This window comes from Mesorhizobium sp. M1295, from assembly GCF_040318135.1.
Lineage (GTDB): Bacteria > Pseudomonadota > Alphaproteobacteria > Rhizobiales > Rhizobiaceae > Mesorhizobium.
The window spans coordinates 396,996-452,151 of record NZ_JAMYLU010000001.1 but is presented as its reverse complement, the minus strand read 5'-3'; the positions used below and the strand labels follow the sequence as shown (position 1 = coordinate 452,151).

Below are 55,156 nucleotides of genomic sequence, written 5' to 3'. Positions count from 1 at the left end.
ATGCCTGTTTGCCGGTGCGGCGATATTCCGCCTCGGCCGCATCGCTCGCGGCCTCGAGCCTGGCGACACCGTCCCCGCCGCCATAGGTCTGCTCGACCCCTTCGGCATCCTGCAACCAGGGCGCAACGAGGGCGACCGACTTGATCGCGACGTTTTCGGCCGCAGCGGTGACCATGTAGCCGGAGCTGGCGCAAATGCCGAGCCCGCCGATGCGGTCCTGATCGGTCTCGGGCCGGGTCGCGAGATAGGCGACCGCCGCTTCGATGTCGGCGATCTTGGCGTTAGGATCCTCGTACTGGCGGCGCACGCCGCCGCTTTCGCCCCAGCCGCGAAAATCGAAGGTCAAGGCGATGAAACCGCGGTCGGCCATCTCGCGGGCATAGCGGGCCGGCATCTGTTCCTTTACCGTCATCCAGGCGCCGGTCACGACCAGCGCGGGCCGAAGTTTCGCCGCGTCCAGATCCTCCGGCAGATAGAGCTCGCCGACGATCTGCTCACCGTTCGAGGCGAAAGCGACGCGCTCGATGCGCGGTGCGGCGAAGGCATTGGAGGCGGCGAGCGCCACGGCGGTTGCTGCAGCAAGTGTCAGGGTTTTAAGCATCGCAAGTCTCCTTTGGCTTGGAATGAGAAGCGCGGCGCGTTGCGAGAAAGACCGCCGTCTCAGCGCTCGCCAGCCAGTCGGCCGGGCAGTGGCTTCAGCGGGTAATGCGCCCAGTAGAAAGCGTCCGACTGGTACATGTCGGTCAAAAAATTCTGTGCCTCGGCGATCTTGCCGTCCTTGATGCGGAACATCAGCGCGTAGAACTGGTCGATCTCGGGACCTGAGCCGACATTCGACCAGCCGCGATGGACGTCGACAACGACGTCGCCTTGCGCCTGGAAGAAGATCGGCTCGGCCCTGAACTTGCCATCGGCCAGGCCGCGGAAGAAGGCGACCACCTCGTCCGGCCCGCGCTTGTCGCCGGCGAGCGGATGATGACCGGGAATGCGCCACACGATGTCGGGCGCGAGGAAGGGCCGCACGGCCTCGGGATTGCCGGTCGCGTAAGCTGCGTAATAGTCTTTGATGAGCTGGATATTGCGGTCTTCCAGTGGCCCGCTGTGCGCCGGGGCGGCAGACACCGCCAGAAGAGTGCCGGCGGCGAGTAAAGCGAGCCTTGTCATCGGTCCTGTCTCCTTGCCCATTCGAGCCGTTCTCAACACCGAGGCCCGTTCGTCGGACCCAACATGACGCCTTTTGTTCGCCGAAAAAACCAGTAGAGTTCGACAGGGCTATTTGGAAAATCCTTACAATGCGCCTCGACCAATTCAGCGGCATCGTCGCCTTCGTCAAGGTTGCCGAGGCCAAAAGCTTCACCCGCGCCGCCGCCAAGCTCGGCGTCGCTCCGGCCTCGTTGAGCGAGGCGGTCAAGGGGCTCGAGGAGCGCCTGGGGGTGCGGCTGCTCAACCGGACGACCCGCAGCGTTGGCTTGACCGAAGCTGGCGCCCAATACCTCGACCATGTGCGTCCGGCAGCCGAAGATATCCGGGCGGCTGGTGCGGCGCTGCGCGAGACCCGCGATCGTCCTGCCGGCACGCTGCGCCTCAGCCTGCCCTGGATCGCCGCCCCGCTGCTGATCGAGCCACTGATGCGGCCGTTCATGGATGCTTATCCAGAAGTGCGGCTCAATCTGATCTTCGACGACAGCTTCGTCGACATCGCCGCCGAGGGGTTCGATGCCGGCCTGCGCATCGGCGAGCTTCTCGAGAAAGATATGATCGGCGCGCGCCTGGGCGGGCCCCTGCAGATGGTCGTGGTGGGCAGCCCGGACTATCTGGCGCGCAACGGCACGCCGAAGCGGCCGGCCGACCTCGCCGCCCATCGCTGCATCGCATTCGCCCTCACCCGCACCCGCGCGATCTCGCCCTGGGAGTTCACCGTGGATGAACGCGAAGTCGCTTTCACACCGGACGCATGTCTGGTCGTGAACACGCTTCCGCTGTGCATTACTGCTGCCGCGCAAGGGCTTGGCCTCGCCTTCGCGGTCGAGGGGCTCGCCGCGCCGCTTCTTGCCTCAGGCGCGCTGGTCAAGGTGCTGGAGCCTTTCTGTCCCGCTTACGAGCCGCTCCACCTCTATTATCCCAGCCGCCGCCTGGTACCGCCGAAGCTGCGGGCCTTCATCGACTTCGTGCGCGCGAATTCTCACAAGCTGCGGATCTGATGTGGCTTTGCGAGAACCCGGCCCCGTTCAGCCCCAGGCGCCGACCATCTGTCTGGTGGTTGCGTTGAGACGGTTGAACGCATTGATCAGGGCAATCTGGACGACCAGTGCGGCAAGCGCCTTTTCGTCATAGTGCCGGGCGGCTTCATCCCAGACCGCATCCGGCACCGGGTCTGGCCGGTCGGCTAACCGGGTCGCCGCCTCGGTCAGCGCCAGCGCGGCGCGCTCGGCGTCGGTGAAGTAAGGTGTTTCCCGCCAGGCCGACACGGTGAAGACGCGCTCATCCTTTTCACCGGCCTTCTTCAATTCGCGTGCATGCATATCGATACAGACACTGCATCCGTTGATCTGGCTGGCGCGCAAATGGACGAGCTTGCGCGTCACATAGGACAGATCGGCCGTTTCCGTCGACTTGTCCAGCGCGAGCAGCGCCTGCAGAGCGCCAGGAATGAGCATCACCGGGTTTTTCAATCGTGCTTGCATAGTGGTCTCCTTCGGGCGTGTTTTCTCAAGCCCGGACGACGAACATCCGGGGTCTCGATATTTCTTGGTTCTGTCAGTTCGCCGGCCGCCGCGTTGCGGCAAGGCGAGCGCCGGGATATTCAGCTTTGCCAGGCAGTCACCCGCTCAAGCCGCTCGAGAATGCGCGGCCAACCGCTTCCCATGCCGATGTAGCCGCGCTCGTCCTCGGACCGGAACCCGGAATGCTCCATGCGCACCCGCGTCGCTTTACCTTCGGGCGTCAACGACCATGTCACCACGGTCTTCAGACCGCTGTCGGATTCGGTGCCGTCGCCCCAGCTGTAGGCGAGCAGGCGTGGCGGCTCGATCTTCAGCACCTCGCAGTTCGTCACGCCGGACCAGCCAGGCACCGGCGTCGCGCGAAAGGTAAAGCGATGGCCTTGCTCAGGCGCAAAGTCGTTCTCCATCAGCCATTCGGCAACCAGATGCGGCACGGTCAGTGCGCGCCATATCTTTTCAGCCGCATGCGGGATCAGACGCTCGACGACAATGGATTTGGTTTCGATTGTGGTTGCTTCAGTCATGACTTGGGACCCGTTGTTTGCGGTTTGGCTGGGCTATTCAACAACGCGCTCTCCATGAGAACCAATAACCCATCAGCTATGAGTTACGTATAACGCTTAAGTTATGAATGTGTCAAGCGGCGGAATGGCAGGCGCGCCCGCAAGCACATTGAGCCCACACTTCCGGCTTTCAAGGCACCGTGCCCGATGCTACCGCTGGCCAGCTGAAATCATCAACGGATCGCCCATGACCGAGACCGAACGCCCTCGCCTGCCGCTGATCGAGATCTGCGTCGAAGGCATAGACGGCCTGCTGGCCGCGCAAGCCGCCGGTGCCGACCGTGTCGAGCTCTGTGCCAGCCTGGTCGAGGGCGGCATCACGCCGAGCTTCGGCACCGTGCGCACGGCGCTTGAATTAGCGACGATCCCGTTCCACGTCATCGTGCGGCCGCGTGGCGGCGATTTTCTCTATAGCGAGGCCGAATATCGTTCGATGCTCGCCGATGTCCGAGCGCTTGCCGAGCTTGGCGTCGCCGGTGTCGTTATCGGCTGCCTCGCTGCCGACGGCACGATCGATGAGCAGCGCATGAGCGAACTGGCGCAGGCAGCGGGGAGCTTGAACGTCACCTGCCACCGCGCCTTCGACATGACCCGCGACCCGACCGAGGCACTGGAATCGCTGATCCGCTGCAAGGTCGGCCGTGTGCTGACCAGCGGCCAGCGCGACACGGCGCTGGAGGGCGCGGACCTGCTCGCCGATCTGGTCAGGCAGGCTGGCGACCGCATCATCATCCTCGGCTGCGGCGGGCTTGACCCGCAGAACATTGCCGAGGTGCGGAGGAAAACCGGGGTGAGCGAAATGCACTTCGCCGCGCTCAAGGACGTGCCGAGCGCCATGCGCTATCGCAACCCGAAAGTCGGTATGGGCGGCACCGACCTCGACCGCGAATACCGCAACACCGTGACCGACGAGGTACTGGTGGCGGCGACCATCGCCGCTGCCCGGGCATGATCCTGGAAGACAGAAGAAAGAAAATGATTGAAACGCGATTGCCGATCGAGCTGGTTTTGCCGCGGGATGAGCCCGCAATCCTCGCGCTCAACAACGAGCACGCTGCGGAATTATCATGGCTCGAACCTGAGCGCCTTTCCTTCCTGCTTGGCGAAGCGTTTTACGCGCGCCGTATCGGTGCACTCGAAGCCTTCATCATGACCTTCGACCAGGACGCAAGCTACGACAGCCCGAATTTCCTGTGGTTTCGCGAGCGCTATCCGCGCTTCGTCTATGTCGATCGCGTCGTGGTCGGCGCCAATGCGCGCGGCCGGGGTCATGCCCGCCGGCTGTACGAGGATCTGTTCGAGCAGGCGTCACGCGCCGGCCAGGCGATCGTCACTTGCGAGGTCAATGCCGAGCCACCCAATCCGGCTTCGGACGCCTTCCACGCGGCACTCGGCTTCATGGAAGTGGGCGACGCGGTAATCCACGGCGGCAAGAAAGCCGTGCGGTATTATCTAAGACGGATCGCCGGCTGAACGGCAGCCGCCTCGCCCTACCAATTGCGGTTCAGCCAGGAGCGGGTCGGCTTTTCGACGATGTAGTAGCTGCACAGAGCGCAAGCGAACGCCGCCGCCAACATCAGCCACGGCGAACTGCCTTGTATGTCGACGAATTGATAAAAGGGCTGCTGCCAAAGATAGAGCGAATACGACCACAGCCCCAGCATCGTCATCGGCCGGGAGGATAGAAACCCGGTCAGGTACCAACTGCTGAAGTCGAGCGAGTTGACGGCGAGGGCCAACAGCGGCACCGCGACCAGATAGTGGATCGGGGTTGGCACGGCAGCCATGAACACTAGAACCGCCACGACAGCGGCCGCCAGGGCGACATGTGGGCCCTTGAGCAGCGCCGGCAGCCTGTCGTCGGCCTTGAGCAGGCATATCACCGCTGACAGCAGGATCGAGGCGATGTGCACGTCGGTGCGCCAATAGGTGGACTCGTAGCCTATTCCGAGCACCCAGTAGGAGATGGCGCCGTTTGCCATGGCCAGCACCGACAATGCGCCGAGCAGCACGATGACCCGGGACTGCCCCGAGACGACGACGCCGATCAGCGCCAGGATGACATAGGCGTGCTCTTCGACGCAGAGCGACCAGATATGGTCGAGCGCGCCGGCGCGGGTGACGAGAATTCCGGCGTAGTTGTAAGTGAACGTCAGCGCCGTCAGCGCCGCCTTCCACTTGAAGGCGATGAATGTGCCGGACAAGGCAACCACCGCGGCGACGACGAAAACCATCAGTGCCGGGTAGATGCGGGAGAACCGGCGCTTGAAGAATTTCTTCAGCGGATAGTGTTCGACGAACAGGATCTCGGCCATCAGCCGGCCGCTGAGCACGAAGAAGAATTCGACGCCCAGGACGCCGAGATTGATGCCGGGAACGGGGAAGAAATGGCCGATCAGCACCAGCGCGATCGACAGGCCACGCCAGCCGTCGAGATAGGCAAGCCTGGTTCTTGCCGAGCTATCGGCGACAGGCCTGGACACGACAAGACGCGCCGCGGAGATGTCCGTCATGCCGGTCCCTTCTGCGAAAGGCGGGCTGGAGGCCGCATTCCTCCAGCTATATTGCAGCGCACCAGAACTTTGTGCAAGTGCGAGATAACGACACGCCCGAAGTACGGGACGGACAGAAAAGGGCCGTTAAGGCCCCGTTCCCAAAACCGAAGGTCGGTGGTCTCAGGCGTTGGCGGCAGCCACGAGACTGGCGCGGTAGTCGGCCGACCATTCATGTCGCTCATCAAATTATCCGCCGCGACTTTAACGCCGGCCAGTGCCGAGGCCACGAAGCTTCCGGCGAGCGCCGCCTCGATCTCCTTCGAACGGAAGAGGCCATTGTCGCCGGCGCCGGTGGAAGGCCTTGTGTTTCTCCTTCGATAAAGAGAGGGTCTGTCACCAAACTGGTGGACGGACATGCCGAACGGAAGTGTCACATATGCGGTGTAACCAGCAAGTTGAGCTCAAAGTCGGTTCTGGATCGCGGAAGGGAATGTGGCATGGTGGATTCTGATCGGATCGACAACCTGATCGCAGCGGTGCCCCCCGCCTTGGCGCTTCGCGCCGGGCTGGACCTCGGCATCTTCACCCGGCTCGGCGGCAGCGCGGTGACTGCCGACAGCCTTGGGGCCGCGCTCAAAGTCGAGCCCGATCGTCTGTCGCGGCTCCTCTACGCGCTCGCCAGCATCGGTCTCCTCGAAGTCAAGGATGGTCAATTTCGCAATGGAGCCGAAGCGTCGGCCTTCCTCGACGCGTCCAAACCGACCTACCGCGGCGGCGATCATGCGCTCCTGCGCGAGCTCTGGGGAGCCGACCTGCTGACCGCAGAGTCGCTGCGACAGAACCGGCCGGCTGCGCTGCACGACTTTTCCGAAGCGGGGCCCGAGGCCGCGGCGGCCTTCAGCCGCCTGCTCGCACCGGGCGGGGTGATTTTCGGCCGACATCTGGCCCGGGAGATGGACCTCTCTGCGATCGGTTCGGTGATCGACATCGGCGGGGGCTCCGGGACCATTCTCGTCGGACTTCGCGAGCGGCGGCCGCAGATTGCGGCGACGCTGATGGAACTCCCAACGGTGGCAGCGGTCGCGCCAGATATCCTGTCAGAATACGGTGCCGACGACGTGGTTGTCGAAGAGGGGGACATAACTGTCGCACCATCGATCGGTCGGCACGACCTGGCGATCCTGAAGGCCGTCGTCCAGGTCCTTCCGCCGGACCAGGCGCGCAGTTCGATCCTGAACGCGGCGCGTTGCCTCACACCCGGAGGCGAGATCGCAATTGCGGGGTGGGGTGTCGTCGATGACGACCGCCTCGGCCCGCCTGAGGGTGTCTTTCTGAATCTCACCTTCTTGAACCTCTATCGCCACGGCGAATCGTACACTGAAGGTCAGTATCGCGCATGGATGACCGAGGCTGGATTCCGGGATATCTCCAGGTCGCGCCTGACGGACGGCTCCACGTTGTTTCGTGCGCGCCTCACGGGCTGATCGTGGCTGAGTGGTTGGTTTCGGACGCAAGGCTCTCCGAGCCCGCCCGCCAGGGCACGGACGAGGACACGAGCGACTAAATTCAGGCCGCGCCGCGCGGCGGGGCGTAGCTCTTCTGAAATGCAATGCCTTGCCCGGTGATCCAAATCGGCCGAATGTGCCGGCGACAGATTCACTGAAGCAGAGACAGTGCATGACAGACTTCGCCCTCCCCCTGCCCGCAACCCCGTCGGTGGCCGTCGCCGGCTCGCCGCAGCGTTTTGCGGTGCGTCGCATCTTCTGCGTCGGCCGCAACTACGCCGCCCATGCCCGCGAGCTCGGCAATGATGAGCGCGACCCGCCCTTCTTCTTCACCAAGCCAGGCGACGCAGTGGTCGATGCGGCGGTCGGTTCGGGCACGATCATCCCCTACCCGCCGCTGACCCAAAACCTGCATCACGAAATCGAGCTAGTCGTCGCGATCGGCGGAGCCGGCTTCCGCATCCGGCGCGAGCGGGCGCTGAACCATGTCTGGGGCTACGGCGTCGGTGTCGACCTGACCCGCCGCGACCTTCAGGACGAGGCGAAGAAGGCGGCACGACCGTGGGACTGGTCGAAAGCCTTCGACCGTTCGGCGCCCTGCGGCCCGCTGGTTCCGGCACAAACATCCGGCCATCCCGAAAAGGGCCGTATCTGGCTCGCCGTCAACGGCAAGATCAGGCAGGACGGCGACCTCGCCGAACTGATCTGGCCGGTTCCCGACATCGTCTCGATTTGCAGCGAGGCGGTAGAACTTAAGCCCGGCGACCTGATCTTCACCGGCACGCCGGCCGGCGTCGGCGCGGTCGGGCCGGGCGAAAAGATCACCGGCGGCGTCGACGGCATCGGCGAAATCGAGCTGACCATCGGCCAACCGGGCCCGTGATCCGATGAGCGACATCGTCCTTCACAATTACTACCGCTCCTCGACGTCTTACCGGGTGCGGATCGCGCTGGAGATGAAGGGCCTCGCCTACGAATACGTGCCGCATCATCTGCGCCACGGCGAGCATCTCGAACCCGCCTATCTCGCGGTCAATCCGCAAGGTCTGGTGCCGGCTCTGATCCTGGGCGACGGCACGCTGCTGACGCAATCACTGGCGATCATCGAATATCTCGACGAGACCACGCCCGAGCCGCCATTGCTGCCCAAGGATGCGCCTGGCCGCGCCCGCGTCAGGATGCTGGCGCAGATGATCGCCTGCGACATCCATCCGGTGAACAATCTGCGCGTGCTGACCTCGTTGCGCACGCTGTTCGGCGCCGGCGACCAGGACGTCGCCAACTGGTTCCGGCATTGGGTGAACGAAGGTTTCCAGCCGCTTGAAAAGATTCTGGCTTCCTCGCCCGAGACAAAGACCTTTTGCCATGGCGACACGCCGGGGCTAGCCGATATCTGCCTGGTCGCACAGGTCACCAGCAATGCCCGTTTCGGCGTCGATATGACGCCCTACCCGACGATCGCGCGCATCAACGCCGCCTGCATGGCGCTGCCGGCGTTCCAGAAGGCGGCGCCGGAGAACCAGATCGATGCCGAGTAGACCGCAAATTGCATGAAGTGATGAGGAACTGCCGATGAAAGCCGTCGTCTTCGAAAAATTCGGCGAGGCGCCGACGATCCAGACCGTGCCGGATCCGACGCCTTCGCCGGAAGGCGTCGTCATCAAGGTCGAGGCGACTGGCCTTTGCCGCAGCGATTGGCATGGCTGGATGGGCCACGACGACGGCATCCGCCTGCCGCATGTGCCGGGCCACGAGCTGGCAGGCGTCGTGGTCTCCACAGGCAGCCAGGTGACCCGCTGGAAGACCGGCGAGCGCGTCACCGTGCCGTTCGCCGTCGGCTGCGGCCGCTGCTCCGAATGCACCTCGGGCAACCACCAGGTCTGCGAGCACCAGTTCCAGCCCGGCTTCACCGCTTGGGGCTCGTTCGCCGAATATGTCGCCATCGACCACGCCGACACCAATCTCGTGCGCTTGCCCGACGAGATGGAATTCGCCACCGCCGCCAGCCTCGGCTGCCGCTTCGTCACCTCGTTCCGCGCCATCGTCGACCAGGGCCGGGTGACGCCCGGCGAATGGGTGGCCGTGCATGGCTGCGGCGGCGTCGGCCTGTCGGCGATCATGATCGCCAGCGCCATGGGCGCCAATGTCGTTGCCATCGACCTGACCGACGAGAAGCTGGACTTCGCCAAAACGATCGGCGCGGTGGCGACGATCAACGCGGCAAAGACGCCGAACGTGGTCAAGGCAGTCAAGCAGATCACCAATGGCGGCGCGCATATGTCGATGGACGCGCTCGGCCATCCGACGACGTCGTTCAACTCGATCGCGAACCTGCGCCGGCGCGGCCGCCATGTGCAGGTCGGCCTGATGCTCGGCGAGCATGCCAGGCCGCAGATACCGATGGACAAGGTGATCGCCTTCGAGCTCGAGATCCGCGGCAGCCACGGCATGCAGGCTTTCCGCTATCAGGCGATGATGGAGATGATCCGCACCGGCAAGCTTAAGCCCGAACTGCTGGTCGGCAAGAAGATCAGCCTCGAGGAAGCGCCGGCCGCATTGATGGCTATGGGCGGCTTCGAAGGCATCGGCATCGGCGTGGTGACCCGATTCTAGATCCGCGACCCGACTCTGGATTAGCGGAGAAAGGCGCAGACTTCCCGCACGCAGGCGCGTAACCAGCGTTGCGCCGGATCGGCGTCGAGCCGCGGATGCCAGAGCATCGAGATCGTGACCTCGGCAACGTCGACCGGCAACGGAAAGCTGAACATGCCCGTGCGCGCGCCAAGCGTGTGCCGCTCGGGGACGCTGGCGATCAAATCGGAGGCGCGCGCCATGGCGAGCGTGGCCGAGAAGCTGGAAACCATGCACACAATCGTCCGCTGGAGACCCAGCAGTTTCAAGGCCTCGTCGATCGGGCCTTTTTCGCGACCACGCCGCGAAACGCTGATGTGGCGGCCGGCCGCATAGCGGGCCGGCGTCACCGGACCCTCGCTCAGCTCATGGCCCATTCGCACCGCACCGATGAAGCGGTCGCGAAACAGCGCCTGCATACGCATTTCAGGGCTCGTTTCACCGGCAACCCCGATTTCGAGATCAATCCCTGCGTCGCGCAGCGACATGTCGTTCCTGTCGGATTTCGGCGCAAAACGCAGCCGCACGCCAGGCGCATTCGCTTCGATACGGGCGACGAGACGCGGCGCGAATTCCTCGACGAAGCTTTCATTGGCGCGCAGCGTAAAAACCCTGTCGAGACCTGAGAGGTCGAGGAGCCTGGCGGGAAGCAGGAGCGCTTCGGCTTCCTGGACGACTCGGCCTGCCTGCTGCTGCAATTCCTGCGCGCGCGGTGTCGCAACCAGGCCACGGCCGGCCCGGACCAGCAATGGATCGCCTGTCGCTTGGCGCAGCCGCGCCAGCGTCCGGCTCATCGCCGACGGACTGAGGTGCAGCCGCGCGGCAGCGCGGGCGACGCTGCCCTCGCTCAGCAGCACATCGAGGGCGACAAGCAGATTGAGATCGGGTGACGACATGGAAGGACCATAACACAGCTCAGCCGTGATGTAGCGTTTCATGCACGAATAAGATGCAAATGCTGCGCCTTCCGCCACATCAAGCGGGGGAATAGCTTCCAGCAGCTCCGATCCTGGGGTTGCCGGCAAAGGAGTTCACCTTGGCATCGACCACTGAAAAGACCTGGGACGAAGTTGCCCCGATCGGCGCCCGCTCGCTTCGATGGGCATTGGCGAGCCTATCGCTTTCCACGCTGCTGTCGTCGCTCGCCACCAGCATCGCCAGCGTCGGGCTGCCATCGCTGATGCAGGCATTCGGCGCATCGTTCCAGCTCGTGCAATGGGTCGTTCTTGCCTATCTGCTCGCCATCACCACCTTGATCGTCAGCGCCGGGCGGCTCGCCGACATATTCGGCCGCCGCCCGCTATTGCTCGGCGGCATTGGCCTGTTCACCTTCGCATCGATGCTTTGCGGGCTCGCGCCGACGCTCTGGCTGCTGATTGCCGCACGGACGGCGCAGGGGCTCGGCGCGGCCGTCATGATGGCTCTGACGCTGGCCTTTATCGCCGACACGGTTCCCCGGGAAAAAACCGGCAGCGCCATGGGCCTGCTCGGCGCCATGTCCGCGATCGGCACCACGCTTGGCCCCTCGCTTGGCGGACTGCTGATCGCCGGTCTCGGCTGGCGAGCGATCTTCCTCATCAATCTGCCGTTGGGGGCGCTGGCCTTCGCGCTCGCCCGTCGCGTCCTGCCGGCTGGAAAAAAGTCAGCGGAACCGGATCGCCGCGGTTTCGACGGCATCGGCACGGCTTTGCTCGCGCTGACGCTAGCCGCCTATGCGCTCGCCATGACCCTTGGGCGCGGCAGTTTTGGTTCTCTCAATGTCGGCTTGCTGATTGCCGCTGCCGTGGGTGGCCTGCTGTTCGTCATTGCGCAGACAAGGGTCGAGAACCCTTTGATCCAGCCTGCCAGGTTCCGCGACCAGGCGTTGAACGCAAGCCTCGCCATGAGCCTGGTCGTCGCCACCGTGATGATGGCGACGCTGGTGGTCGCGCCATTCTATCTGTCGCGCGCGCTTGGGCTGGACGCAGCCATGGTCGGGCTGGTTCTGTCGGCCGGCCCTCTGGTTACGGCCTTGGCGGCGCTGCCGGCCGGGCGCCTGGTCGATCGTTTCGGGGCGCACCGGATGATGATCGTCGGCCTGCTCGATCTCGCCATTGGTATCTTCATTCTGTCGCAGGCGGAATTCGGTATTGCCGGCTATGTCGCGCCAATCATCATCGTCTGCACCGGCTACAGCCTGTTTCAGACCGCCAACAATTCAGCCGTGATGACCGGCGTCGCGTCCGACCAGCGCGGCGTCGTCTCCGGCCTGCTCAATCTGTCGCGCAATCTCGGCCTGATCACCGGTGCGTCGGTGATGGGCGCGGTGTTTGCCTTCGCATCGGCTGGCGGAGGCGAAGGCACCGGTCGGCAGGTATTGGCATCTGCGGCAGCCGCACGCGGCATGCAGGTCACTTTCCAGGTCGCGACGGCCCTGGTGGTGGCGGCTTTGATCATTGCGATTATTTCTGGTCGCCGCGGCCAGCGCGGTTAGCTGAGGCGCCAGCGACGAACTCCAGCATCAGTTCAGCAGCCCTGAGCGCATGCGTCTCCAGAAGGAAATGGCCTGCGTCGAAGACGTGAGCCTCCATCCGGGGAAGATCCATAAGCCAGGATTGAACCTCTGCAATGTCGAAGAAGGCATCGTGGCGACCCCAAAGAAGCATCGCTCGGGGCTGATGTTTCGCCAGATAACCAGCCACCTCCCCGAACCGGTCGACATATCGGCCGTAATCGGCAATGAGCGCCTTCTGCAGATCAAGTCGTCCCGGCAGACACATGACCCGCCAGTCTTCAATCCAACCACCTGGGTCGATCTGCGCCGCGATCTCGGCTGGCAGGCCGGCGACGTACTGGTCGCGGGTTCCCTCGAGGGTGAGATGGGCGGTGGCGGCCTGCTCATTCGCCGCATTCGGCTCAGCCCAGAAGTCCAATGTGTCTGCCCATTGCGAACCAAAGCCCGAGCGGTGGGCATTGGCATTCTGGATGACAAGGCCTTCGACGAGTTCCGGGGCGCGCATGGCGAGATGAAGCGCTACCGGGGCTCCGAAATCATGCAAATAGAGAAACCTGCGGCCAACGTTGAGACGCGAGAGCAGCTCTTCAATCGCGCTGGCCAGCATGTCGAACGACGGCTCGGGCGGCAGATCGGATGCGCCGAAGCCCGGCAGGTCCGGCGCCACGACATAGACGCTGCCGGAGAGCGGCGCGATCACGTCGCGAAACGTCCGCGACGAGCTAGGAAAGCCGTGCAGCAGCACGAGCGCGGGTTCGGAAGCATCACCAGCCGTCCGGACGGCCACCTCGCCGCCCGAGGACAAGCGTATCTTCTGGATCCCAGGCACCAAAATTGCCCCTTTTTCTCCACGCCGCGCAAGGCCCACTTCGCGCCTTGCGCCACGCTGGCCGATTCGGCGCCTCGGAGACGCCGTTCCGCCAGGTCGGCAGCTCTTGGTATCAACTGGACGCGATTGTATCGAGTTCAAGACTGCGCCGGCGCACCTATCTCGCATATCTCTTGGCGCCGACGACGCAAAGCACGACGGCGGCGGTGACGGCGATCATGGCGGGACTGACCTGCTCATGCAGCAGCGCTGCCGCCAGCCCAAGGCCGAAGAAAGGCTGCAGCAGTTGCAGCTGCCCGACCGCGGCGATGCCGCCTTGCGCCAGGCCGCGATACCAGAACACGAAACCGATCAGCATGCTGAACAGCGACACATACGCCAAACCTATCCACGCGCCCCTGCCGGCACTTTCGAGCGACGGCGGCATGGTGATGAACGTCAGCGCCAGCATGACCGGCAGCGACAGCACCAGCGCCCACGAGATCACCTGCCAGCCGCCGAGCTTGCGCGACAGCGTCGCTCCTTCGGCATAGCCCAATCCGCACACGATGATGGCGGCCAGCATCAAGATGTCGCCGAGCGGCGAGACCGAGAGGCCATGCGTCACTGCAAAACCGGCAACAAGGGCGCTGCCGAGACACGAGAACAGCCAGAACGCCGGTTTCGGGCGATCACCGCCTCGAACCACGCCGAAGATCGCGGTCGCCAACGGCAACAGGCCGACGAAAATGATCGAGTGAGCCGAATTGATGTGCTTGAGCGCCAGCGCTGTCAGCAGGGGAAAGCCGACCACGACGCCAAGCGCGACGATCGCCAGCGAGAACAGATCTTGCCGCTCCGGTCGCTTCTGGCGAAAAACGAGCAGCAGCGCGAGGCCGAGAATGCCCGCCGAAGCCGCACGGGCGACCGTCACGAACACCGGATCGAAATCCATCACCGCCACGCGCGTCGCCGGAAGCGAACCGCTGAAGATCAGCACGCCTATGAACCCGTTGACCCAGCCGCTCGCCGCCCAGCTACTCGCCGCCCAACCACTCGCCGCCCAGCCACTTGCCACCTTGTCCATCGATGCCCCGCTCGTTTCGCCCTCTATCGGGCCGGGCGTATGGCTCCGCCAGAGACAATGAGGTACAGTTCGACAAAACCGTCATGGTAGGCTGAGCAGTACGGATGGACGAGCAGACGACAACAGATGAGGGCAGCCGGACGCTTGTCGAAACCGTCATGGCGACGATCAGGCACAGGATCGCCGCGCGCAGCCTGACACCGGGAATGCGGCTGCCTTCGATCCGGGCTTTCGCCAAGGCCATGCAGGTTTCCAAATCCACCGTGGTCGAAGCCTATGAGCGTCTTGCGGCGGAAGGCATGATCCGCTCGCGGCCGGGCTCGGGTTTCTATGCCGCCGGATCGCTGGCTCCGCTGTCACTGGCCGAGATCGGCCCCAGGCTTGACCGTGCTGTCGACCCGCTGTGGGTCTCGCGCCAATCGCTGGAAGCTGGCGACAATGTGCTCAAACCCGGTTGCGGCTGGTTGCCGGCCGCATGGATGCCCGAGGCCGGATTGCGCCGCGCACTGCGGACCATGGCCCGCGCCGACGATGCCGCGCTGACCGATTACGGCACGCCGCTCGGCTTGCCGGCGCTGCGCCATCTGCTGGCGCGGCGCATGGCCGAGCACGGTATCGAAGCCTCCCCGGACCAGATCATGCTGACGGAATCGGGCACCCAGGCGATCGACCTGCTGTGTAGGTTTCTGCTCGAACCGGGTGACACCGTGTTGGTCGACGATCCCTGCTATTTCAACTTCCATGCCCTGTTGCGCGCCCATCGGGCCAAGGTGATCAGCGTTCCCTACACACGCTCGGGGCCGGACATCGAGCTGTTCGCGCAAGCGCTGAACGAGCACCGGCCGCGCCTCTACATCACCAATTCCGCGCTCCACAATCCGACCGGCGCGATATTGTCGCCCGTCGCCGCCCATCGGCTGCTGAAGCTCGCCGACCAGTCGGGGCTGACGATTATCGAGGACGATATCTTCGCCGATTTCGAACATACGCCCGCGCCCCGGCTGGCGGCCTTCGACGGTCTCAGCCGGGTCATCCATATCGGAAGCTTCTCCAAGACGCTTTCGGCATCGGTGCGCTGCGGCTTCATCGCCGCTCCTCGCGACTGGATGGAAGGATTGACCGATCTCAAGATCGCCACGTCCTTTGGCAGCGGGCGGCTTGCATCCGAACTGGTGCTGACGCTGCTGAAGGACGGCCTCTATCGCAAGCACGTCGATCTGCTGCGCGCGCGGCTCTCGCGCGCCGTGGAAGAAACCAGCGCCCGCCTGAAGGCCATCGGCATCGTGCCATGGATAGATCAGCCGGCCGGCATGTTTTTGTGGTGCAGGCTGCCGGAGGGGATAGATGCCGCGGATGTCGCCCGTCACGCTTTGTCGGCCAACGTCGTGCTTGCGCCCGGCAATGCGTTCAGCCTGTCTCGGTCGGCCAGCCGTTTCATGCGCTTCAACGTCGCCCAGTCCGGAGACGACCGGATTTTCAGGGCGCTTGAACAGGCGATGTCGCGCTGATTTGCACCGCCGCACGCCTGTCTGAGCCCGTGTCCTCGGAGACTGTTTCGAAATTCGCTCTGGCCAGTCATATGGTGGTGGTTTCGAGAACCGGAGCGCAGCGGACATTTAGGTCCGTGAGCACCGGCCTACGCCGGCCGTAGCCTTAACTGCCACGACCGCTGATCGGTGCTTCGGCCGGCGAAGGCCGGAAGCGCAGAAAACGCGATCAGATGGCCGCCAGAGTAGAGTTTCCAAACGGTCTCTCAGGTGCCGGCCCGCTTGCGGCGTGCGTAAAGCATGACGAGCGTCTCGGCGGTCAGCGCCGGCCTCTGCTCGCCTTCGATCTCGACCGTATTGGAAGCCTTCATCAGATATTGCCCCGGGCCTTTGTCTTCCATCGACAACAGCGTGGTGCGCAGCCTGATTCGCGAGCCGACCCTGACTGGCGCCACGAAACGCACTTTGTCGAAACCGTAGTTGAAAGCGGCCTGCGTGTTTTCGGGTACGATGCCCATCTCAAGCGCCAGCGCGCCGATGATCGACAGGGTCAGATAGCCATGCGCGATCGTGGTGCGAAACGGGCTTTGCCGCTTCGCCCGCTCGGGATCGACATGGATCCATTGATGATCGCCCGTGCATTCGGCAAACTGGTCGATGCGGTGCTGATCGACCAGCGTCCAGTCCGAGACGCCTAATTCCTGCCCGGCCATCGCCCTGAGTTGCTCGAAGGTCGGCGGCGTCGTGGGCCGTATCTGCGTCATTCCTGCTTTCCCGATCGCTTGCCTGTTCCGGACCACGACGGGCCGCCCCTGTCAATTCGTCAGTGCGATTCCAGCCCATAATCTTCGGCCGCGAACCGCCAGTCTTCGCCGCCGGCAAGCGTGCTGCTGGGGAACAGCTTATTTCTTGTCGTGGCCGGCGCGGATCTCCTCCATCGCCTCCTTGATGCGGCTGCGCAGGATTTCGATGGATTCGGTGCCGGACGCCCTCGCCAGTTCGGCCATCTCGCCGGCATTCTTCAGCGCGGTCTCGAAGGATCTCCTGGCGAACGCCGCCTGCTTCTGCATCATTTCCTGGGGATTGCCGGGCGCCCTGTAGTTTTGTGCCATGTCGGTGATTTCGCGCAGCGTGTCCTGTAGCATCTCGCGTTGCCTGGACAACAGCGCCGACGCTCCGGCGGCACTCGCCCTGGCCGACTTCTCCAGCGCTTCCAGGTTCTTGGCGTGGTGGGCGAGGATCGCCTCGACATCGACATTCGGCAGCTTCAGGTCGCGGCCGAACTTGCCGAACATGTCGATAAAGGACTCGGAATCCGGTCGTTTTGCCATGCTGGTACTCTCCCCCTGTTGCCGTGAACGCCGCCACTGCACGGAAGATAGTGCAGCGAAGCTCAGCGGTCCATTCGGACGAGGTCAGCCGACGAGAAACAGCCGTTCGGCGGTGTAGAGCACGAGCCCGGCAAGGCCACCGATGATCATGCCGTTGAAGCGGATATATTGCAGGTCCTTGCCGATGTTCATCTCGATCAGCCTTGTCAGTTGCGCGAGGTCCCAGCGCTTGACCTGGTCGGCGATGAATTTGGACACGCCGCTCTTCTGGCTTTCGACGAAGGATGCCAGCGCCACGATGAACCCCTGGTTCATGTCGGCCCTGATCTGCGCGTCGTCGGCAAGATGGCGGCCGACCTCGACGAACATGGTGGCGAGATGGTCGCGGATCATCGAATTCGGCGCCTTGGCGTCCTGCTCGATGAACAGCCGCAGGCTCTCCCACATGTCGCCGGCCAGAGCGCTGAGTTCCGGCCGGGCGAGGAAATCTCGCTTCAGCTTTTCGGCGCGCCTGGCATATTGTTTGGATGTCCTCAGCCGCTCGACGAAAGTCGCGACGAAAAGGTCGAATTCGGCGCGCATTGGATGGTGCGGATCGGCGCGCACTTCATCGAGCAGCGAGCCGGCCGACGCAACGATCTTCTTCAACAGATAGGCGTCGGCGCGAAACAGGTTGAACAGCGACGGCAGTTCCTCGCGGATCTTCTCGCGCATCGTCGCCAGCGCCTGCTCGTCGCTCAAGAAGCGGCCGACCACCTTGGTGAACTCGTCGAATAGTTTCTGGTGGCGGCGATCGTCAGTCAGCGCCGACAGCAACTCGGCGGCGAGCGGCGCCAGCGGCACCTTTTCGATCTGCTCCAGCATACGGCTGGTGACGAAGCCGCGCAGTCCGGATTGCTCGACCGCCGCCAGCGTCTGCGGCACCAGCCGGCCGACAAAACGCGACAGGTCGGCGGCGCGGTTCGGGTCGGCCAGCCAGTCCGCGACCAGCGCGGAAAAATCGACTTCGGCGAGCTTTTCGCGCACCGGCTCCGGCGCCAGGAAATTGACCTCGATGAAGCGGCCGAGATTGTCGGCGATTCGGTTCTGGTTCTCCGGGATGATAGCCGTATGCGGGATCGGCAGGCCGAGTGGCCGCCGAAACAGCGCTACCACCGCATACCAGTCGGCCAGCCCGCCGATCGTCGCCGCCTCGGCGAAAGCGGCAACAAAGCCCAACCACGCATGCCGGCTCTCGAACGATTTCGCCGCCGCAAAGATCAGCACGCAAAACGCAAGTGCTGCGGTGGCAGCGAACTTGGTGCGCCTGAGCGCCGAAAGCTTGGCATCGGCGTCGGTGTCGAACCGGGCGAACGCGACGGATGCAAGAACCGGGGCTGGTCGTGACATGGTGGGCCGCTCCTGATCGATCATGCGAACTTATCTAATGTCGCTTCCCACAGAAAGCGCGCCGCTGATCCCGGTGCGCGCAATCGCGCATGCAAACTTGACGCCTGAAGTCATCTATTATGCAGCGCCAGTCTGGAATTGTTCCAAACTATAGGCCATATTGACCCCAACCACTGCTATGTGAGGACACAATGCGGCTTACCCGTCAGACCAACTACGCCATGCGCATTCTGATGTATTGCGCCGCCAATACCGAACGGCTGAGCCGCATCCCCGAGATCGCCGCCGCCTATTCGGTATCGGAACTTTTCCTGTTCAAGATCCTGCAGCCACTGGTCGAAAACGGCTTGATCGAAACGGTGCGCGGCAGGAATGGCGGCGTCAGGCTCGGTCGCGCGGCCGAAACGATCAGCCTGTTCGATGTCGTGCGGGTGACGGAGGAAAGCTTTGCCATGGCCGAGTGCTTCGAGAACGACGCCGCCGAATGCCCGCTGGTCGACAGCTGCGCCTTGAATTCGGCATTGCGCGAAGCGCTCAACGCCTTCTTCGCCGTGCTGTCGCGCTACACGATCGCCGATCTGGTGGCGGCGCGCCCGAATGTGCGACACCTGCTCGGCATCGACATGCTGGTGCAACGGGCGCCGGCCGCCTGATTTTTCTGATTGCCTAAGCTGCCGATTGCGGCAAAACGAACGGCATGTTTCCTGCCGGCAACACGCCGACCTTCAGCCGGCAATCGAAGACCTTTTCGATCAGCTCATCGCTGAGTACCTGTTGCGGCGAACCTGTAGCGGCGAGCCTGCCGCGATGCATGACGAAAATCCGGTCGGCATACATCGCCGTCAAATTGAGGTCGTGCAGGATGGCGACCACGCCGCCGCCCCGTCTGGCGAAATCACGCGCGATGTCCATGATGATCAGCTGGTGTTTGATGTCGAGGCTGGACACCGGCTCATCGAGGAACAAATAGCGCGGCTTGCCGTCGAGCACCGGCGCCCAGACCTGGCAGAGTACGCGGGCAAGCTGCACGCGCTGCTGCTCGCCGCCGGACAATTCCTGGTAGAAGCGGCCGGCAAAACCGTCGAGGTCGACGCGCGCCAGCGCGCGTTCGGGCAGGCGCTGGTCCTCGCCGGGCAGCGCGCCGGAGCGCCCGCCGACCAGGCCCAGCCTGACGATCTCACGCACAGTGAACGGGAAGGACAGCGTCGTCGCCTGCGGCAGCACCGCGCGCACCGTCGCCGCCTCGACCGGCTTCATCGCCGATAGATTGCGGCCGTTGATGGTGACCTCTCCCGAATAGCCAAGATCGCCGGACAGTGCTCTGAGGAAGGTCGTCTTGCCCGAACCGTTGGGGCCGACAATGGCCGCGATTTCGCCCGGCCGCGCCTCGAAATCGACATTGGCGACAATGCGCTTGCCGCCGATCGCCACCGAGACATCGCGCGCTTCAATCATAGGCAAACTTTCACAGGTCGATGACGCCGCGCTTGCGCAGCAGGATCCACAGGAAGAACGGGGCACCGGCGACCGCGGTGACGATCCCAATCGGCAATTCGGCCGGGGCAACGATGGTGCGGGCAACGGCGTCGGCCAACAGCAGCAGCGCGGCGCCGAGCAGCGCCGATGCCGGCAGCAGGTAACGGTTGTCGGGGCCGATCAGCAGGCGCAGCAAATGCGGCACGACGATGCCGACAAAACCGATGCCGCCGCTGACGGCGACCGACGCGCCGACCGCTGCCGAGACGCCGACGATCGCGGTGTATTTCAGCCGCTGCACCGGAATGCCGAGATGGCCGGCCGTCGCCTCGCCAAGCGCCAGCGCGTTGAGGCCGCGCGCCAGGAACGGCATTGCCGCCAGCGCCAGCACGATGATCGGCCCGACGGAGCCGATTTTTTGCCAGGTTGCGCCGCCCAGCGAGCCGAGCTGCCAAAAGGTCAGGTCGCGCAATTGCCGGTCGTCGGCCATGAAGATCAGGATGCCGGTCAGCGCCATGGCAAGCGCCGCCAGCGCGATGCCGGCGAGCAGCATGGTGGCGACCGAGGTCCGGCCTTGCCGTGTCGCGACCTGATAGAGCAGCAATGTCGTCGCCAGCCCGCCGCAGAACGCAGCCAGCGGCAGAGCCAGCGTGCCGAGCGCCGAGGTCAGCGGCGCCAGCATCGTCGAGCCAAGCACGATGACGGCGACCGCACCGAGGCTCGATCCGGCCGAAACGCCGATCAGGCCGGGGTCGGCCAGCGGATTGCGGAACAAACCCTGCATGACGGCACCGGAGACGGCAAGCGATGCGCCGACCAGTACGCCCAGAATGACGCGCGGCAGACGGATGTCATGGATGATCACATGGTCGCGGGCGCTCAATGCCGCGTCGCCGGGCAACGCGCCGAACAGCCAGTCGTGCATGACACCGATGGCCGAGGCATCGGATGCGCCGGAGGTCAGCGACAACAGCACGGCGATAGCCAGCCCGACGCAGAGCAGCACGATGACGAGGCGGGCGCGCCGCGAACGGTCACCCTCGGCTGCCGTCGCCATGATGCCCGCCGCATCAGCGATCGACTGATCGGCCATCGCGCTCAATCCGTGACCTGGCCGCCATAGAGCGAGACGGCGAGATCGTGGATAGCGTCGGCCGTGCGCGGGCCGAAGCCGAGCAGATAGCCGCCGTCCATGCGGATCAGCTTGCGGGCCGCCGGCGTCGAAGCCACGACAGGGTTCGAAAACAATTCGTCATCCGCGGTGGCCGGTCCGGCATTGTTCATCATCAGGATCACGTCCGGCCTGGCGGTGATGACTGCCTCGTCCGACAATTGCTTGTAGCCGGCAAAGCCGTCGATGGCGTTGATGCCGCCCGCAAGCTTGATGATGCCGTCGGCTGCGGTGTCGCTGCCGGCGGCAAGCAGCTTGCCGCCCTGCATCGACAGCACGAACAGGATGCGCTTGCGCTCCTTGATCGAGGCGGTCTGCTTTTCGGCTGCCTTCAGCTTGGCGTCAATCTCGGCTGCCAGCGCATCGGCCTTGGCGTCGACGCCGAGCGCCTTGCCAACGATGTGGATCTTTTCGAGAATGCCTTGATTATCATAGCGCTCGGGCACCTCGATGAACGGGATTCTTGATTTCTTCAAGACGTCGACGGCTTCCTTCGGTCCGCTGCCGTGCAGGGCCAATATGCCCGACGGATTGACCGACAGCACACCCTCCGGCGACAGCTGGCGCATGTAGCCGACATCGGGCAGTTCCGCCGCCGCTTGCGGATAGCGGCTGGTCGAATCGCGCGCGACAAGGCGATGCTGTTCGCCGAGCGCGTAGACGATCTCGGTGATCGAGCCGCCGATGGCCACGATCCTCGAGCGGTCGGCAAAAGTCGCGATGCCTTCGGCGGCCTGAGCGGGCATCAGCGCGGCGAACGCCAGGAAAACAGCGGCCGCAGGACCAAGCGCCGACCTGGAGACCGATGGCAGCCTGGAGAAAAGAACCATCGTCGTTTTCCTCAGGCTGCGGTCGGGCTTGGGATACGCGGCATGTTTTCGGCCAGAAAGCGCCAGTCTTCGCGCTCGCTTTCGCCCTCATGCCGCTTACCGAAGAACTGGATGATCATCTTGCCGTCGGTGCCATAGACTTCGAGCGACGTGACATGGCCGTCCTTGGTCGGCTTACGCACGGCCCAGACCTCATCGATGTGGTCGGTCCGCAGGTGCAGATGGAAGGTCTCGTCGAGCACATTGAGCCATGGTCCCATCGGCTTGATCGAGGCGACGGGGCCGGAATGGATCTGGATGCAGCCGCGATTGCCGACAAAGCACATGATCGGCATGGCGCCAGCGGCGGCGTGGTTGAACATGGCGCTCACCGCATCGTTATCGACCAGCCAGGCATAATCCTGGCCGACCAAGCGCACCGCCTGCCGGCGGCTGAGCTTCAGTGTCTTCAGCATGCCGAAGAACTGATGCACGTCGGTTAGTTGGCTCCAGCGGTCGCGCAGATGCTCGACGCTGGCCGAATTGTCCGCAGTCTCGATCTCGTCGTCAGCCGCGCCCGCTGAAATCGCCACCGTCGGTTCCTGGTTCGGTGATTCCAGCCCGGCCACCAGCTTCTGATAGGCATAGAGGTTGGATGCGGGTCTGAGATGCACCTTGTGCATCGCCTCGCCTGCGGCGTCGAAGAACTGCAGGCTGCGACGGATGTCGGCGCCGTCGCGCTTTTCCACCGCAAAGCCGTGCGCCCAGACTTTCGGGAAGATGCGCAGGTCGATGTTTTCGCCGAGCACCATGGCATTGTGATTGCCGGTGACGACCTTGTCGTAGACGCCGATCTTCTCGTGCACCGCGCTTTCGTTGCGGGTCAGCGCCATCACCTCACCGACAGCTTCGAGACCAGTCAAAAGGTCGTTGACACGCGGCTCGACCCGCACGACCCCGTCGCCGCAATGCGCGGCGACCAGTTCGGCCTCCGAAATACCGAGTTGGGCGGCGAGGTCGCGCTCGCGCATTTTCGGATTGTCTACCCGTGCCCGTCGGATCTCGTGCGGGGCGGGTTTTACGCGCTGGTCCATTTCCACCACCTACTTGTTGAGGATGAGCTTGCCCTGCCGGGTGATCTTCAGCCGATACAGCGCACCGTGATGTTCGATGCCGATCTCGTGCTCGCCCTGGAACAGCGTGTTGCTGGACAGCGTTCTCACGGCCGATTGGACCCGTTCGAAACGGACGGAATTTTCGTCGGAACGGCGGACGCGATAGCGAAAGTCGCTGGGATTGTGCGTGTTCATGGGTTCGCTCCCTGTTCTGTGCCGGGCATCTGGCTCGGCGCCTGCGTGAAATGCCGATTCAATTCTTGACTCGAATGGTCATGTTATCTAGCAGTGCAATACCGGAGTAAATGAGTCAACATTTAAGACGCCGGACGCGATGAAAAATGCCAGCGAGCCCCAAGCCAGCCAGCATCGAACATGGATTCTTGGAGTTGCAGCATGGGGTTGGCGAATTGGGGACGGCCGGCGGGCAGCGGCCTGGCACACTGTTCTATGACAAGCAAAATGGCCGCGTTGCTGGCCGGCGCGGCGGCGATCCCGCTGCTCGCCGCACCGGCCGGCGCCCAGCAGGCTGCCCAACCGGCAGCCGACCAGCAGCAGACTGACCCGTCTCAACCGCCAGAACAGGCAAAGCCCGCCCCGGCGGGTGCCACGCTGCTCGACAAGATCCTGATCCTCAGCCGCACCGGCGAGACGGCGATCGAGTCGCTTGCTTCAGCCAGCCATGTCGACGAGGAACAGCTAGAGCGCCGCATGGCGACGACGCCCAACGACATGCTGTTCGGTGTGCCGGGTGTCGCCGTCCAGGCCGACGCAAGGCGTGTCAGCTCCAGCATCAACATCCGCGGCCTGCAGGACTTCGGCCGCGTCTCCGTCATCGTCGACGGTGCCCGCCAGAATTTCCAGCGCTCGGATCACGGCACGCAATCGACCTTCTACATCGATCCCGAATTGATCAAATCCGTCGACGTGATCCGCGGTCCGGTCGCCAATACCTACGGCTCCGGGGCGATCGGCGGCGTCGTCTTTTTCGATACCAAGGATGCTCAGGATTTCCTCAAGCCCGACGAGACCTGGGCGGCATCCGCGACCGGGCGTTACGAAACCAACGGTGAAGGCTGGACCACCAGCGCCACCGGCGCCTACCGGATAAACGAGAACTGGGACGTGCTCGGCAACATCGTCTACCGCGACTATGACGACTACAAGCATGGCGGCGGCGACACTGTAGCGGGCACTGGCTTCGACGTCTTGAGCGGCCTCCTCAAGACGACCATCCGCCCCAGCGAAAACAGCGAGCTGAAGCTCGGTTGGATCGGCTCGAACGACGGATGGACCGAGACCAGCGGCAGCGCGCCGGTGAACGACGCCGACCTGAAGGCGAATACCTTCACGGCCCGCTACAACATCACCGACGAAGACAAGAGCTGGCTCGATCTCCACATCAACGCCTCTTACAACAAGACCAAGCTCGATCTGACGACCCTTGTGGCGCAAAACCGGTTTGATCCGGTCACCGGTCTGCCCGTGGTTTTGCCGGCGGGTTCGAAATCGATGTTCGACATCGGCACCTCCGGCATCGACATCTGGAACACGTCGAGATTCGAGACCGTTGGGATCGCGCATGAGCTGACCTATGGCGGCGACTGGGTTGGCGACGATGTCGAGACAGGCGGCACGGCGGGCGGCGACAGTTTCTACACGCCCTCGGGCGATAGAAACGTCTCCGGCGCATACGTCCAGGACAAGCTCACCTGGGACTGGCTCGAGGTCATCGCCGGGCTGCGTTACGACAGCTACAAGCTAGACAGCGATGTCGGCGAAACCTCTGGCGACCGGCTGTCGCCACGCATCACAGTGGGCATTTCGCCCTTCGCAAGCGCCAGCCTTTCCGGCCTGCAATTCTACGGCACTTACGCAGAAGGCTACCGTTCCCCTTCGCTATCGGAGACCCTGATCAGCGGCAATCATCCGGCAGGCGTCAGCTTCCCGTTCCTCCCCAATCCCAATCTCAAGCCCGAAACCGGCAAGACCGTGGAGTTTGGCGTCAACTACAGCACCAACGGCGTCATCGAGGCCGACGACGCGCTGCGGCTGAAGGCGGCCTATTTCAACAACAATGTCGACGATTACATCGACGGCGTGACGCTATCGGCGTTCGACCCGACCAGCGGCTGCCCGTTCGGTCCGGGCATCCCGATCTGCTTCCAGTATCAGAATTTCGCCAAGGCCAAGATCCACGGCTTCGAGATGGAGGGCGTCTATGACGCAGCCTGGGGCTTTGCCGGGCTTTCGGCGTCGTTCACCGATGGCCACACGATTTCCTATGAAGGCGAGCGGGCGGACCTTGTCACCGTCCCCTCCTCCCAGGTCACCGGGCAACTCGGCTTTCGCTTCCTCGAGGACAGGCTGACTGTCGGCGGCGAGGTGCAATACAACGGCAAGCCGCAGGGCAACGCGGTGGCCAAGGACTATACGCTGGTCAATGCCTTCGCCAGCTACCAGGCGACCGACAATTTCAAGGTCGATTTCCGCGCCGACAATCTGTTCGACGTCAAATACGCCAACCCACTGAACGCGTCGACCACGAGTATCGTCTACGAGCCCGGCGTCACCCTGAAGCTGGCGGCGACCATGCGGTTTGGAGGCTGACGATGAGGCAAGGCGTGACAGCATCCCTTCGTCTGTTGGCCGCGGCGGTGGCTATGTCGCTTGCGGCGGCTCCGGCATGGACACAGCAGCAAGCGCCGGCGCTGATCCTCGAGCTGAACGGCGCGCAGCCATCCGACAAGGGCTGCCGCCTAACCTTCGTGGTCACCAACAATCTCGGCGCCGGTCTTTCCAAGGCGGCGTTCGAGATCGCGTTGTTCAACGAGGCCGGCGTCGTCGACCGGCTGACCGTGCTCGATTTCAAGGAGCTGCCTGCAGGCAAGACCAAGGTGACGCGTTTCGACCTTGCCGGCACCGATTGCGGCAAGGTCAGCCGCGTGTTGATCAACAGCGCCACGGAATGCGCCGGCGCTGAGCCGAATGCCTGCATGCGCGGGCTGAAGACGCAGACCAGGACCGGCATCGCCTTCGGGGTCTGAATTTGGGACTGGAACCGGCATTCGCGCGAAACACCCTGGCGTGGCCATTGGCCGGTTTCCTGCCGCCGGAACCGGACGATCCCGATTTCGCCATCCCTCGCGGGGTGCTGCATGTTTCGCCGCGCGACAGACCGGAAGACAGTTGCATCGCCGATGCCGACGGCGAATTGACTGCGGTGCCGGCGGAGCCATTGCGGCAGGCACGACAGATGCAGCGGCGCCACAACTGGACGGTGGCGATCGCCTGCTCTTGCGCATTTCACGCAGCGGTGGCGCTGGCCTTTCTCACCCTGCCGGACGACAGGCCAAGCATCGAAGGTGCCGACCAGCAAGGCGAAATGCTGCTCGGCGCCGATCCGCAGCAGGCGGCCGGCGATGTCGGAGACGACCCGGAAGTGACCAACGTAACGATGGTGACCATGCTCGACGCCAAGCCCGTCGAAACGGTCGAGGCGCAGGCAACCGCGGCAGAGGAGGCGCTTCAGCCGGTCACCGATGTGGCGGAAGCATCGGAAAAAGATGTGGTCGAGCCGGTTAGCGAGGCCGTCACGGAAACTGCTCCTCTTGCCGATCGCCCCGAGCCCGCGCCTGCCCAGCCTGTCGAGCCGGCGCGCCCGGATCCATCGCCCGACATTCTCGCGACCGACAGGCTGGTGCCCACTGACGACAATGCCGTGCCGCCGCCAGTCAGCACGGTCGAAAGGGCCGATCCTGCCGAGACGAGTGCTCCGGCACCAGCCGACCCGGCGCCGGCCGAAACGGTTCAGACGGTCGAGACCGTCGTCGCGGCGGAAGAACCGAAGCCGGAAAGGCCGAAGCCCAAGCAGCCGAAGAAGGCAACCGCAAAGAACAAGCCGGCCAGGAAAGCCGAACCAAACGAGCCTGAAAAGCCGGTCTCGCGCAAGAAGGCGGGCAAGGCACTTGCCAAAGCCGATTCCAAGAAGAAAAAGACCGGCTCCGGCGGCCGTGACGAAATGGATGTCGCGCGCGGCACGGCCGACGGCAAGAAGGACGGCAAGATCCTGACTGCCAGCAGGGGCGGCAAGTCCGGCATCGGCAATGCAGCCGTCACAAACTACCCCGGCAAGATCCGATCAAAGCTGGTGCGGGCCTTCAATTCGACACGCACGCGCGCCACGGGCACAGCCACGGTTGCCTTTACCGTCGGTTCGAACGGCAGCGTCCGGTCGGCCAGGCTGACGGGCAGTTCAGGCGTTGCCGCGCTGGACAAGGCCGCTCTCGACGCGGTCCGCCGGGCTTCTCCGTTTCCCCCGATTCCAGACGGAGCCGGTCGCTCGGCCTGGCAGTTCGAGGTGCCGCTCGGTATCAGGTAGCGACCCTCCCCACGCAGAGTCGGCGCCGCCCTGCCCGCGATGAGCGAGCCCTGGCGAAACCCTATGCCGCGGCCAGCAGGCTGGCATTGCCGCCCGCCGCCGTGGTGTCGACGCAGACGGCGCGCTCGTGCGCATAGGCGGCCGGATAATACACTTCGCTGACCAGCGGTACGATCGGGCCGGCGCGGTCGGCGATGACCTTGCGCACGATGCGCGCGGCCTCGGGCATACCGGAAAAGGCGACGACATCGACCCGCAGCGAGCGCGCTTCGACCGGGTCCGGACGGCCGTCGATCGCCGCCAGCGGCAGGCCCTTGCCGGTCAGCGCCGACAGTGCCGCAGGCGCGCCAGGTGCGACGGCGAGCACGGCATTGCCGGCAGCCAGCGCCTGGATCGTCTGCGCAAGCAGGGTATCCGCGTCGGGACCGAGGCACAGCACGCGCCCGCGCGGCGACAGCGACAGCGTGTTGGCCTCGCCGGTCGGCCCGGGCAGGTCGACCTGGCCGAAATCGATGCCGGCGGCGGCACCGATGGCCGCGGCACCCTTGCCGCGCAGATGTTTCCTCAGGATGGCGACGCGATCCGGCCGCGTCGACCAGCCGCCAAAGGCCGGGTCCGGCAGATTGTCGGCGAGCTCGGTCGCCGTCACCTTGCGGCCTTCGGCAAGATGGGTGCCGGCCTCCGGCCCCTTGCGGAAGCGCCGGAGATAATGTGGCCCGCCCGCCTTCGGTCCGGTGCCGGAAAGCCCCTCGCCGCCGAAGGGCTGCGCCCCGACGACGGCGCCGATCTGGTTGCGGTTGACGTAGATGTTGCCAGCATGGATGCCGTCGACGAAATGCTGCGCGCGGCCTTCGATGCGGGTGTGCAGGCCGAAGGTCAGGCCGTAGCCCTTGCGGTTGATCGCGGCGATCACCGCATCGATCTCGTCGGCATCGAAGGTGGCGACGTGCAGCACCGGGCCGAACACCTCGCGTTCCAACTCCTCGATGCTCTTGACCCGAAAGACGTGCGGCGCGACGAAGCGGCCGTCCTTCGGCGCTTCGAGCTTGGCGATCAGCCGGCCCTGCAGGCCCATTTTCGTGCAATAGTCGCGGATCGACGCTTGTGCCTCGTCGTCGATGACCGGGCCGACATCGGTCGAAATCCGCCAGGGGTCGCCGAGGCTGAGCGCTTCCATAGCGCCTTTCAGCATCTCCAGCATCTTCTTCTCGACGTCCTTCTGCACGTAGAGAATGCGCAGTGCCGAGCAGCGCTGGCCGGCGCTCTGGAAGGCGGAGGCGAGGATGTCGCGCACCGCCTGTTCGGGCAGCGCCGTGGAATCGACGATCATGGCGTTGAGGCCGCCGGTCTCGGCAATCAGCATGGCGTCGGGCGCGGCGGTCTCGGCCAGCTGCTTTTCGATCAGCTTGGCGACCTCGGTCGAGCCGGTAAAGCAGACACCGGCAATGCGCGGATCGGCGGTCAGCGGGCCGCCGACCGAGGGACCGTCGCCGGGCAGAAGCTGGATGACGTCTTCCGGCACGCCGGCCTCGCGCAGCAGCTGGACGGCGCGGAAGGCGATCAGCGGCGTCTGCTCGGCCGGCTTGGCGATAACGGAATTGCCGGTGACCAGTGCCGCTGCAATCTGGCCGGTGAAGATGGCAAGCGGAAAGTTCCACGGCGAGATGCAGGCGATGGCGCCACGCGCCTCGGTGCCCGCCTCGGCATTGGCGGCCTCGGCCGCATAGTAGCGCAGGAAATCGACCGCCTCGCGCACCTCGGCAACGCCGTCGGCCAGCGACTTGCCGGCCTCGCGGGCGGCGAGCGCAAAGAACTCGACGGCGTTCGCCTCATAGAGATCGGCCGCGCGGTTGAGGATGGCGGCGCGCTCGGCGACCGGGCGTCTTGCCCATACCGGTTGTGCCTCGACGGCGATGCGCACGGCGGTCTCGACCTGCTTGGCGCCGGCCTCGCTGACCGTGCCGACCACTTCCGAAGGTTTTGCCGGATTGACCACCGGACGCTGCTTGCCGTAGCCGGCGGCGCGGCTGACCGGCTTGGCGTGCCAGCGCTCCGGCCCGGCGAACTCGGCCCTGGCCTTGTCGATCGCCGCCAGCGTCAGCGTGTCGGTGATATCGAAACCCTTGGAGTTGCGCCGGCCGGGGCCAAAGATCGCCGACGGCGGCACGATCGCCGGATTGGCGGCGGGGCCTTGTTTCTCCACCGTTTCGAGCGGGTCGCGGGCAATGTCCTCGGGCTCGACCTCCTCGTCAGTGAGCTGGTGGACAAAGGAGGAATTGGCGCCGTTCTCCAGCAGCCGGCGGACCAGGTAGGCGAGCAGGTCGGAATGCGCGCCGACCGGCGCATAGATGCGGCAGCGCGTGCCTTCGGCCCGCCGCACCGTCTCATGCAGCGCTTCGCCCATGCCGTGCAGGCGCTGGAACTCGAATGTATCGCGCTCCGTCGTCATCGACAGGATGGCGGCGACGGTGTGGGCATTGTGAGTGGCGAATTGCGGATAGATACGGTCGGTCATCGACAACAGCTTCTTCGCGCAGGCCAAGTAGGAGACGTCGGTGTTGGCCTTGCGGGTAAGGACCGGATAGCCGTCGAGCCCGAGCGTCTGCGCCCGCTTGATCTCGGTGTCCCAATAGGCGCCCTTGACCAGCCGCACCATGATGCTGCGGTCGTATTTCCTGGCCAGAGCGTAGAGCCAGTCGATGACGAAGGCGGCGCGCGGTCCATAGGCCTGGACGACGACGCCAAAACCGTTCCAGCCGGCAAGCTCCGGCTCGGCCAACACCCGCTCGATGACGTCGAGCGACAAATCGAGGCGGTCGGCTTCCTCGGCGTCGATGTTGAGTCCCATGCGCGAATGGCGCGCCGCCAGTGCCAGCGACAAAAGCCGCTCGGCCATCACCGGCAGCATCTTCTCCTTCTGTGTCACCTCATAGCGCGGATGAAGCGCCGACAGTTTTACCGAAATGCCGTGGTTCTGGCGGATGTCGGGGCCGTTGGCGCCGGCATCGAGCGAAGAGATGGCGTCGGCATAGGCCTTGAGATAGCGCAACGCGTCGGCCTCGGTGCGGGCCGCTTCGCCCAGCATGTCGAAGGAATAGAGATAGCCCTTCTGGGTCATCGGCCGGCCGCGCCTGACGGCCTCGGCGATGGTGCGGCCGAGCACGAACTGCTCGCCCATCTCGCGCATGGCGGCGGCGACTGCCTTGCGGATGACCGGCTCGCCCAGCCGGCGCACCATCGCGCGCAGCGTGCCTTCGATGCCGCCCTCGCCTTCGTCGAGCACGCGGCCGGTCAGCATCAGCGCCCAGGTCGATGCATTGATGAAGATCGAACTCGAACCGCCCGAATGCGCCGACCAGTCGTGCGGCGCAATCTTGTCGGCGATGAGGTCGTCCATCGTCTCGGTGTCGGGCACCCGCAGCAGCGCCTCGGCCAGGCACATCAGCGCCACGCCCTCCTTGGTCGAGAGGCCGTAGGCGGACAGGAACACTTCCATCAGCCGGGGATCGGACGAGCCGCGCACCGCCCGCACCAGATCGGCGGCACGGGCCGAAATCGCCTTGCGGTCTTGCACGGACAGCCCGGCCGCCTCGGCCAGCCGCTTCACCGCCTGGTCTTCGTCGGGCAAATAATTGGCACGGATCTGCTGGCGGATGGTGTCGAGCGCTGGCATGGCGGACCTGTAGAACGAGCACAAGGGAGCGGGCCGGCGGTCACCGGACCGAATGGCGCAAGCTAACATAAGTAGCGACTCCAGTCGGTCCAAAGAAATCGACAGAACAGATCGATTGATCTATCATTATGGCTGATCGCCTCCAATTCGACCAGGAATCCGATGGGAGAAGACCAATTGGACCGCATCGACAGGAACATCCTGTCGGCCCTGGGCAGCAACGGCCGGCTTTCCATGTCGGAACTGGCGGCAAAAGTCGGCCTGTCGAAGACGCCGGTTCAGGCGCGGGTGAAGCGGCTGGAGAAGGACGGGTTCATCAGGGGCTACCAGGCGATCATCGACCGTGAGCGCATGGGCGAAGGCCATGTTGCCTTCGTCCAGGTGAAACTGTCCGACACCCGCTCGGCCGCGCTCGACGCCTTCAACCGCGCCGTGCAGACGGTGCCGGAGATCGAGCAGTGCCACATGATGGCATCGAGCTTCGACTATCTGCTGAAGGTCCGCACCACCGACATCGCCGCCTACCGCCGCGTGCTCGGCGAACGCATCTCAGCCTTGCCGCACGTCGCCCAGACCTCGACCTTCGTGGCGATGGAGACGGTGAAGGACCGCTAGCCGCTCAAGGGCTTCGCCAGGTCATCCGGCTCGTTGAAGGCGCTCCTGGAATTGCTCTTCGATCGCCCTCAGAAAATGGGCGGACGACGACGTCCATCCAAAGAGCGTCTGCACGAGCGTGATCGAGGCGTCATGATTGCTCCTGGGTGCATCCGACGCGATGGGCGGTGGGGCGGACAGCCCGCTGAATCCCGGAAATGTCGATTCCGGCTCTGTCGAACATCCCGCCTTTCGAGCCGAAGTCATTCTGCATGTCCACGACGAGAACTGCGGTCTTGGCGGGGTCAATTGAAACAGGTTGAGGCTTGGCGTCGATTTCAAGTGGCTGCATTTTATCCTCCCACAGCCTGAGGTATCGCACTTTGCGCCTTGGTTATCATGAGCAGCGACCCTGCATCGTGTCAACGTTATTTGGCGGCCCAAGACGGTGGTCCGCTCTTGTCGCACACAAACCCGGCCTCACTCCGCCAGCGTCTTCAAAAACGCCACCAGAGCCGCGCGTTCGCGGTCCGAAAGCTGCAGCGGGTGGATCTCGGATACACCTTCGACACTGGCCGGCGCCTTGGAATAATGCGCCACCACTTCGTCCAGCGAGGAAAACTGCCCGGCATGCATGTAGGGCGGCCGGGTGGCGGCACCGCGCAGCGACGGCGTCTTATACCCACGAATGAGTTCCGGCCCGGCCTTGACCATGAAGCGCAACTCGCGGCAGGCGCTGGCATCACCGTCGCGAAAGGTGCCGAAACAGTTGAACGGATCGGCCTCGACCTGCGCCACCGCGTCGACGCGGCCGCGATCCGGCGGCAGGCCCGCGACAGGCGGCACGCCGGTGTTGTGAAAACTGCCGTCGGTAAAACGCGGGCCGTTGTGGCAGGTCACGCAATTGGCCTTGCCGATGAACAGCTTCAGGCCGAGGATTTCCTCCGGCGAAAAGACGGCGTCGCCTTGCGGCTCGGCGCCCACCGCAAGATCGGTAGCAAAACGGTCGAAGCGTGTCTGCGGCGGCGCGATCGAGCGCTCGAAGGCGGCGATCGCCTTGCCGATATTGGCAAAGACGCGATTGACCTCCTCGGCTTGCGCCTCCGGCATGGCGTTCCAGGCCGCCCTCTCGGCATCGGTGCCGAGCGGGCTGGCATTGGCCGGCACACCCGAAAGGTCCGGCAGCGGCCCGAAGATGCGCTCGTAGCGCTCGCCGAAACGGGCCTTGATGTAATGCGCGAAGGCGGCGCGGTTGCCGGCCTGCTCCAGCGGATTTTCGAGCGGCGTCAGTGCTTGCGCCCACAGGCTGTCGCGCCGCCCGTCCCAGAAGAACCAGGGATCATGCGCGACGCCGGCCAGCGGCATGGTACGCCGGTTGGTGCGGCCGACGCCGACCGCTTGCGGCAGGTCGTCCTGGAACTGGCGGTCGATCTTGTGGCAGGTCGAGCAGGATACGGTGCCGCCGCCGCTCATCCCGGTGTCGAAGAACAGCGTCGAACCGAGTGCCGCGGCGGCCGGCACCTCGGCAAAGCGATTGGTCGTGTCGGGCTTCAGCGGCGGCAGCTTGGACAGCGCCAATGAGGCGACGGTTTGCTTCTCGGCGTCGGAAAACTCCGGCCTGCCGCAGCCGGCGAGCACGGCCACCATCACCAACGCGAGAAGACTGGAAAACCGGCTCATCTATGGCTCACAGCACCACGTTGAAGACGACAGTGTCCGAACCGGCCGCGGCGGAAATGGCAAAATGCAACTGCCACCACCCGCTCATCGTGAATTTCACGCCGTCGATGCGATAGCGTCCCTCGCCGAGGTAATCGGTCGCCTGCGGGCTGGTCGGCAGACCGTGCTTGTGCTGCGGCATGCCGCCGGAAATCGTTATCGCAGCACCTTCCACCGGCGCACCCTCGACGGTTTTCAATGTGAGCAGCCAGGACTCCAGTTCGCCCTGCCGGATGACGCCTTTCTCGGGCTCGAAAGTCGCCACGAACAGCTTGTTCGCCGTCGTCCTTGAACGGCCGACGTCCGAGCTTGGTTGCGGCGCATGCGGCGCCGTCAGATAGACGACGGCCAGCACACCGGCGAGCAAGGCAGCCAGGCCGAAGCCTCCAAGAAGATAACGCCATAACGATGCCAAACCCATTCCTGTTCTGCGGATAACGATTCGCTGGGCAGATCGCGTCCCACGCCCCTGTGGGAAATCGCGCCCAGCGCAAGAATCCGCCGTCGCCAAGCATGGCGCTGCCGGCCGCAAAAAGCTACAGCACCGCAATTGCACGGATGGAGGAGTACTTCATGGCAGGAAACGGCGTCGCCTCGATCGGCGAGTGCATGCTCGAGCTTTCGGGCCAGGCCGGGCCGAACTGGCGGATGGGCTTTGCCGGCGACACGTTCAACACTTTATGGGCGCTGCATGCCTTGAGCGGCGAGCGGCCGGCGACCTATGTCTCGGCCTTCGGCGACGACCCGTTCTCGGGCGACCAGATCAAATTCCTCGCCGAAAACGGCATCGGCGTCGGCGCCAGCCCGGTGATAGCGGGCGCCCGCCCCGGCCTCTATGCGATCACGCTGACCGGCGCCGAACGTTCGTTCACCTATTGGCGGGCCGATGCGGCCGCGAGGCAGTTGGCTTCGGACCCAGCCGCTTTACAGAAAAGCCTTGAAAACCAGGCGCTGGTCTATTTTTCCGGAATCACTTTGGCAATCCTCGACGAGGGTGCGCGCAAGGTACTGCTGACGGCCGTGGCCAAGGCGCGCGCGGCCGGCTCGCTGATCGCCTTCGATCCCAATTACCGGCCGCGGGTGTGGCGCCAAAGCGAGGAAGCGCAGGCCGCGATCCTCGAGGCGCTCGCCGTCGCCGACATCGCGCTACCCACCTTTCCCGACGAACAGATGCTGTTTGGTGATACGACACCGCAGGAAACAGCCGAACGGCTGCGAAAGCTGGTCGGCGAGGTCGTCGTCAAGAACGGCGAGGAACCGGCGCTGATCGCGCAAAACGGAACCTTGCAAACCGTGCCGGCGGTACATGTCGCCACCCCGGTCGACACCACCGGCGCCGGCGACTCCTTCAATGGCGCCTATCTCGCCGCCCGCCTTGCCGGCCATGCGCCGACTGAGGCGGTGCAGCGCGCCCATCGCGTCGCCGCCGCCGTCGTACAGGTGCGCGGCGCCCTGGCGCCGTTCGAGACGCTCAGGGCTGCGTTCGAGGCAACTGCTATCTGACCTTGATGACGACCTTGCCCTTGGCGCGTCCTGTTTCGACATAGGCCAGAGCCTCATTGGTCGCTTCGAATGGAAAGACCCGATCCAGAACCGGGCGGATCGCGCCGGATTCGATTAGGGAGGTGATTTTGCTCAGCTGATCGCCCTGCGCCCACATGAAAAGGAACGAAAACTGCACGGCACGGCGCTTGGCTTTGGCCCGAATTCCGCGGCTCAGGAAGCGCAGCACCAGCCTCAGCATAAAATTCAGTCCCTTTTCCCTGGCAAACTCGGGATCCGGTGGACCCGAGATGGAGATGAGCTTCCCACCCGGTTTCAGCACGCTCAGGGATTTTTCGAGCGTCTTGGCATCCTGGCTGTTCAAGACGACATCGTAGCCCGACAGAACTTTCTCGAAGTCTTCTTGCCTGTAGTCGACGACGACATCGGCGCCGAGACTTTTCACCAGATCGGCACTCGCTGCGCTCGCTGTTGTCGCAACGGTCGCGCCGAGGTGCTTGGCCAACTGAATGGCGAATGTTCCCACGCCCCCGGAACCAGCCTGAACGAAGACCTTCTGTCCCTTCTTCAGGTTTGCCCTTTCTATGAGCGTCTGCCAGGCGGTGAGACCGACCAGGGGAATCGAGGCCGCCTCTTCCATGCTGAGATTCTCGGGCTTCAAGGCCACGTCGGCTTCATTCACGGCAATGAATTCGGCGAATGTCCCAATCCGGCCATCGCGCGGCCGCGCATAGACATCGTCGCCGGCTTTGAACTTGCGGACTTTCGATCCCACGCGAATAACCGTCCCGGCCACGTCGTGGCCCAGGATGAAGGGCTGGCGATAGGGCAGGATGAGCTTGAATTCTCCGGTTCTGACCTTGGAATCGAGCAGGTTCACCCCTGCGGCATGGACCTCGACCAGGACATCGCTGTCCTGGAGCTGCGGCTCCGGCATTTCGGCCAGCCGCAGAAGGCCCTTTTTATTATATTTATCGACAACGAATGCCTTCATGGCAGTTACTTTCTAAGAATGTCTGTTGGTGTTCCGCGACAAAACAAGCCGAACGTTTTCAGTTGCATGGCCGCCCTGCGGCAAGACCTCAGCCTCGAGGAAGGACAGGGCTTTCGGGACGAAATCGGCGTAGTTCTGAACTACCCCGCCATGCCCGGCATCCGGATAGATAACCAGATGCGCCCCTGGGATACGCCCGGCGAGATCGTAGGTATTGCTGCTCGGCACCATCCTGTCCTGGTCGCCATTCGCAACCAAAGTGGGAATGCGGATAGCGCTCAGGTCTTGCGGCGCCTGGAGTCCGTAGGCCTTGATCGCCTTGAGTTGCGCGCCGAAGGCGCTCAGCGATACCGCCTTGTCCCGGTTGGACCGGCGCTCTTTCAGCCGTTGCAGAAATGCGTTTGCGGCGCGGCGCCCATTCGGCGTCGTTGTGAAGAAGAGATAGTATTTCGGATCCCGCAAAGTCAGCGCGCCCTTGATCATGTCCACGATCGTCAGCGGCGTCACCTTGTCGATGCCTTCGCCACCGGCCGGCCCCGTGCCAGCCAGGATGAGTTTGCGCACAAGGGCCTGACCAAATGTGTTGTGGTTGCTAGTCGCATATGCGCGAAATCCCCTGGCTCTGTTGTTCAGACCGGCAAGCGGAACTGCTTGCGCAGGCTCTTGTCGAACATCCCCGCGGGGGCAAAGCGGCGCAGCAGGCTGACCTGGCGCGCTGCCTTGCCAGCGGTGTAACGCCGTCGCGGACGGGCATCGGTCGCCGCCTTGACGACCACATTCGCCACCACTTCCGGCCGATCGGCTATCGGCATCACATCGCCCAGCAACGCCTTGAGCCCGGCTCGAGCCCGATCGTATTCCTTCAACAGCGAATCCGGCTCGATGCCGTTCTGGTCGAAGACGGTGCGGACGAATGCCGGCTCGATGACGGAAACGCGGACGTTGAAGGCGCGCACCTCGTGGTCGAGCGATTCCGAATAGCCTTCGAGCGCGTGCTTGACTGCCGAATAATGCGCTGAGTATGGCGCGGGTACCAATCCCAGAATGGAGCCGATATTGATGATGCGCCCTTGGCCGCGCCGCCGCATCGACGGCAACACTGCGTTGGTCATCCGCATGACGCCGAACAGATTGACGTCGAACAGGGCTTGTACCTGTGCGACCGAGGATTCCTCGGCACCCCCTAGCAGGCCGACACCGGCATTGTTGACCAGGAGATCGATCCGGCCGGTCTGCGCGAGCACGGTGGCAACGAGCGCAGTGACGGCCGCATCATCGGTCACGTCGCATGCCAGCATGGTCACCCCTTCCGGGCCATTACTGGTCTTGCGGCGACTTGTGCCAAAGACAGTGAACCCCGCCCGCGCCAAGGCCTCGGCGCTGGCGCGGCCGATGCCCGAGGAGGCTCCGGTCACGATTGCGGTTTTTTCAGAATTCCCATTCATTTTTGATGTTCCAGGTTCGAGAGGTCTAGCTTATTTCCACGAATTGAATTATGGTCGTAATATCAGATTATGAGCATAATGCAATAGCAGGACAGGAAAGAAAGACATGCGCTACGAAAAGGGCCGAAAAGACGCGTCACGCAGCCGGATCATGGAGGTCGCCGCCGAACGTTTTCGATCTGACGGCATCGCGGCGTCCGGGCTGGCGACCATCATGAGCGACGCCGGGCTGACGAACGGGGCCTTCTATCCGCACTTTCAGTCCAAGGCGGAGCTCGTCCGTGAAAGCGTGGCGGCGGCCCTGGACGCGCAGTCGCAGCAAGTGCAGGAAGCGTTGGCCGCCGGCGGTCCGGAAATGGCCATAGAGGCATATCTATCGGCCGAGCACCGGGACAATCCTGGAAAGGGCTGCGCTTCGGCCGCGCTACTGCCGGAAATAGCGCGGCAGCCGCCTGAAACGCGGGCCCTCTATGCCGAACGCGCCCAATCCCTGGTGCGTCAGATAGCCGACGCTCTGCCGCCGACCAACGATCCAGAGGGCGTTGCGTTGGGTGTGTTTGCAACGCTCATCGGCGCGCTTCAACTGGCCCGCGCCCTGGAAGGGACGGAATTGTCGGATCGCATCCTTGCGGCGGGATCAGCTGCGGCAAAGGCGCTGATCCGGCCGGTTCAAGACGAGGTGGCCCCCTGAGGGCAGCCCGGACTATTCGGCCGGCTCGAATCTGCCTTGCACCAAGACAGTCTCCACCGGTCCAAGCGGATTGATGATCCGGCTCTCCAGGACTTCGATAAGTTTGCGTCCAACACTCGCCATATCCACGAAATGAACTCCGATCTTTGCCGGCAGGAAACGTGCCAGCCGCGTGCTGTCACGGGTGACGATGTGGACGTCGCGGCCCGGTGTAAGACCCCGCTTGCCGAGGGCGTGCAATGCTCCCAGAAGGCCCAGTTCGTTGGCGCACGCCAAGCCCGTCGGCGGATCTGACGACGCCAGCAAGCGATCGAACCAGCCTGCGCTCGATTCCATGGTGAACATGCCGTGACCGATCAGCGATTGGTCGATCGGAATACCGGCCTCGGCCATTGCCCTTCCATACCCGGAAAGACGCATGGCACTCGCCTGGTCCTCCGGAACGAGAAGTTGCAGCGCAATGCGTCGACAGCCCTTATCCATGAGCCGCCGGGTCGCCTCGTAGGCAATCTGTTCATTGTCGACATCGACATAAGGATACGCGATATCCAGGTCAGTTCTTCCAAACGCGACGAATGGCATGCGTTTATCCAGCAGCAGCTTGACGCGCGGATCAGCCGACACCAGGCGTGTGATGATCAGGCCGTCTGCGCTGCGCGCCTGGAGCTGCCGCTCCACACTCTCGACGGGATCGTCGTCGGGAGTGGTGGAATAGATGGACAGACTATAACCGGCTTGCCGCGCCGCCAGCGTCATGCCTTCGATTAAAGGAAGCTTCAACAGATCGGACAGATGGTCTCGTGTCTCCATCGGGAGTACTGCCGTCAGCGTCTGCGTTCGACCGGTTTTGAGCGCGCGACCATGATGATTTGGTAAATAGCCGACCCGCTTAGCCGCCTCCTTGACGCGGGCTATGGTCGAGGGCTGCACTTCCGGCCCATCCTTCAGAGCGCGGGATACCGTGGTCACCGAGAGGGAAAGTTCCGCCGCGATCTGCTTTAGATTGGCCATTGTTCGCCCGACTTCGTTTGCGAAAGCGCCGGCTGATTTTGCTGACCGCCAACGTTACCGGATTCGACATCCCGGTCAATCCAAACTCCCGCAGGAAGCAGCTTGACTCCAGCGCATTCAGATGCAATCGTAACGTTACGATTACAAAATAATGGCTCTTTTGAGCGACATTTGATAAAGTTGGGGAGGAGAACCTATGTCCTGGCTACGCATTTCCTTAACAGCGTTCGCAATCTCGGCTGCCTTGCCTGTCCATGCGCAAACAGTCACCATCACGACCGCAGGTGGCGATTATGGCAACGCCATGAAGGAGGCCATGTGGGGGCCTGCTGCAAAAGAGCTCGGCTATGATGTCCGCGAGGAGACCCTAAGCGACGGCCTGGCCGCCTTGAAGATGCAGGTCACATCGGGTGCGGTCACGACCGACGTCATTCACCTGGGCTCACCGGAAGGTGCCCAGGCGGCCGCACAATCGCTGCTTGAGCCACTCGACTACAAGATCATCGATCCGAAATCCGTGCCGGAGGGTGCGAAGTCCGACTACTGCTATCCGTTCGACTCCTACGGCACCGTCATGTCGTGGAACACCAAGACCTATGGCCAGAACCCGCCGAAGACGTGGGCGGAATTCTGGGATGTTGCCAAATTTTCTGGCCGGCGCGCGTTGCGCGCCAATGCGCAAGACTCGATCGAGATCGCGCTTCTCTCCGATGGCGTGGCACCCGCGGACGTCTATTCCGTGCTCAGCACGCCGGAAGGGCTAGAGCGCGCCATCAACCGGCTTGAAGCGATCAAACCAAATGTCGCCGTGTGGTGGACCTCGGGAGCTCAGTCGGCGCAGTTGCTGAAAGATGGTGAGGCGGATTTGGTCATTACCTGGAACGGACGGGCTCAAACCGTGAAAGCAGATGGCGGCGCGGCTGACTACACGTTCAAGGGTTCGGTCATCGGCACGGACTGCCTTGGGGTGCCGAAGGGAGCGCCGAACAAGGAAGCCGCGATGAAGCTCATCGCAGCGATGACGCAGCCTGCGCGAGTTGCGAAGCTGACCGATTTCATTGCCTACGGCCCAGTCAATCCTGCGGCATATGAGGGTGGCCTTATTCCCGAGGACCGTCTGAAGACCCTTGCGACCGCGCCTGAAAATGCTGGCACTTCGGTGTTTTCGAATTCAGAATGGTGGGTCAAGAATGGCGAGGCTGCCCAAAGAGCCTTCGATGAAATGATGGCCCGCTGACTCTCAGCTCTAATGCATATCGCGCAAAAGTGTGCAGCGGTTTTGCGACAACAACATGCATGAAAACAAGAACCTAAAGCGTGTCGCGTGAGGCCGGTCGAACGCGACGCGCCTTAAGGCTGGAGCACATGATGAAGTCGCTCGCGATCACCATCGAAAGCGTGCACAAGGCTTATGGATCCTACGTCGCACTGGATGATGTTTCGCTCGACATTCAGGCTGGCGAATTCCTCACGCTGCTAGGGCCATCGGGATCGGGCAAGACCACGTTACTCATGGCTCTGGCCGGTTTTGTCCGCCCGGATTCCGGTAAACTTCTCTTGGGCGATCGAGACATCACCCGCCTGCCGCCCAACAAACGAGACATTGGCATAGTATTCCAGAATTACGCCCTGTTTCCCCACATGAATGTCCTGGCGAACGTCGCGTATCCGCTGGTGCTGCGCAAGATACCGAGAGCGGAGGCGCGTCAGCGGGCGCTTGATACCTTGGCCCGCGTGAAGCTGGATGGCCTGGCGGAGCGCAATGTTGCCGCACTATCCGGCGGCCAACGTCAACGGGTGGCATTGGCGCGGGCTATCGTCTTCGAACCGCGCGTGATGTTGATGGACGAGCCGCTGTCGGCGCTCGACAAGAATCTGCGCGAGACCATGCAGTATGAGATCCGGCGCCTGCATGATCATCTAAGGATCACCACAATCTATGTGACCCATGACCAGCGCGAAGCGCTGATTATGTCTGACCGGATTGCGGTGATGAACTCTGGCCGCATCCAGCAGATAGATACGCCGCAGCGAATTTATGATCGTCCATCGACCCGCTTCGTCGCGGAGTTCATGGGCGAGGCTAACATTGTGGCGCCAGGCTCAGCACGCAGAATCGACGGCGCCGAACCATCACGCGAAACTCTGATGATCCGCGCCGAAAGCTTCCATCTTGATGCGAAGCTCGTCGGGGGAAACGGAGTGGCTCTCGAAGGAATACTGCGCGCCAAAGCGTTCCGCGGCGAAAACTGGCTTTTGACGCTGGCGCTTGACGGTGGGCAAGAGGTTCTTGTCTGCATTCCGGCAGCGCTGGCCGGCGGCTGCGCCGAGCTTGCCGCCGGTCAGCGGATGACCGCATATGCACCAGCAGCGAAGGTTCACGCCATACCGGGAGCGACGGCGTGACCGTCGTCCGGGATCCGGCGCTCGCTGCGGATGCACGGCGCGAGCGGCGGTTTTTTCTTTCACTTTCGCTCCCGGCGCTGTTCATCGTTGGGCTGGCGGCGATACTGCCCATCCTTTGGATCATCCGGCAGTCCTTCCTGACCACCGCGGGTGAGTACACCGTGGGCAATTACCAGAAGGTCCTTTCAAGCGGACTGACATGGTCGGCGCTCGTCACGACCCTCGAACTGTCCCTGGGTACGCTGGCGGCCTGCATTCTTCTCGGCACCCCCCTGGCGCTGGCTCTGGCCAGCGTCAGACCAAGGGTGGCCAACGTGCTGATGGCGTTCGTCATGCTGCCGCTGTGGACCTCCATTCTGGTGCGTACCTATGGTTGGCTCGTGCTCTTGCGGCGCGATGGCCTGATCAACGCGGCTTTGACCGGTTCAGGCCTGACGGCGGAGCCATTGCCGCTGGTCTACAACTTCACCGGAACGCTCATCGGCATGGTGCACTACATGCTGCCGCTCTTTCTGCTGCCGGTTTATGCTGCGATGCGCGATATCGACCCAAATCTCATTCGCGCGGCGGCGAGCATGGGAGCCACTCTCAGGCAGGTCATCCGCACGGTCATTTTGCCGCTATCGGCGGGCGGCATCTTCTCGGGTTCGATCATCGTCCTCATCTACGCCATAGGTTTTTTCATCACGCCGGCGGTGCTTGGCGGCGGCAAGGTAAATCCTCTCTCTACCCGGATCGAGCGTACACTATCGACCTTTCAGGACTGGGGGTCGGCGAGCGTCCTGGGCATTCTGCTCCTCGTTCTTATGGCGCTGATCGGTGTGATGTTGCTGGCGGCACGCCGCCTGGTGGCCCAGAACACAGTGGAAGCCCCCCATGCTTGAAGCCTATCCGCAAAACAGGCTCGCCCGCATTTTGCTCTGGAGCTTTGCCGCTCTTGTCATGGCATTTCTGATGCTGCCAACGCTCGTGGTGGTGCCGCTTTCCTTTTCGGCGTCGAATCTCCTCGAGTTTCCGCCGCACGCCTACTCGTTGCGTTGGTATGAGAACTTCTTCGGCTCGGCAACGTGGATGGCTGCGCTCAGAACGAGTTTGATCCTTGGGACATTGACGGCGTTGATCGCGGTGCCGTTTGCGCTGCTCGCCTGCATTTCAATGAATCGGCTGGGCGGAAAAACCGCTGCGATCATCCAGAGCGTCCTGCTAACCCCCTCGATCACCCCGGGTATCCTGCTTGCGATCGGTCTCTTCTTTGTCTTGGCTGCACAACATCTGATCGGAACGCTATTCGGTGTGCTGGTCGGACATGTGGTGCTGGCCGTTCCGGTCGCCTGCATTGTGTTGCTGCCGGCTCTCGCCCGCTTTGACTGGAACCAGGTCCAGGCGGCGCGCAGCCTCGGTGCAAACTGGGCCAGAGCCATTGGCGGAATAATCGTTCCGCAACTTCGGATCAGCTTGCTGTCGGCGACATTGATGGCGTTCCTGACTTCGCTCGACGAGTCTGTGATTTCGATCTTCATCGCAAGCGGTCGCAACAGCACGATGCCGAAGCTTATGTTCCTGTCGCTGCGCGATCAGATCGATCCGACCATTGCGGCGATCTCGACATTGTGGACCGTCATCGTCGTGGCCGTGGTCCTGATTGTGACCCTTCGCCAAAAATCCTGACCGAGACTGGAAACATGCCCACCAATCACCATGCAGCCGACGATCTGACGGATCATTCGACGGACATCCCTCAGGTAGGGTTGGCCATCATCACCGGGTCGGCAAACTGGGGGCTTGCCTTCCCGGAAGATGTCGAATTCGATGGTGTGCGCACGTTGCGGCGCGACATGAGTTTTGAAACGCCTTTCGGTCGTACCGACAACTGGAAGCTGCTCGAGTTCGATGCGTCCATCACAGCCGAAGGGAGAGCAAAACGTGCGTTGTGCATGTATTCGCACGGCAATCCCCGCGACCGTATCGACCATTCCTGCCATCGCCGCGCGTTCTGGGTATTGATGCGGGCGGGTGTACGGCAAGTTCTCGCCTGCTCGACTGTAGGCGCCGTCAACAAGGCGATCCAGCCGGGCGACATGGTGGTGACCGCCGACATCATTGAACTGACGCAGACCCCGTTTTCACTGCTTCCTGACCGCCAGAGCTTTGACTGTTCGGGCAAGCAAATCGTGTGTCCAAGATGTGCGGCGGTTCTGGTCGAAACGGCCCGCCGTCATTGGCCAGCCGAATGCCGCGTTTACGGCATCGAACAGCAGTTGGTGGCTGCCCATTGTTATGGGCCCCGACTGACAACGCCAGCCGAAGCCTTGGCGTATCGGGGCATGGGTGCGGATGTCCTCAACCATTCCATCGCCCCTGAGGCGACCTTGTCGCGCGAGATCGGCGCGTGTTTCGTGCCTTGCGCATTCGTGACGGCGGGCTTCAACGACTATATGGATCGCAATCGCCAGAAATTGCTGCAGGAGGACGTGCTGCCCAGTCTCTCCATGACAGCCTCGCGGGTCGCGCTGGAGACCGCCGCGCGACTTCCCGCTGATCCGGAATGCTCCTGTCACGGCTTGAAGTCGCCTCAGCCGAAAGAACGCTCCAGCCGGTTCTGAGACGACCTTTGTGCGCCGGATAGCTGAAGCTCTGCCACCGACCAAGAATCCCGAGGGCGCTGCATTGGGCGTGTTTGCGACGTTCGAAACGCTGAGGGCGGCGTTTGAGGATTAGGGTCAAAACTCAATCAGACTGGCTGCCGCCAATGGCCCAGATGGGCGGAACTTGCCGTTTGAATTAGTCGGCGGGAATGAGCACAGAGCGCCATTTGCTGACAATCATGGCGCTTCAGCATTGCGCTCGTTCTCGCTACGACCTGATGCGGACCCGAAGCGGATGGTCGTTTGATCCGGTTAAACTCAACGCGCCACCCGACCACATGCGCCATCTCGAGACGTTCCCGAAAACCTCCACGTCGGTCGCGACTCGACCATGGAGCGGAAGTACAGGCGAAGTACTGTTTCGTTCGAGATGGCCTGGTTCAATCTCCAGCATCCTCCTCCTGCCATACTGGCCGGAGCGAGTGCCGGCCGCGAGCGAGTGGCCTTTGAGCGTAGCTCAGAGCGTCTTGCTCATCATCAGGATCGGAACCGGAGCGCCGCCACGGTCATCGACGAATTTCTCGGCGGGTTGGTAGCCGCACGCTCGATAGAGCGGCTCTCCTGCCATCGTGGCTGCCAGATCGGCACGGCGGAAGCCCTCAGCCCTAGCGGCACGTTCACACAGCGAAAGGATAAGGCGGCCGACGCCTCGCCGGACAAAGTCCGGATGGGTATACATGGCTCTGATACGCGCCGCGTCCGTGGCTGGATCAAGCAGTGCCGCGTTGCGTCCCGGTGACTGATCACCACCATACATGGTCGTGCGCCGGCTCCAACCACCGCAGCCTGCCAGGACGCCGTCGTGCTCCACGACGAAATAGGTGCCATCATCGACAAGCTGCGTGTCCAGCCCCATGATTGCGCGGCTGGATCGGATCTGGTCATCGTCGAGAAACGGTTTCTGGAGTTCGGAGATCGCTGCATCCATGAGCGCAATCATGGAGGCGAGGTCCTCGCGTCGTGCTATCCGGTGCCGAAAGTCTTCCCTGGCCATGTTCAAGCACACCATGAGGCGAACAAACGCACGATATGGCGAATTTCGTTCCGTCAGAAGACCAAAATATTCGCTGCTGCGGCAGCCTTGGGACGCCTGTCGACGGCAGCCGAAGGTATAACCAATGACCAATGACAGTCATTCTGGCAGCCCCGCCATGCGATAACCTTCCACGATATGCCGGCGCACGTCTTCGGCTGGGAATGGCTGCGAATCCGACCAATGCCGGATAGTGAAGTGCGGATTGCTTATCATGAACATTTTCGCCTCCCAGCGCGCTTCCTCCAAACGGCCAAGTTGCGCAAGGCTTGCTGCAAGCAGGCGTCGTGAAGTCGTGCGATAGGTTTCGGGCCTGCGCAGCGTTAGGATCGCGGATTCGTAGTCGCCCAGGGCATATTGGGCCTGGCCCAACATCCAATAATACCAACCGGGCGGGTGAGGGTTGAGTCGCAGTGCCCTGCGGACCTGCTCTATGGCTTCGGCAGGTCGGCCCTTTTCCGTCGTCAACTCGGCCTGCATTGCCCAAGCGTCGGCGTGGTTGGGGTCCAACTCGTGGGCAGCATCGAATTCGGCATCCGATTCCACCCAGCGACTCTCATGTCCAAGTATGACGCCCAATACCCATCTGTTCCCGGCGTCGTTCGGGTCGAGTTCGACCGCCAGCTGTGCTTCGGCGAGCGCTCTTGCGCGGTTGGGGTCCATCGGTTCGTCCCAGAACTCCCAGCCCAGCCAGAGGTTGAGTGCCAGCCAACGGTGCGCCTCCGCGTATTCCGGGTCGAGCGCGATTGCCCGGTCTAGCAGCAAAATGGCCTCTTTCGCGGTGAGCGCCGTTTGCAGGCCAAGGACCCGGGCACGCACACAGAGATCATAGGCCTCCAGGTTGCTCGGTCTGTTGCGCGCCGGCGCGGTGGTCAGGCGGCCAACCAGAGCCTCGACAATCTTGCCGGTCACCTCGTCCTGAACGGCGAAGATATCTTCTAGGCTCCGGTCGAATCTTTCGGCCCAAAGGTGGTCACCCGCGATCGCGTCGATCAGTTGGGCGTTGATACGCACCCGTCCAGCGGCCCGCCGTGCACTACCTTCAAGAAGATGGCGAACTCCCAGTTCTCGCGCGATGCGACGCACATCCACGTGCCTGCCTTTGTATGCAAATGCCGAGTTGCTGGCGATGACGAACAACTCGCTTGTCCTCGACAGATCCGTGATCAAGTCTTCGGTGAGGCCATCGACAAATGCCTCCTGCTCCGGATCATTGCTCATGTTCGTAAAGGGGAGGACGGCAATGGAGGGCTTGGCGGGGAGCTGCAGAGGCGCTTTCTCCGCGAGCCCGCCATCGTCCGATGCGGTCGACAGCCGGATCCGGTAGACAGACACTGGTTCGGTGACGTTCTTGATCGCTTGCGGACCAAGTTCGTCGAAGCCGCAATCGAGCTTCCGCTTGACTTGGTCGTAGACGCTGCCGGACACACAGACATCTCCTGCCCCGGCCATTGCCTGGAGCCGCACTGCGACAATGACGCCGTCGCCGAACAGATCGCCGTCCTCGACAACGACATCGCCCAGATTGATGCCGATATGCAGGTAGATTCTCCGGTCGGCGGTCACACCCTCGTTTGCGGCCGCCATCCGCTTCTGAAGGTCCACGGCGCATGACACGGCGTTCACCGCGCTTCCGAACTCGACCAGAACGCCATCACCCATCACTTTCACAATACGGCCATGACGGTCGCGGACGAGTGGTTCGAGGATTTCCTTCCTCCTCCTCCTTAAAGCGGCCAACGTTCCTTGCTCGTCCAGGTCCAGAAGTCGACTGTAGCCCACCACGTCGGCAGCCAATATGGCGGCAAGGCGGCGTTGGGCGCGTTCTTCGGCCATTTCGCGTTGCTTTCATTGAAAGCAGAAAAGCGAATTTTATGCCGCCCATTTCAAAAGTCTATCAGGTTGACTTCGAAGCTCGATCGCCAAGCAGCTACATAGGGTGATCGCGCCTGTCGATTGTCCCCACTGGGGCCACGACTTGCGCTTGGGGCTCGTCTTGGAGAAGGTCAGCAAGGGGTCAGTGCCGAGTGCCGCGAATGTCGGCTATCGCGCAGTGAAATGGGCTGACGAAGGGCAGCTCAGGGTCAACTTGCGTCGTCAGGGCTCTCGGCGTCAAAGGTCCGAGAGGGTTCGAAGTCGGTCGTTCAGAGTGATTGCGTTTTGACTCCAGAGCGCCGCGCGTCATTGGACGCGCAAAGGACGCTATAACACTTTGAATTTTGCATGATCCTTTCCGAACCGGAGGTCAGCGCAGCAAAACCATGCCGGTTTCCGGGGGTCACACCCTAAGGCAGCCTGAACCGGTATTCGGTCACGTGATGGTAGATCTGCCCGGGCCACAGAGTGGCTTGCGGGAAATACGGCCGGTTGGGCGCATCCGGCCAGATTTGCGGTTCCAGGCAGAAGCCTGAAAACGCCTTGTACTGGCGTCCGCCCAGTCCAGGCGAGGACGGCGCCAGATACTGGCCGGTATAGAGCTGGACACCTGGCTCGGTGGTCCAGAGCTCCATCTCGACGCCGGAATTCGCGCCTTGCGCCCATGATGCCTGCTTCAGCGGCCCGCGCGTCGAGGCGAGGCAGAAATTCTGGTCGTAGGGGAGTTGCTCGCCCTCGGTCTCCATGCGCAGCGGCCGCGCCTGGCGAAAGTCGAAAGGTGTGCCGTCGACCGGCTTGACCGTGCCTGTCGGAATCAAATCGGCGTCGACAGGAAGATAGGCGCCGGCATTCAGCATCAGCCGGTGGTCGAGAATGTCGCCGGCGCCGCCGTCATCCAGGTTGAAATAGGAATGCTGGGTGAGGTTGCAGAGCGTCGGCTCCTCGCAGGTGGCGGTCAGTTCGACGCTGAGCGTACCGGGGATCTTGAGCCGGTAGGTGCAGGTCACGTCGAGCGCGCCGGGAAAGCCCATCATGCCGTCCGGGTCGTGCAGGGTCAGCGTGACAAAATCCCTGCCATGCAGCGAAACCGCCCAGGCCCGGCGCGAAAAACCTTGCGAACCGCCATGCAGCGTGTGCTTTTCGAGGAAATTGCGCTCGGTCTGGTAGCGTTTGCCGGCAAGCGTGAAGCGGCCGTCGCGGATACGGTTGGCATAGCGCCCGACGACAGTGCCGAAGAAGGCGGTATCCGTCTCATAGTGCTCGAAACGATCATAGCCGAGCACCAATGGCGCCTCGTGCCCGGCCAGGTGCAGATCCTGAATGATCGCACCCAGGCCGATGATGTTGGCGGTAAGGCCGCCGCCACGAATGGTGAAACGGCGGACTTCCTCGCCCGCCTGCGTCGTGCCGAAAACCTCGCCGTCCTTCATCGCCATGCTCGCAAGTTCGTTGCTCGATCGACGCCAGCCTGGCCTTTCCGAAGCGGCCCAGGATCGTTTTCGGTATTACCGTATGAGGCTTCTAGAGACCAAGTCCGCCGATGCAGACATATTTGGTGTCGAGATAATCCTCGATGCCCTGATGGCCGCCTTCCTTGCCGAGGCCCGATTCCTTGACGCCGCCGAACGGCGCCTCAGGCGTGGTGATGAGCCCTTCATTGACCCCGACCATGCCGTATTTCAACCCTTCCATGACCCGGAAGGCGCGGCCGAGATCGCCGGTGTAGAAGTAGCAGGCCAGGCCGAACTCGGTGTCGTTGGCGAGTGCCACGGCCTCTTCCTCGGTCTCGAACTTGAACACCGGCGCTACCGGGCCAAAGATTTCTTCCTTCATGAAGCGCATCTTCGGCGTCGCGTTAGCGATCACCGTCGGCTGGAAGAACGAGCCGCCAAGCGCGTGGCGCTTGCCGCCGGCGACGACCTTGCCGCCTTTGGCAGTAGCGTCGGCAATCAGCTCCTCGACCTTCTCCACCGCCTTCTCATCGATCAGCGGTCCCTGCTGGATACCGTCTTCGAGGCCGGAACCGACCTTCAGCCCGTTGCTCGCAGCAGCCAGCTTTTCGACGAACTCGTCATAGATGCCGGCCTGCACCAGGAAGCGGTTGGTGCAGACGCAGGTCTGGCCGGAATTGCGGTATTTGGCGGTGATGGCGCCAGCGACGGCCCGCTCGAGATCGGCGTCGTCGAAGACGATGAACGGCGCATTGCCGCCGAGCTCCATCGACACTTTCTTGACGGTCACCGACGACTTCTGGATCAGGATCTTGCCGACCTCGGTCGAGCCGGTGAAGGTGATCTTCTTGACCAGCGGATTGGCACAGATCTCGTCGCCGATCTCGCCGGCGGCGCCGGTCAGGATATTGATCACGCCTTTGGGGAAGCCGACTTCCTCGGCAAGCGCGCCCCAGGCAAGCCCGGAATAAGGCGTCTGCGACGCCGGCTTGACCACGGCGGTACAGCCGGCGGCAAGCGCCGGACCGAGCTTGCGGGCCAGCATCGAGGATGGAAAATTCCATGGCGTGATGGCGGCGATGACGCCGACCGGCTCCTTGGTCACCAGAATGCGGCGGTCCGCCCAGGGCGACGGCACGACGTCGCCATAGGTGCGGCGGCCCTCTTCGGCGAACCACAATATGTAGGACGCGGCCGAGCCGATCTCGCCCTTCGATTCGAACAGCGACTTGCCCTGCTCGATGGTCAGCAGTTCGGCCAGCACGTCCTGATTGTCCATCATCGCGTCATGCAGCTTGCGCAACAGCTTCGAGCGTTCGAGCGCGGTGGTCTTGCGCCATGTCTTGAAGGCAGCGTCGGCGGCTTCGATGGCGCGGCGGGTCTCGGCCTTGCCCGACTTCGGCACGGTGCCGATCTTGAGGCCGGTGGCAGGATTGTTGACGTCGACCGTCTGGCCCGAATCGGCCTGCACCCATTCGCCATTGATGAGATTGGCCTGCCGCATGAAATGGCTGGTTTTCTGAAGCATGATCTCGCCTCCGTTCGGCACCTGGCGGGCCGGTCGCTGATTTCGTGAATGGACGTGCGCGATAGCATCGCTAGAGCCACTGCTCTTAGCCCAGGGCAAGCCCCGCAAGCAATCACAAGATGGCATATAGGGTTTGGGCCAGCCAAAGCGAGAGCGATCTCGCCGGGCTCTTATCCAAAAACATGGACAACCACGGCCAGCCAAAAGGCCGTGGTGACCACCGCGCTGGCGGTGGCGATGGTCATCTGGTTCGATGCCAGCGCCTGGCCGGTGTTGAACTGCACGGCGATGAGATAGGAGTTGATGCCGGACGGCAGCGCCGCCACCACCACCGCCACCTTTGCGGTCAATGGCGGCAGGCCGATCAGCCAGACCAGGCCAAGAACCAGCGCCGGCATCAGAAACAGTTTCAGCGCCGACAGCGCCAGCGCCGGCCGGACATTGCCGGAAATGCCGAAACGGCGCAGGCTTAGCCCCATGGCGAACAGCGCCACCGGGGCGGCCGTGCCGGCCAGCGCGTCGCTCAGCCGCGTCGCAAGCACCGGCAGCGGCGCACCGGTGAAGCGCCACGCGAGCCCGGCCAGTATGCCGATGATCAGCGGGTTGATGAATACCCTCCTGAGAAAGCTCGTGATGACGCGGAGCGGATGCACAGGCTCGCTGCCGCCGCGGCCGAACATTTCGAACAGGATGATCGAGGCCATCATCATCACCGGCAGGTGAATGGAAACCAGCAGCGACAGCACTTCGAACCCGGCCGGGCCGAACACGCCGATGATGAAGGGAGCACCGAGCAGGACGACATTGGAATAGGACGACGACACGCCGCCGACGACGCCGGCGCGTGCGTCTCGTCCGAAGATGCGCGTAATGACCAGATGGCCGGCAGCCCAGGTAAGCGCCACCGCTGCGAAATAGGCGCCCCACAGCGACCACGGCGCCACGCCGTGGAAATCCGCCTTTATCATGGTCTGGAACAGCAAAAGCGGCATTGCCACGTTGATGGCGAATTCGGATACGCCCTCGCCGCTCGCCGGCTTCAAATAGCCGGTCAACCCGGCAAGATAGCCGAGCCCGACGAGACTGAAGACGAAGAGGACGGTTTCGGTAAGCGGAGACATTTTTGCCGTGATAGGCGAGCCCTGATCGCGGCGCAATCGCCCTTCCCTCGCGAATGTACCAGCCAACAATCCGGCCGCTCGGATCTTGCCCGAATTTGCTCATGGTTGGATGGCAGCGCTATACAGGGTTGTCGGGGGACACGCGGCGAATGGGCCTTGTCGGAAATCAGCACTTCTTCAAGCAGGCGTGGCTGACGGCTTTCGTCGCCGCCCTGCTCTGTCTCGTGGTGACCTCGACTCATGCCGCGGAGCCAGCAAGCCTCAAGGGCGTGGCGCTGATCGTCGGCCAGTCGAAATACCGGCACATAACGGCTCTTCCCAACCCCGCCAACGACGCCCGCGACATCGCCAAGTTGCTGACCGATCTCGGCTTCGACGCGCGCAGCGTCACCGACCGCGACGCGGCAAAGCTGAAGCGTGATCTCGAGCGTTTCGCCGAGGATGCCGAGGACGCCGACGTCGCCTTGATCTACTATTCCGGCCACGGCATCGAGGCCGGCGGCGAAAACTATCTGGTGCCGGTCGACGCCGACGTTTCTTCATTGAAGGACGCCGATCAGGCCCTGGTGCCGATCTCCGCCGTCATGGACGAATTGAAGACGACCGTGCCGGTAACGATCATGCTGCTCGATGCCTGCCGCACCAACCCGTTTCCGGCGGACGCGGTGCTGCGCCGGGCGCCCACGGCCTCGGCCTCGCCGATCGGCGCCGGCGGACTGGAGCCGGTGCGCGGCGCCAAGGCACTGGCGGACGCGACCGCGACGGAAAATCTGGGAACGGTGATCGGCTTTGCCGCCGAGCCGGGGCGGCCGGCACTCGACGGTATCGTCGGCGAAAACAGCCCCTACGCAGCGGCACTTCTGCGCCATCTCGCGGCGATGAAGGGCACGGAGTTCGGCTCGGTCATGCGCATGGTGACCGAGGAGGTCTATCTCGACACCAAGGCAAAGCAGCGGCCATGGGTCAATGAAAGCCTGCGCCGGCTGCTCTATTTCGGCGTAGCACCGCAGGAACCGACCGGCGACGACGGGCTGATCACCGGCGAGCGGCGGCAATTGCTGCTGACGATTGCCGAGTTGCCGGACCCCAAGCGGGCACAGGTGGAACTGGCCTCGCTGCAGGACGGCGTGCCGCTCGACGCGCTTTATGGCGTGCTGAAGGCGCTCGGCACCGAAAAGATGCCCGAAGACCCCACCGACCTGCAAAAGCTGCTCGACGCCCAGGCCGAGCGCCTGAAGAAGATGATTTCCGAGCGCGACGCGCTGCGCACCGACGACCCCGAGATAAGCCGCCTCGTCGCCTCGGCCGACAAGGCCATAGGCCAGGGCGCCATCGTCACCGCGCGCAACTTCCTCGACCAAGCGGTGGGCCGGGTCGAGCAGGCCAGCGGCGCCGTCGACCAGGCGGAGGAATTGGTCAGGCAAAAACGTCTTGCCGACGCGGCGATTTATACCAGGCGCGCCGACGCTTCGGCGCTGGTCTTCGACTATCTGTCGGCCGCCAACGATTACGGCAAGGCCTTCTCGCTGGTCGAGAAATGGGACGACAGACTGCGCTGGAACTACAAGAACCAGGAGGCGGAAGCGCTGAATGCCCATGGCAATGCCACCGGCGACAGGCAAGCGCTGCAGCGCGCCATCGACGCCTACCGCGTCATCCTGAATTTCATCCCCAATGGCGAGCAGAACCGCGACTGGGCGATCACCCGCAACAACATGGCGGTGGTGCTGCAGACGATCGGCGAGCGCGAGCGCGAAACCGACCGGCTGGAAGAGGCAGCGAAGATCTTTCGCGATTCGCTTGTCGTGTTCGAGCGCGAGAAGGACGACCTCAACTGGGCCGCCGCCCAGAACAACCTGGCCAATGTGCTGCTTAAGATCGGCGAGCGCGAGAGCGACCCGAAACGCCTGAACGAGGCGGTGGTGGCGATGCGCGCCACGCTGGAGAAGCGTCCGCGCGACAAAGTCCCGCTGGACTGGGCCGCCTCGCAAAACAATCTCGGCCTTGCGCTTTATGCGCTTTCGGAACGGGAACCGAATGGCGAGCGCCTGACCGAGGCCGAGACCGCCTACCGGCTGGCGCTTGAAGAGTACACGCGCGAAAAAGCGCCCGTTCAGTGGGCGATGCTTCAGAACAATCTGGGCAACACGCTGGTGTCTCTCGGCACGCAACGCAACGACAAGGCGAAAATCGACGAAGCGGCCGACGCCTTTCGCGCCGCGCTCAAGATCCGCACCCGCGACACCTTCCCGCTCTCCTGGGCAAGCAGCCGTCTCAATCTGGGTAACGCGCTGAGCAGTGCTGCCCGTTTCGATCTCGGCACCGGCCTGCTCGAAGAGGCGGCTGCTGCCTATGGCGACGCGCTGACCATATTCACCCGCCAACGTTTTCCAACGGATTGGGCTTCGGCGGAGAACAATCTCGGCTCGATCTACCAGACGCTCGGCCAGCGCACGCGCGATCCTGCCAGGCTTGAGCAATCGGCCGCTGCATACCGGGCGGCACGGCGCGTCTATACCAAGAAGGAGTTTCCGCTCGACTGGGCGATGACCCACTACAATCTCGGCAACACGCTGCAACTGCTCGGCGGCGTGACCGACAAGCCGGTGCACTACGAGGCGGCGATCGAGGCCTATCGCGATGCACTGCGCGAATACAAGCGCGAGACGACGCCGCGGCAATGGGCGCTGGCGCAGGCCGGCCTCGGCTCGGCGCTGCAATGGCTGAGCATGAGCGAGGCCGACACCAGCAAACTGGTCGCTTCGATCGCCGCGCGCCGAGCGGCGCTGGAGGTGCTGACCTTCGAAACCTCGCCCGTCGATTGGGCAAACGCGCAGAACGGCATCGGCATGAGCCTGATCAATCTCGGCAATCTCGAACGGACCGGCAGATATCTGGACGACGCCGAAGCCGCCTTCGAGGCGACGCTCAAGGTCTTCACCCGCGAAGGCCAGCCGATGCAATGGGCCTTCGAGCAGAACAATCTCGGCGACGTCCACTGGAACCGCGGCAGCTATGGCGGCGGCAATGCCGAATACCAAAAGGCGATCGAATTCTTCGAGAACGCCAAGCAAGGCTTTACCGAAGCCGGCTACACACTCCCCATCCCGCTGACCGACCGCAAGATCGATCTGGTGAAGAAGCAGATAGCGAAGAAATAGGCGTCTCGGCCGCAGGTTGCACTCGGCTTGTCTTTCAGCCGGCTTTGCCGTCCCTATATGCCGGTCACCGGGGACCTGCCTGCCGGTCACCCGAAAGGATGTCTGATGCTTCGATTTGTGCTGGCGCTGCTGTTGCTTGCCGTTTCCGCCACAGCCCATGCGACGGAAGCCGGCTGGGCGCTGCTCCGCGACGGCGGGCATGTGGTCCTGCTTCGCCATGCCATGGTCACCGGCACCACCGATGCGGCCAATTTCGACCTCGGCAAATGCGCGACCCAGGTCAATCTCTCTGAGCGCGGCAAGCAACAGGCGCGCAAGATCGGCGCGCTGTTTGGCGCCCGCGCCGCACCGGTCGAGCGCGTGCTGTCCAGCCGCTATTGCCGCTGCCTCGAGACCGCCCGCATCGCTTTCGAAAGCGAGCCGGAGCCGTTCGCACCGCTTGACCTGCTGAAGACCGACGAAAAGGAAAAGGCCGACCAAATTGCCGCGATCCTTGCCGAGATCCGCGGCTATTCCGGCTCCGACAATCTGGTCATGGTCACGCATCTCGAAAACATCCAGGAATTGACCGGGATCTCGCCGCGTGAAGGCGAGGCGGTGGTCGTCGAGCCGCAGGGCGACGGCCTGCGAGTACTCGGCCGCGTCACTTTCTGACTGCGCCGGAGCCGGTTGAAGCGTTCGCTAGTAGTGAAATCTAGCGTTTGGTACCTTAAGCGGAATACCGGTTCCGACCCGCGATGAGGTCTTGATCGAGTCCAAGGTCGACATTGACCCTTAGTCAGGACCAACGAGCGCTTTCAACGAAAGCGAATGCGATGGTACGTCTCATTAGGCCTTCCGA

At 63.3% G+C, this 55,156-nt stretch carries 51 protein-coding genes and 1 pseudogene (1 of these 52 running past the window's edge); 23 read left to right on the top strand and 29 right to left on the bottom strand.

Features of this window, described 5'->3' with window-relative positions:
* Positions 1-601, bottom strand: partial view of an alpha/beta hydrolase gene (locus NKH29_RS02130; RefSeq protein ID WP_023720027.1) — the 5' portion only. Its footprint begins 383 nt before the window's first position; 601 of the gene's 984 nt are visible here — the first part of the coding sequence; its start codon is at positions 599-601; its stop codon lies off the left edge, out of view.
* 59 nt (positions 602-660) lie between these two features.
* Complete coding sequence (locus tag NKH29_RS02125; RefSeq protein WP_352495404.1) at positions 661-1,164, bottom strand: nuclear transport factor 2 family protein; 504 nt, start codon at positions 1,162-1,164, stop codon at positions 661-663.
* A 128-nt stretch (positions 1,165-1,292) separates the two neighbouring features.
* Here NKH29_RS02125 and NKH29_RS02120 point away from each other — a divergent pair, with 128 nt between their 5' ends.
* The gene (locus NKH29_RS02120; protein WP_352586907.1) at positions 1,293-2,201 is read left to right on the top strand and encodes a LysR family transcriptional regulator; all 909 of its coding nucleotides are present in this window, start codon (positions 1,293-1,295) and stop codon (positions 2,199-2,201) included.
* 27 nt (positions 2,202-2,228) lie between these two features.
* Here the strand turns inward: NKH29_RS02120 and NKH29_RS02115 are convergent, their stop codons facing one another.
* Positions 2,229-2,684 carry a carboxymuconolactone decarboxylase family protein gene (locus tag NKH29_RS02115; protein WP_023720025.1) on the bottom strand — a complete coding sequence of 152 codons (456 nt, stop codon included), beginning with the start codon at positions 2,682-2,684 and terminating at the stop codon, positions 2,229-2,231.
* 119 nt (positions 2,685-2,803) lie between these two features.
* Complete coding sequence (locus tag NKH29_RS02110) at positions 2,804-3,247, bottom strand: SRPBCC family protein (RefSeq protein ID WP_023720024.1); 444 nt, start codon at positions 3,245-3,247, stop codon at positions 2,804-2,806.
* A gap of 226 nt (positions 3,248-3,473) precedes the next feature.
* On the opposite strand from NKH29_RS02110, the gene NKH29_RS02105 reads away from it, so the two are divergent.
* Positions 3,474-4,238 carry a copper homeostasis protein CutC gene (locus tag NKH29_RS02105; protein ID WP_023720023.1) on the top strand — a complete coding sequence of 255 codons (765 nt, stop codon included), beginning with the start codon at positions 3,474-3,476 and terminating at the stop codon, positions 4,236-4,238.
* Positions 4,239-4,261: 23 nt separating this feature from the next.
* Positions 4,262-4,759 (top strand): GNAT family N-acetyltransferase, encoded by a 498-nt coding sequence (locus tag NKH29_RS02100; RefSeq protein WP_023720022.1) that lies wholly within the window; start codon positions 4,262-4,264, stop codon positions 4,757-4,759.
* A gap of 17 nt (positions 4,760-4,776) precedes the next feature.
* On the opposite strand, the gene NKH29_RS02095 is transcribed toward NKH29_RS02100, so the two are convergent.
* Positions 4,777-5,799, bottom strand: a complete 1,023-nt coding sequence (locus NKH29_RS02095; protein ID WP_023720021.1) for an acyltransferase family protein — start codon at positions 5,797-5,799, stop codon at positions 4,777-4,779.
* A gap of 479 nt (positions 5,800-6,278) precedes the next feature.
* Between NKH29_RS02095 and NKH29_RS02085 the strand changes: the two genes are divergently transcribed.
* The 4 genes from NKH29_RS02085 to NKH29_RS02070 all read left to right on the top strand — a co-directional run bounded on the left by NKH29_RS02085 (position 6,279) and on the right by NKH29_RS02070 (position 9,899).
* The gene (locus tag NKH29_RS02085; protein ID WP_352484221.1) at positions 6,279-7,265 is read left to right on the top strand and encodes a methyltransferase; all 987 of its coding nucleotides are present in this window, start codon (positions 6,279-6,281) and stop codon (positions 7,263-7,265) included.
* 193 nt (positions 7,266-7,458) lie between these two features.
* On the top strand, positions 7,459-8,169 hold the full coding sequence (locus NKH29_RS02080) for a fumarylacetoacetate hydrolase family protein (RefSeq protein ID WP_023720019.1): 711 nt from the start codon (positions 7,459-7,461) through the stop codon (positions 8,167-8,169).
* 4 nt (positions 8,170-8,173) lie between these two features.
* On the top strand, positions 8,174-8,824 hold the full coding sequence (maiA, locus tag NKH29_RS02075; protein ID WP_352484220.1) for a maleylacetoacetate isomerase: 651 nt from the start codon (positions 8,174-8,176) through the stop codon (positions 8,822-8,824).
* Between the two features lie 34 nt (positions 8,825-8,858).
* Positions 8,859-9,899 carry a zinc-dependent alcohol dehydrogenase family protein gene (locus tag NKH29_RS02070; protein ID WP_023720018.1) on the top strand — a complete coding sequence of 347 codons (1,041 nt, stop codon included), beginning with the start codon at positions 8,859-8,861 and terminating at the stop codon, positions 9,897-9,899.
* 20 nt (positions 9,900-9,919) lie between these two features.
* Here NKH29_RS02070 and NKH29_RS02065 read toward each other — a convergent pair whose 3' ends face one another.
* Positions 9,920-10,813, bottom strand: a complete 894-nt coding sequence (locus NKH29_RS02065) for a LysR family transcriptional regulator (RefSeq protein WP_352998904.1) — start codon at positions 10,811-10,813, stop codon at positions 9,920-9,922.
* Between the two features lie 140 nt (positions 10,814-10,953).
* Between NKH29_RS02065 and NKH29_RS02060 the strand changes: the two genes are divergently transcribed.
* The gene (locus NKH29_RS02060) at positions 10,954-12,390 is read left to right on the top strand and encodes an MFS transporter (protein WP_502911191.1); all 1,437 of its coding nucleotides are present in this window, start codon (positions 10,954-10,956) and stop codon (positions 12,388-12,390) included.
* Here NKH29_RS02060 and NKH29_RS02055 read toward each other — a convergent pair.
* Entirely contained in the window at positions 12,359-13,216 is an 858-nt protein-coding gene (locus tag NKH29_RS02055) for an alpha/beta fold hydrolase (RefSeq protein WP_352998903.1), read from the bottom strand. The two genes, NKH29_RS02060 and NKH29_RS02055, sit on opposite strands and share 32 nt — an antisense overlap.
* Before the next feature lie 181 nt (positions 13,217-13,397).
* Positions 13,398-14,306 carry a DMT family transporter gene (locus NKH29_RS02050; RefSeq protein WP_352998901.1) on the bottom strand — a complete coding sequence of 303 codons (909 nt, stop codon included), beginning with the start codon at positions 14,304-14,306 and terminating at the stop codon, positions 13,398-13,400.
* 104 nt (positions 14,307-14,410) lie between these two features.
* Between NKH29_RS02050 and NKH29_RS02045 the strand changes: the two genes are divergently transcribed.
* A complete protein-coding gene (locus tag NKH29_RS02045) occupies positions 14,411-15,814 on the top strand; it encodes an aminotransferase-like domain-containing protein (protein WP_352484216.1) in 1,404 nt (467 codons plus the stop codon).
* 245 nt (positions 15,815-16,059) lie between these two features.
* On the opposite strand, the gene NKH29_RS02040 is transcribed toward NKH29_RS02045, so the two are convergent.
* The 3 genes from NKH29_RS02040 to NKH29_RS02030 all read right to left on the bottom strand — a co-directional run bounded on the left by NKH29_RS02040 (position 16,060) and on the right by NKH29_RS02030 (position 18,513).
* The gene (locus NKH29_RS02040; RefSeq protein WP_023720013.1) at positions 16,060-16,557 is read right to left on the bottom strand and encodes a MaoC family dehydratase; all 498 of its coding nucleotides are present in this window, start codon (positions 16,555-16,557) and stop codon (positions 16,060-16,062) included.
* A 138-nt stretch (positions 16,558-16,695) separates the two neighbouring features.
* Positions 16,696-17,124, bottom strand: coding sequence for a phasin family protein (locus tag NKH29_RS02035; RefSeq protein ID WP_023720012.1), 429 nt, complete (start codon positions 17,122-17,124; stop codon positions 16,696-16,698).
* Between the two features lie 84 nt (positions 17,125-17,208).
* Entirely contained in the window at positions 17,209-18,513 is a 1,305-nt protein-coding gene (locus NKH29_RS02030) for a DUF445 domain-containing protein (RefSeq protein ID WP_023720011.1), read from the bottom strand.
* Positions 18,514-18,704: 191 nt separating this feature from the next.
* On the opposite strand from NKH29_RS02030, the gene rirA reads away from it, so the two are divergent.
* Positions 18,705-19,166: an iron-responsive transcriptional regulator RirA gene (gene rirA, locus NKH29_RS02025; RefSeq protein ID WP_023720010.1), complete on the top strand. Its 462-nt coding sequence runs from the start codon at positions 18,705-18,707 to the stop codon at positions 19,164-19,166.
* 13 nt (positions 19,167-19,179) lie between these two features.
* On the opposite strand, the gene NKH29_RS02020 is transcribed toward rirA, so the two are convergent.
* From NKH29_RS02020 to hemP, 5 genes are read right to left on the bottom strand one after another with little or no spacing between them, the layout of a single operon-like run.
* Complete coding sequence (locus NKH29_RS02020) at positions 19,180-19,968, bottom strand: heme ABC transporter ATP-binding protein (protein WP_023720009.1); 789 nt, start codon at positions 19,966-19,968, stop codon at positions 19,180-19,182.
* Positions 19,969-19,978: 10 nt separating this feature from the next.
* The gene (locus NKH29_RS02015; protein ID WP_023720008.1) at positions 19,979-21,082 is read right to left on the bottom strand and encodes a FecCD family ABC transporter permease; all 1,104 of its coding nucleotides are present in this window, start codon (positions 21,080-21,082) and stop codon (positions 19,979-19,981) included.
* 5 nt (positions 21,083-21,087) lie between these two features.
* Entirely contained in the window at positions 21,088-21,990 is a 903-nt protein-coding gene (locus tag NKH29_RS02010) for a heme/hemin ABC transporter substrate-binding protein (RefSeq protein WP_023720007.1), read from the bottom strand.
* 11 nt (positions 21,991-22,001) lie between these two features.
* Positions 22,002-23,063 (bottom strand): hemin-degrading factor, encoded by a 1,062-nt coding sequence (locus tag NKH29_RS02005; RefSeq protein ID WP_023720006.1) that lies wholly within the window; start codon positions 23,061-23,063, stop codon positions 22,002-22,004.
* 9 nt (positions 23,064-23,072) lie between these two features.
* A complete protein-coding gene (gene hemP, locus NKH29_RS02000; protein ID WP_023720005.1) occupies positions 23,073-23,279 on the bottom strand; it encodes a hemin uptake protein HemP in 207 nt (68 codons plus the stop codon).
* A 201-nt stretch (positions 23,280-23,480) separates the two neighbouring features.
* On the opposite strand from hemP, the gene NKH29_RS01995 reads away from it, so the two are divergent.
* Genes NKH29_RS01995 through NKH29_RS01985 form a run of 3 tightly spaced genes read left to right on the top strand, consistent with a single transcriptional unit; the run spans position 23,481 to position 27,465 of the window.
* Entirely contained in the window at positions 23,481-25,694 is a 2,214-nt protein-coding gene (locus NKH29_RS01995) for a TonB-dependent hemoglobin/transferrin/lactoferrin family receptor (protein WP_502911190.1), read from the top strand.
* A gap of 2 nt (positions 25,695-25,696) precedes the next feature.
* Positions 25,697-26,131, top strand: a complete 435-nt coding sequence (locus tag NKH29_RS01990) for a hypothetical protein (protein WP_031194295.1) — start codon at positions 25,697-25,699, stop codon at positions 26,129-26,131.
* Positions 26,132-26,178: 47 nt separating this feature from the next.
* On the top strand, positions 26,179-27,465 hold the full coding sequence (locus tag NKH29_RS01985; protein WP_352495976.1) for an energy transducer TonB family protein: 1,287 nt from the start codon (positions 26,179-26,181) through the stop codon (positions 27,463-27,465).
* A gap of 61 nt (positions 27,466-27,526) precedes the next feature.
* Here NKH29_RS01985 and putA read toward each other — a convergent pair whose 3' ends face one another.
* Positions 27,527-31,138, bottom strand: a complete 3,612-nt coding sequence (gene putA, locus NKH29_RS01980; protein ID WP_352791375.1) for a bifunctional proline dehydrogenase/L-glutamate gamma-semialdehyde dehydrogenase PutA — start codon at positions 31,136-31,138, stop codon at positions 27,527-27,529.
* Positions 31,139-31,300: 162 nt separating this feature from the next.
* Between putA and NKH29_RS01975 the strand changes: the two genes are divergently transcribed.
* Positions 31,301-31,753 carry an Lrp/AsnC family transcriptional regulator gene (locus NKH29_RS01975; protein WP_352484209.1) on the top strand — a complete coding sequence of 151 codons (453 nt, stop codon included), beginning with the start codon at positions 31,301-31,303 and terminating at the stop codon, positions 31,751-31,753.
* Between the two features lie 130 nt (positions 31,754-31,883).
* On the opposite strand, the gene NKH29_RS01970 is transcribed toward NKH29_RS01975, so the two are convergent.
* The 3 genes from NKH29_RS01970 to NKH29_RS01960 form a co-directional block, all read right to left on the bottom strand.
* Positions 31,884-32,084, bottom strand: a complete 201-nt coding sequence (locus NKH29_RS01970; protein ID WP_031194293.1) for a hypothetical protein — start codon at positions 32,082-32,084, stop codon at positions 31,884-31,886.
* A gap of 128 nt (positions 32,085-32,212) precedes the next feature.
* Complete coding sequence (locus tag NKH29_RS01965) at positions 32,213-33,412, bottom strand: cytochrome-c peroxidase (protein ID WP_352484207.1); 1,200 nt, start codon at positions 33,410-33,412, stop codon at positions 32,213-32,215.
* Positions 33,413-33,419: 7 nt separating this feature from the next.
* The gene (locus NKH29_RS01960; RefSeq protein ID WP_023719997.1) at positions 33,420-33,866 is read right to left on the bottom strand and encodes a FixH family protein; all 447 of its coding nucleotides are present in this window, start codon (positions 33,864-33,866) and stop codon (positions 33,420-33,422) included.
* Positions 33,867-34,024: 158 nt separating this feature from the next.
* Between NKH29_RS01960 and NKH29_RS01955 the strand changes: the two genes are divergently transcribed.
* Positions 34,025-34,954, top strand: coding sequence for a sugar kinase (locus tag NKH29_RS01955; RefSeq protein ID WP_352998899.1), 930 nt, complete (start codon positions 34,025-34,027; stop codon positions 34,952-34,954).
* Here the strand turns inward: NKH29_RS01955 and NKH29_RS01950 are convergent.
* The 3 genes and pseudogenes from NKH29_RS01950 to NKH29_RS01940 all read right to left on the bottom strand — a co-directional run bounded on the left by NKH29_RS01950 (position 34,947) and on the right by NKH29_RS01940 (position 37,393).
* Entirely contained in the window at positions 34,947-35,948 is a 1,002-nt protein-coding gene (locus NKH29_RS01950; RefSeq protein WP_352998898.1) for an NADP-dependent oxidoreductase, read from the bottom strand. The genes NKH29_RS01955 and NKH29_RS01950 overlap by 8 nt on opposite strands.
* A 90-nt stretch (positions 35,949-36,038) precedes the next feature.
* Positions 36,039-36,515 (bottom strand): annotated as a pseudogene (locus NKH29_RS01945) (alpha/beta fold hydrolase); the annotation flags it as partial.
* Between the two features lie 62 nt (positions 36,516-36,577).
* A complete protein-coding gene (locus tag NKH29_RS01940) occupies positions 36,578-37,393 on the bottom strand; it encodes an oxidoreductase (protein ID WP_352495973.1) in 816 nt (271 codons plus the stop codon).
* A gap of 106 nt (positions 37,394-37,499) precedes the next feature.
* Here NKH29_RS01940 and NKH29_RS01935 point away from each other — a divergent pair, with 106 nt between their 5' ends.
* Positions 37,500-38,084, top strand: a complete 585-nt coding sequence (locus NKH29_RS01935) for a TetR/AcrR family transcriptional regulator (protein WP_352998896.1) — start codon at positions 37,500-37,502, stop codon at positions 38,082-38,084.
* 12 nt (positions 38,085-38,096) lie between these two features.
* Here NKH29_RS01935 and NKH29_RS01930 read toward each other — a convergent pair whose 3' ends face one another.
* Positions 38,097-39,095 carry a LacI family DNA-binding transcriptional regulator gene (locus NKH29_RS01930; RefSeq protein WP_352998894.1) on the bottom strand — a complete coding sequence of 333 codons (999 nt, stop codon included), beginning with the start codon at positions 39,093-39,095 and terminating at the stop codon, positions 38,097-38,099.
* A 196-nt stretch (positions 39,096-39,291) separates the two neighbouring features.
* On the opposite strand from NKH29_RS01930, the gene NKH29_RS01925 reads away from it, so the two are divergent.
* The 5 genes from NKH29_RS01925 to NKH29_RS01905 all read left to right on the top strand — a co-directional run bounded on the left by NKH29_RS01925 (position 39,292) and on the right by NKH29_RS01905 (position 44,104).
* Positions 39,292-40,332, top strand: coding sequence for an ABC transporter substrate-binding protein (locus tag NKH29_RS01925; RefSeq protein WP_023719990.1), 1,041 nt, complete (start codon positions 39,292-39,294; stop codon positions 40,330-40,332).
* A gap of 131 nt (positions 40,333-40,463) precedes the next feature.
* Positions 40,464-41,501: an ABC transporter ATP-binding protein gene (locus NKH29_RS01920; protein WP_023719989.1), complete on the top strand. Its 1,038-nt coding sequence runs from the start codon at positions 40,464-40,466 to the stop codon at positions 41,499-41,501.
* Entirely contained in the window at positions 41,498-42,385 is an 888-nt protein-coding gene (locus tag NKH29_RS01915) for an ABC transporter permease (RefSeq protein WP_023719988.1), read from the top strand. Before NKH29_RS01920 ends, NKH29_RS01915 begins: the two co-directional genes overlap by 4 nt.
* A complete protein-coding gene (locus NKH29_RS01910; protein ID WP_023719987.1) occupies positions 42,378-43,169 on the top strand; it encodes an ABC transporter permease in 792 nt (263 codons plus the stop codon). The genes NKH29_RS01915 and NKH29_RS01910 overlap by 8 nt, the downstream gene beginning before the upstream one ends.
* Before the next feature lie 14 nt (positions 43,170-43,183).
* On the top strand, positions 43,184-44,104 hold the full coding sequence (locus tag NKH29_RS01905) for a phosphorylase family protein (RefSeq protein ID WP_023719986.1): 921 nt from the start codon (positions 43,184-43,186) through the stop codon (positions 44,102-44,104).
* Positions 44,105-44,603: 499 nt separating this feature from the next.
* Here the strand turns inward: NKH29_RS01905 and NKH29_RS01900 are convergent, their stop codons facing one another.
* The 5 genes from NKH29_RS01900 to NKH29_RS01880 form a co-directional block, all read right to left on the bottom strand.
* On the bottom strand, positions 44,604-45,086 hold the full coding sequence (locus NKH29_RS01900) for a GNAT family N-acetyltransferase (protein ID WP_352998892.1): 483 nt from the start codon (positions 45,084-45,086) through the stop codon (positions 44,604-44,606).
* Positions 45,087-45,278: 192 nt separating this feature from the next.
* Entirely contained in the window at positions 45,279-47,015 is a 1,737-nt protein-coding gene (locus NKH29_RS01895; protein ID WP_352590196.1) for an adenylate/guanylate cyclase domain-containing protein, read from the bottom strand.
* A gap of 449 nt (positions 47,016-47,464) precedes the next feature.
* Positions 47,465-48,490 (bottom strand): aldose epimerase family protein, encoded by a 1,026-nt coding sequence (locus NKH29_RS01890; RefSeq protein ID WP_352470329.1) that lies wholly within the window; start codon positions 48,488-48,490, stop codon positions 47,465-47,467.
* Between the two features lie 85 nt (positions 48,491-48,575).
* Positions 48,576-50,033 carry an NAD-dependent succinate-semialdehyde dehydrogenase gene (locus tag NKH29_RS01885; RefSeq protein WP_352590193.1) on the bottom strand — a complete coding sequence of 486 codons (1,458 nt, stop codon included), beginning with the start codon at positions 50,031-50,033 and terminating at the stop codon, positions 48,576-48,578.
* A 170-nt stretch (positions 50,034-50,203) separates the two neighbouring features.
* Positions 50,204-51,154 carry an AEC family transporter gene (locus NKH29_RS01880; RefSeq protein WP_352590222.1) on the bottom strand — a complete coding sequence of 317 codons (951 nt, stop codon included), beginning with the start codon at positions 51,152-51,154 and terminating at the stop codon, positions 50,204-50,206.
* A gap of 149 nt (positions 51,155-51,303) precedes the next feature.
* Here NKH29_RS01880 and NKH29_RS01875 point away from each other — a divergent pair, with 149 nt between their 5' ends.
* Positions 51,304-54,315 carry a caspase family protein gene (locus NKH29_RS01875; RefSeq protein WP_352998890.1) on the top strand — a complete coding sequence of 1,004 codons (3,012 nt, stop codon included), beginning with the start codon at positions 51,304-51,306 and terminating at the stop codon, positions 54,313-54,315.
* Between the two features lie 105 nt (positions 54,316-54,420).
* On the top strand, positions 54,421-54,969 hold the full coding sequence (locus NKH29_RS01870) for a histidine phosphatase family protein (RefSeq protein ID WP_352495969.1): 549 nt from the start codon (positions 54,421-54,423) through the stop codon (positions 54,967-54,969).
* Positions 54,970-55,156: the final 187 nt, after the last annotated feature.

What these genes read in the sequence shown, in the direction of transcription:
- NKH29_RS02095 (WP_023720021.1), bottom strand. Translation starts at nt 5,799, where the DNA reads ATGACGGACATCTCCGCGGCGCGTCTTGTCGTGTCCAGGCCTGTCGCC.
- NKH29_RS01990 (WP_031194295.1), top strand. Translation starts at nt 25,697, where the DNA reads ATGAGGCAAGGCGTGACAGCATCCCTTCGTCTGTTGGCCGCGGCGGTG.
- NKH29_RS01995 (WP_502911190.1), top strand. Translation starts at nt 23,481, where the DNA reads ATGGGGTTGGCGAATTGGGGACGGCCGGCGGGCAGCGGCCTGGCACAC.
- hemP (WP_023720005.1), bottom strand. Translation starts at nt 23,279, where the DNA reads ATGAACACGCACAATCCCAGCGACTTTCGCTATCGCGTCCGCCGTTCC.
- NKH29_RS01955 (WP_352998899.1), top strand. Translation starts at nt 34,025, where the DNA reads ATGGCAGGAAACGGCGTCGCCTCGATCGGCGAGTGCATGCTCGAGCTT.
- NKH29_RS02005 (WP_023720006.1), bottom strand. Translation starts at nt 23,063, where the DNA reads ATGGACCAGCGCGTAAAACCCGCCCCGCACGAGATCCGACGGGCACGG.
- NKH29_RS02020 (WP_023720009.1), bottom strand. Translation starts at nt 19,968, where the DNA reads ATGATTGAAGCGCGCGATGTCTCGGTGGCGATCGGCGGCAAGCGCATT.
- NKH29_RS01935 (WP_352998896.1), top strand. Translation starts at nt 37,500, where the DNA reads ATGCGCTACGAAAAGGGCCGAAAAGACGCGTCACGCAGCCGGATCATG.
- NKH29_RS02070 (WP_023720018.1), top strand. Translation starts at nt 8,859, where the DNA reads ATGAAAGCCGTCGTCTTCGAAAAATTCGGCGAGGCGCCGACGATCCAG.
- NKH29_RS02115 (WP_023720025.1), bottom strand. Translation starts at nt 2,684, where the DNA reads ATGCAAGCACGATTGAAAAACCCGGTGATGCTCATTCCTGGCGCTCTG.
- rirA (WP_023720010.1), top strand. Translation starts at nt 18,705, where the DNA reads ATGCGGCTTACCCGTCAGACCAACTACGCCATGCGCATTCTGATGTAT.
- NKH29_RS02035 (WP_023720012.1), bottom strand. Translation starts at nt 17,124, where the DNA reads ATGGCAAAACGACCGGATTCCGAGTCCTTTATCGACATGTTCGGCAAG.
- NKH29_RS01925 (WP_023719990.1), top strand. Translation starts at nt 39,292, where the DNA reads ATGTCCTGGCTACGCATTTCCTTAACAGCGTTCGCAATCTCGGCTGCC.
- NKH29_RS02125 (WP_352495404.1), bottom strand. Translation starts at nt 1,164, where the DNA reads ATGACAAGGCTCGCTTTACTCGCCGCCGGCACTCTTCTGGCGGTGTCT.
- NKH29_RS02030 (WP_023720011.1), bottom strand. Translation starts at nt 18,513, where the DNA reads ATGTCACGACCAGCCCCGGTTCTTGCATCCGTCGCGTTCGCCCGGTTC.
- NKH29_RS02050 (WP_352998901.1), bottom strand. Translation starts at nt 14,306, where the DNA reads ATGGACAAGGTGGCAAGTGGCTGGGCGGCGAGTGGTTGGGCGGCGAGT.
- NKH29_RS01875 (WP_352998890.1), top strand. Translation starts at nt 51,304, where the DNA reads ATGGGCCTTGTCGGAAATCAGCACTTCTTCAAGCAGGCGTGGCTGACG.
- NKH29_RS01895 (WP_352590196.1), bottom strand. Translation starts at nt 47,015, where the DNA reads ATGGCCGAAGAACGCGCCCAACGCCGCCTTGCCGCCATATTGGCTGCC.
- maiA (WP_352484220.1), top strand. Translation starts at nt 8,174, where the DNA reads ATGAGCGACATCGTCCTTCACAATTACTACCGCTCCTCGACGTCTTAC.
- NKH29_RS01900 (WP_352998892.1), bottom strand. Translation starts at nt 45,086, where the DNA reads ATGATTGCGCTCATGGATGCAGCGATCTCCGAACTCCAGAAACCGTTT.
- NKH29_RS02065 (WP_352998904.1), bottom strand. Translation starts at nt 10,813, where the DNA reads ATGTCGTCACCCGATCTCAATCTGCTTGTCGCCCTCGATGTGCTGCTG.
- NKH29_RS02120 (WP_352586907.1), top strand. Translation starts at nt 1,293, where the DNA reads ATGCGCCTCGACCAATTCAGCGGCATCGTCGCCTTCGTCAAGGTTGCC.
- NKH29_RS01940 (WP_352495973.1), bottom strand. Translation starts at nt 37,393, where the DNA reads ATGAATGGGAATTCTGAAAAAACCGCAATCGTGACCGGAGCCTCCTCG.
- NKH29_RS02110 (WP_023720024.1), bottom strand. Translation starts at nt 3,247, where the DNA reads ATGACTGAAGCAACCACAATCGAAACCAAATCCATTGTCGTCGAGCGT.
- NKH29_RS01910 (WP_023719987.1), top strand. Translation starts at nt 42,378, where the DNA reads ATGCTTGAAGCCTATCCGCAAAACAGGCTCGCCCGCATTTTGCTCTGG.
- NKH29_RS01890 (WP_352470329.1), bottom strand. Translation starts at nt 48,490, where the DNA reads ATGGCGATGAAGGACGGCGAGGTTTTCGGCACGACGCAGGCGGGCGAG.
- NKH29_RS02080 (WP_023720019.1), top strand. Translation starts at nt 7,459, where the DNA reads ATGACAGACTTCGCCCTCCCCCTGCCCGCAACCCCGTCGGTGGCCGTC.
- NKH29_RS01965 (WP_352484207.1), bottom strand. Translation starts at nt 33,412, where the DNA reads ATGAGCCGGTTTTCCAGTCTTCTCGCGTTGGTGATGGTGGCCGTGCTC.
- NKH29_RS02105 (WP_023720023.1), top strand. Translation starts at nt 3,474, where the DNA reads ATGACCGAGACCGAACGCCCTCGCCTGCCGCTGATCGAGATCTGCGTC.
- NKH29_RS01885 (WP_352590193.1), bottom strand. Translation starts at nt 50,033, where the DNA reads ATGCTTCAGAAAACCAGCCATTTCATGCGGCAGGCCAATCTCATCAAT.
- NKH29_RS02010 (WP_023720007.1), bottom strand. Translation starts at nt 21,990, where the DNA reads ATGGTTCTTTTCTCCAGGCTGCCATCGGTCTCCAGGTCGGCGCTTGGT.
- NKH29_RS01880 (WP_352590222.1), bottom strand. Translation starts at nt 51,154, where the DNA reads ATGTCTCCGCTTACCGAAACCGTCCTCTTCGTCTTCAGTCTCGTCGGG.
- NKH29_RS01930 (WP_352998894.1), bottom strand. Translation starts at nt 39,095, where the DNA reads ATGGCCAATCTAAAGCAGATCGCGGCGGAACTTTCCCTCTCGGTGACC.
- NKH29_RS01950 (WP_352998898.1), bottom strand. Translation starts at nt 35,948, where the DNA reads ATGAAGGCATTCGTTGTCGATAAATATAATAAAAAGGGCCTTCTGCGG.
- NKH29_RS02100 (WP_023720022.1), top strand. Translation starts at nt 4,262, where the DNA reads ATGATTGAAACGCGATTGCCGATCGAGCTGGTTTTGCCGCGGGATGAG.
- NKH29_RS01975 (WP_352484209.1), top strand. Translation starts at nt 31,301, where the DNA reads ATGGGAGAAGACCAATTGGACCGCATCGACAGGAACATCCTGTCGGCC.
- NKH29_RS01970 (WP_031194293.1), bottom strand. Translation starts at nt 32,084, where the DNA reads ATGCAGCCACTTGAAATCGACGCCAAGCCTCAACCTGTTTCAATTGAC.
- NKH29_RS01870 (WP_352495969.1), top strand. Translation starts at nt 54,421, where the DNA reads ATGCTTCGATTTGTGCTGGCGCTGCTGTTGCTTGCCGTTTCCGCCACA.
- NKH29_RS02085 (WP_352484221.1), top strand. Translation starts at nt 6,279, where the DNA reads ATGGTGGATTCTGATCGGATCGACAACCTGATCGCAGCGGTGCCCCCC.
- NKH29_RS01905 (WP_023719986.1), top strand. Translation starts at nt 43,184, where the DNA reads ATGCCCACCAATCACCATGCAGCCGACGATCTGACGGATCATTCGACG.
- NKH29_RS02015 (WP_023720008.1), bottom strand. Translation starts at nt 21,082, where the DNA reads ATGGCCGATCAGTCGATCGCTGATGCGGCGGGCATCATGGCGACGGCA.
- putA (WP_352791375.1), bottom strand. Translation starts at nt 31,138, where the DNA reads ATGCCAGCGCTCGACACCATCCGCCAGCAGATCCGTGCCAATTATTTG.
- NKH29_RS01920 (WP_023719989.1), top strand. Translation starts at nt 40,464, where the DNA reads ATGAAGTCGCTCGCGATCACCATCGAAAGCGTGCACAAGGCTTATGGA.
- NKH29_RS02040 (WP_023720013.1), bottom strand. Translation starts at nt 16,557, where the DNA reads ATGACGCAGATACGGCCCACGACGCCGCCGACCTTCGAGCAACTCAGG.
- NKH29_RS02045 (WP_352484216.1), top strand. Translation starts at nt 14,411, where the DNA reads ATGGACGAGCAGACGACAACAGATGAGGGCAGCCGGACGCTTGTCGAA.